Source organism: Dethiobacter alkaliphilus AHT 1, assembly GCF_000174415.1.
GTDB lineage: Bacteria > Bacillota > Dethiobacteria > Dethiobacterales > Dethiobacteraceae > Dethiobacter > Dethiobacter alkaliphilus.
On sequence record NZ_ACJM01000010.1, the window covers coordinates 57,672 to 114,394 of the forward strand.

Consider the following 56,723-nt stretch of genomic DNA (forward strand, 5'->3'; position numbering starts at 1 on the left):
AAGTGGCAAAAGGAAAACTTAAAGGCCAGCATTATGCCAAACTGCCGGTAACGGCACTGCACGAAGCATACCCCGGTCATCACCTGCAGCTGGTCACCGCAGTAAAAAACGGCACCACCGCACGCAAACTGGGACTTCACCTCTCCACCCTGTTCATAGAAGGCTGGGCGTTCTATTGCGAAGAACTGATGGAGCAAACCGGTTTTATTGCCGAACCGGTGCAGAAGCTGGGGCGTCTCCACGACCAACTCTGGCGTGCCGCCCGTATCATCCTGGATGTAAGCCTGCACTGCAAAGGCATGAGCATCGATGAAGCGGTGGACTTTTTGGTCACCCGCTGTCAGCTGGAGCCGGCCAATGCCCTGGCGGAAATCCGCCGCTACACCCTCTCCCCCACCCAGCCCCAGTCATACCTGATGGGGAAATTAGAGATTATGAAAATTGTGGACGAATATAAGCAAAAGCATCCGGGCACAACCCTAAAAACCATGCACGACCACATCCTGGCCTGCGGCTCCCTCCCTCCCCGCCTCCTCCATAAAGCCCTCTTCGCCCAATAAATAAGACTGGAGCCCTTCTGCCAGGACAGGTGAGACTCCCGGGACGGTTCTTAAAGTCTCATACAAGAAAGGCCGCAGTTTTGCGGCCTTTCTCGCGTCTTCCCCTTATGTCGGACCTGACCCCAGGTGGCAGGCTGTTTGGTGGTTGGAAGCGGTTTGACGGAGGATTGGTTCTTCCCGGGCACAGCGGTCGAAGGCGTGGGGGCAGCGGGTGCGGAAACGGCACCCGGAGGGAGGGTTAAGAGGGCTGGGCACTTCGCCGGAGAGAATAATCCGCTTCCTTCTCAACTGTGGGTCGGCCACAGGGACCGCCGACAGCAGCGCCTGGGTATACGGGTGCCGGGGATTTTGGAATAACGATTGTTTGTCGGCAAGCTCCACAATCTTTCCCAGGTACATAACGGCAATTCGGTCACTAATGTGCTTAACCACACTAAGATTATGGGCAATAAAGATGTACGAGAGCCCCAGTGTTTCCTGCAGCTCTGCCAGCAAATTCATAATCTGAGCCTGAATGGACACATCCAGGGCTGAAACCGGTTCATCACAGACCATTAACTCCGGCTGCACCGCCAATGCCCGGGCCAGCACAATGCGCTGCCGCTGCCCGCCGCTAAATTGGTGGGGATAGCGGTCCAGATGCTCACTGCCCATACCAACCAAAGAGAGCAGAGACACTACCTTTTCCTCCACCTCTTTTCTGCCCTCTGCCAGACGGTGCACACGTAAAGTCTCTCCCAATGCTCTGCCAATGGTCAGCTTGGGATTTAAGGCACCGGCGGGATCCTGAAAAACTATCTGCATTTTTTTACGGTACGGCAGCATCTGCCGGGAATTAAGCCCGGTGATGTTTTTTCCGTTGTAGAAGATTTGCCCGCCACTGGGGTCAAGCAGACGCAGAATAACCCGCCCCAAAGTGGACTTGCCACAGCCTGATTCCCCCACAATCCCCAGCGTTTCCCCCTTGCGCACCGTAAAACTCACTCCATCCACCGCACGAAGCATGGGAGGAGAAAAATACTTCTGCAACTCTTTTACTTCCAATAATACGGTCATGGCGCTACTCCCTGGGCATAAAGCCAACAGCGTACCGTGGCGTCACCACGGACGAAAACCTGCGGTTCCTGGCTTTGGCAGTGTTCCATACATTGCGGGCAGCGCGGGTGAAAACGGCAACCTGTCGGCAGGTCCCACATATCCGCTACGGCGCCGGAAATGGTATGCAGCCTTTTTTGCCCGCCCGTCAGTTCAGGCCGGGACTCCAGCAAACCTTTTGTATAAGGGTGCAAAGGCCGGGAAAACAAGGAATCTACCTTTGCTTCCTCCACCAGCTTCCCGGCATACATCACCATTACGCGATTGGCAACCTCCGCCACGATGCCCAGGTCATGGGTGATCAGCAGTACGGCCATTCCCAGTTCATTTTGCAGCTCACAAAGCAGCTGCAGAATCTGCGCCTGCACAGTAACATCCAGAGCTGTGGTGGGCTCATCGGCTATTAATAAATCAGGCTCACAGGCCAAAGCCATGGCCAGCATCACACGCTGCTGCATACCGCCGCTTAACTGGTGCGGATAATCACCCAACCGCTCAGCGGCGGACGGGATACGGACACGCTCTAAAAGTTCAATTGTCTTTTTGCCGGCAGTTTTTTTATCGGCCCGTTGATGTGTCAGGAGAGCCTCTTCCACCTGTTCTCCCACGGTAAGGACCGGGTTCAGTGAAGACATGGGCTCCTGAAAAACCATGGAAATGCGGCGGCCGCGCAGTCGTCGTTTCTCTTCGGCAGATAGGGTCTGCAGTTCGGTCCCGTCCAGCTGCAGGCAATCTGCCCACACGTCTGCGTCAGGTGAAGAAATAAGCCCCATAATGCTGAGGGCCATGGTGCTTTTGCCGCACCCCGACTCCCCCACCACAGCCACAATTTCTCCCCGGCCAATTTGCAAGTCCACTCCGTCCACCGCCCTAACTACACCGGCCGGGCTATTAATTATCGTTCTCAGGTTTTGTATCTTTAGAAGCACAGACATGGAAGTCACCGCTTTCCTGCATTTCTGGTGGAACAGGTTATTGTTTTTGGCTCCAGAGCATCTCGGAGACCATCACCACAAAAATTGAAACAAAGAACGGTAACAAAGATAGCCAACCCCGGAAAAAAAGCCAGCCAAGGCACCTGACGCAACAGCACAATATCCTGAGCCGCATTTAACATGCTGCCCCAACTGAACATGGGAGCCTGCAAACCAAGGCCCAGAAAACTAAGAGCAGATTCGGTAAGGATGGCATAGGCCACTAAAAGGGTGGCATTGACAATAATAACAGAGGAAACATTAGGCAGGATGTGCACAAAAATTATCCGGTAATCGGAATACCCCAAAGCGCGGGCCGCTTCCACAAACCCCTGCTCTTTTAAGCTTAAAAACTGGCCGCGTACCAGGCGGGCTACCCGCATCCAGCTGGCCAGTCCAATAATGGCGGCGATGCCAAACACGTTTGGTTTTACAATGCCTGCCATAATCATCACCAGCAAAATTGTGGGCAGTGACAACAGAATATCCACCAGCCGCATCATCCAGAAATCCAACCGGCCGCCGTAATACCCTGATGCGGCACCATACACTGTGCCAACGGCCACGGAAATCAGCATGGTTAAAAACCCCACCAAAAGAGAAATCCGAGCTCCGTATAACATCCTGCTCCACAGATCCCGGCCCAGATGGTCCGTTCCCAACAGGTGCTGAGCTGAAGGCGAAAGCTTGATGGCGTCGGAGGAAAGCCGGATAAGGTACGGATCATGGGTGGCCAGAAGCGGGGCCAAAGCTGCGGCAAAAGTTATCAACAACAGCAGCACTGCGGAGATAACTGCCGGCCGGTTGGCCCTAAAGGCAGGCCAAAAAGAACCGGAATATCCTGTCGGTGTATGAAGTTGAGAATTTTGCAAGGACGGCATACCGGTCATGTTTTAATCACCCTTCATATTTTACCCGCGGATCAAGTCTGGTGTAGAATAAGTCGGCCAACAGATTACCCGCCAGCACCAAGATAGCCGTTATCATGGTGATTCCCATCATAACCTGGTAATCATTGTTGGTTACCGCACTAAGAAACAGGCGCCCCATCCCGGGCCAGGCAAAAATCTGCTCAACTATTACCGCCCCGGCAAAAAAAGCAGGCAAGTCCATCCCCATCAGGGTAACAAGGGGCGTCAAGGCATTGCGCAAGGCGTGCCGGTAGAGAACTTTTCGCTCCGGCACCCCTTTGGCCCGGGCGGTACGAATATAGTTTTGATTAATGACATCCAGCATGGAAGAACGTATATAGCGGCTCCAGCCTGCCACCAGAGAAAGGCTGAGGACAAAAACCGGCATAATCATGTGCCGGATGTATTCCCACAGGAGAGCAAAGGGGCGGGTAAAGGGCGGAAATACCGATGGGTCAAACCAAGGTGTCATCTGTCCTCCCGCCGGCAGCCAGCGCAGCCAGACGGCAAATATATAAATTAAAATCAGGCCAAACCAGAAAGCGGGCACAGACAGTCCCAAATAAGAACCGGCGGTCAGCACCGAATCCACAATGGAGTGCCTGCGGGTTGCCGAATATATGCCCAGCGGCACGGCTATGATGAGGGCCACCAGAAATGAAGCGCCCATCAGCCGCAGGGTGGCAGGGAGACGGGCCATTATTTCCTGTGAAACCGGCTGCCCCGTCATATACGAAAGGCCCAAATCACCTTGAGCTGCGTTGCGCAGCCAGATAAAATAACGGATATGTGCGGGACGGTCCAACCCCATATTCTTTTCTATCCGTTCTCTGTCCGCCCTGCTGATTCTGGGATTATCGGCGTAACGGGAAACGGGAGTCCCCGGCGCCAGTTCCATCAAAAAAAAGGTTAAAGCAGAAATGACTAACAGAGAAAGAATTGACATCGCTATTCTGCGAACAATCTTATTTCTCATGGTTGCTTTAACCCTCCCCATGTAAAAAGCATTTTGTGCAAAAGAAAACGGAGGCAGAAAGCTACCCCCGCTTTCTTCAGTTATTACAGCTTAATTCCATTTCCACTCATACATGTTCCAGGTATTATTGGCCTGAGTGGGATTAGGTCTAAAGTTTTCCAAATTATCAGGAACTGCTACCACGCTGTTCATAAAGTAAACAAATAGGCTGGGCAGCTCTTCAGCCAGGATTTCCTGTACTTCATGATAAATCTCAATCCGTTCCTGCCGGTCTGAAATTTTAAGCCCTGCTTCCAACAACTCATCTACGCGGTCATTTTTATAGCCTGCATAGTTCTGGCCCGTTCCGTATTCGTCGGGAATCTGAGTGGAATGCCAGATAGGTGTACTGTCCGGATCAAATCCGCTGGACCAGGCAAAAACGATTACATCAAAATTCATACTGGTAAGGGCATCACCGAACATGGGCCCGTCGAAGCTTTCCAGTTCCACTTCTGCACCAATGGCTTCCCATTCCTGCTTGGCAATTTCCTGGTAACTGGCATAGGCAGGATTTCCCGCTATGGTGGTGATGGTAAAGGCCAGACGTTCACCGTTCTTTTCCCGCACACCGTCATCACCGCGGACCCAACCGGCCTCCTCCAGGAGCTCTTCAGCCTTATCCGGATTATAGCTATACTGTCTTATATCAGGATTATAGGCCCAACTCACTGGCGGTGTGTCGGAGTACGCCGGAGTCCCCACACCTCCCAGAACAGTTGCGATGAACTCTTCCTGGGGAAAGGCATAGTTTAGTGCCTGCCGAACCTCTTTATCCTGAAACTTGGCCAGGCGCAGGTTGAAGTCGGCGTGCATATACACAAAACCGGGGTATTGGTATACTTCGATGGCCTGTCCATTTTCCTGTAAGGAGACCAGCGCTTCATATTGGCCGGGCTGCGCTCTGTCATAAATATCAATCTCACCGGTTTCAAACTGTGCCAGCAAAGTGTTGGCATCGGGGATAATTTTAAATACTACCTGCCCGATTTCCGGTTGACCCCGGTAGTAATCCTCAAAAGCTGCCAAAAGTATATAGTCGCTTGTCTCCCATTCCACCAGCTCGTAGGGGCCGGATCCTATGGGGTTGCGGGAAAAATCACCGCCTTTGCTCAGTTCCTCGCCATTTGCCAGAAACTCTTCTTCCACCAGATGCTTTGGCACAATGGAAGCATCGGCATAAGCCCAATATTCAAGCCAGGTAACATCGGGTTCATACAGGGTAATGGTAAAGCTGTACGGATCGGTCACCGTAAATTCTTTAATTTTATCCCACATCATCCGGGAAGGAACCGCATTATTTTCGGCAATCTTCATTTGATATGTAAAGTACACATCTTCTGCGGTAAGTTTCTCGCCGTCATGAAAGAGGACATCGTCACGCAGCTCAAAGCGATATTCCAGCCCGTCTTCGCTTACCTCAGGCAGCTGAACCAGTAAATCGGGTTCAAACTCCATTTCCTCGTTTACCTTAATCAGGGTAGAAAAAATACCGTTTAACACGTCGGCTTCATTGGCGGATTCCGTCAGGATTGGATTCAGTGTTTCTATATCTACCTGCATTCCCAACACCAAAGGATTGTTTGCCTCTTCACCGGACGGTGCACAAGATACAGTGATAGCGGCCACTATTGTCAATATAAACAGGAGAATAAATGCTTTTCTAAACAGGTTGACCTCCCCCTTAATGGTTTTTCTTTAGATTTGCAAATATAATCAGTAATGTTCGCGAATATGTAAGCATTTCCCTGCCAAAAAGGTAAAAAATGTTGACCAATGTAGAATATGGTCGCACTTTTCAGTTTTAACCTTGTGTTAAGAAAACCACTTTTTAGCCGGCAGGGATTTAGGGAACAATATTGAATTTTTAGCATAGACTTAGCTAGGAAACATGACATCAACCGGAAAGGGGTTATTTCCATTAATATCGCATTTTTTCTGATTCCAAAAAAAGAAGTGGTATTCCTCCCCGTAACCTGCACAATGCGTCAGGCCATTGAACGGATGGAATACCACCGCTATACTGCCGTACCTCTGGTGGATCCGGACGGTCGCTATGTGGGCACCATTACCGAAGGTGATTTATTGTGGAAAATGAAAAATACACCGGACCTTACCTTTGAAAATACAGAGAAAATTTCTTTAAAAGACGTTCCACTGCGCATTGAGAACGAACCTGTACGAATTGAAGCAAAAATAGATAATCTGCTAAACCTTGCCATTACTCAGAACTTTATCCCTGTGGTGGATGACGAAGGGGTATTCATCGGCATCATCCGTCGACGGGAAATCATTGAATATTTTAGCAGACAGTTGCTGGCAAAAAACGGTTCCTGTTAACCACTTATTTCATCAGTTTTCCGGCCTCCATGGCCAGCGGAGAACGCTTAGTTTCGGTCAGAGTAATATGGGCATGCAAAGCACTGCCCTTCATTTTTTCCACCGCCCAGGACAATCCATTGGTGCGGGAATCTAAAAACGGATTATTGATCTGTTCCGGGTCACCGACCAGGACAATTTTTGTCCCCTCCCCGGCACGGGTTATAATCCCTTTGGCTTGTTTTGGTGTCAGGTTCTGTGCTTCATCGATGAGGATATACTGGCCCACGATGGACCGGCCCTGCAAATAAGCAATGGCTTCGGTCACAACTTTACGGCTCATAAACAAATAGGAGATTTTGCTGTCCAGTTCTTTTTCATGTTCTTCCCGTTCCGCCCGTGAATGAATCAACTGTTCCAGATTATCATAGATGGGCCTCATATAAGGAGCAATTTTATCTTTTTCATCTCCGGGCAAAAACCCAATGTCCTCGCCCATGGTCACAGACGGACGGCAAATTAGCATACGCCTGTAAACGCTCTCATCCAATGTTTTTTCCAACCCCACTCCTAAACCCAAAAGTGTTTTGCCGCTGCCGGTGGCTCCCATGATGGTAACCAGGGGGATATTATCGTCCCGCAAAGCCTCCCGGGCAAACTTCTGCAATAAATTGAGCTTAAAATTATAAAAATCGGGTTTTGTATCCCTTAGCAGGTTTAAACGCCTCTGATCATACCGGGCCAACGCCGTCTTCTGCTCATTAATATCAGACTTTAAAAGAATAAATTTATTGACAAGCATGTTTTTATCCCAGGCAATACTACCACTGGCATACAGTTCATCCAGCAACCCATCCGGCACAATTTCTTCGGCCCACCCCGTATACTGTTCATCTATATCAAACTCAACCTGTTCATTACGGTAGTCCTGAGCCTGAATACCTAACACATCAGCTTTTATCCGCAGGAAAATATCTTTGGTAACAATTATCACCGGTCGGTTGTGTTTTTGCAGACCTCTGGCCACCGCCAGAATCCTGTTGTCCGTTTTAAACTGGGCCCAGGACTGGGGCAGTTCAATTTCTTCCAGACAGTTCATTTCCACTCTCAATTCCCCGCCGTTAGGCAGCGCTACTGCCTGATACAGACTGCCCTGTTTACGCAATTCATCAAGGAAGCGGGCAATCCAGCGCACATTGGCACGGATTTCATAGTTTACATCTTTTTTCTTATTATCCAGCTCCTCCAGTACCACTTCGGGTAAAACCACTTCATTTTCCTGAAACGCCAGTAAAGAGTACGGTGATTGCAATAGTACACTTGTGTCCAGAATGTATGTTTTTTTCAGAAAAAGTCACTCCTTTAACTGAATCCGTTTCGCCCTTTTCTTATTTCATATATATGAAAAGAAAGCGTCTTTCACCTCCCGAGGGAAAAAAAAATAATGGTAAAGTTTGGCATAGATAGTGAAATGGTTTAATTCGGGCCAAAAGAAAGGAGTGGGAAAAATTGACGTACGAAGAATTACGCAGATTGGCCAAGCAGACCAACTGGGAAAAATCACGCCTGCTTTTTATTCTGTTAAAAAAAGTAATGGAACTGCTGCGTGAGGATGACTTTAAAAACAGCTATGTCAGGCATCTTTTTAACGACGAAAATAATGAATTAGAGCTCTACATCCTCAGCACCAAGAACAAACTGTTCGCAGCCAGATACCTCTATAATGCTAAAACCTCCCAAATTACCGTTTATGACCTGACAGCCGTTGAAAAAACTGAACTAACCGAGTCTGCCGAAGGTGACAAGGTTTTAACAGTAACATTTACCGATGGAGCCGTCATCCGGCTCAACAGCCGTGAAAATTATGATAATGAACATAAAAACTTTCTAATAGACTTCACCCGGGATTTAATCGACCTTGCTTAAGGGAAAAGCCCTGCTTCAAAATTTGAAGCAGGGCTTTATTCTTTGATAAACAACTGAACCAGCACAACCTTGTAGAGTTTGCCGTCCTCTCCATCAACCACAGCGGCGGCCACCCCTACCCCTATATGGGTAAAAGCCGGCTCCATCATATTTTTGCGGTGCCCCGGGGAGTTCATTAAGCCACTATGAGCTTTTTGGGCAATATCCGTCATAAAATCGGCGTGAAAACTGCCATACTGGGTCCACAGGTTTTCCGCCGTTGATGCTGGAACAGGGCTTATATGCGCTGTAATCATCTCATGCGGCGTACCCAATTCCGCTGAATCATGGGCCAATTCATTATAGGGGAGATTCTGGAGAATATCTTTAGCTTTTAACTGAGCCAGTGCATCTAATTCTGCATGGGGCTGCAGCACGCCTAAACCCTGGCCTTCCCGCTCCGTATTGAGAAGGGCAATATTTTCTTTGGCAATGCCCTCAGAGAAAACGGTGCCGGCAGGCGGCGACTCCGGCATAAAGAGCCAGACAAAAACCATTTTATATTGCTCTGTGCCCTCTTCAACCACCGTTTTACCAACACAAGCCACTCCAACCTTGCGCATCCGGGCATTTAGCAGGTTATTGCGGACATTTTCTGATTCGGTAATATCATCTGTAGTTTTTTGGGCAAACCACTCTACAAAACGCTGATTATTTGCGCCTGTGGCAGAAACCTGATTAAGAGTAAAAGTGGTAGCCGCCAATTGGGGATACGGCTCCAGTTTCTGTTGTATTTCCCCGGTAGTGACTTCTCCTTCAGCTGCAAGGTAGCGCTGAGCAACCCAATTTGCCACCTGGGATAATTCTTCGTTGAGAACAAGGGGTGATTGGCCGTTTATGTATCTCTCCTCATTCATTTTTTCTACGTTTTCCGCCGTTATATCATGGTACAAGCTAATTTGCCCACCCCCCGCCTCGGATGGCACCCTTTCCGAATCACTGCCCGCAGGCACATCCTCTATGGGATCTGCCGGTTCCGGATCTCCGGTTACAGTGTCTTCTTCCGACATAGTCTGCGGCCAGGGAATCCCCGGACAACCGCTTAGAAATATAAGCATAGCAAGCAATACAAATATACTGAAGCCACGCTGCTTTTTCATCTAGCTATCCCCTTATGCTTTTCTTCAATTATACAGCAAAACAACTTATATCACACCTTATTTAGACTGACCATATAATATTTAATATACGATAAATAAAGGAGGTTGATGCCATGGCCCCCAAAAAGATAAAAGGCATTTCCGGTTCCCGTCGTGCCACATATGCCCCCACAACCGACATTATCCCCAGTCCTCCCCAGACCTGTGACGGCTTCATGTACGTGGTCAGGCCGCGAGATACTCTTTACTCTATAGCCAGAAAGTTTAACTGTTCCGTGATGCAGCTCTTGCAGGCGAATCCTCAGATTAGCTCTCGCTCCGGCACTCTTTTTATCCGGCAAAGAATCTGTATTCCCGATGTTGTTGATGTTTTGCCCGCTCACAAACTTCTCCCGGCAGGACCAAAAGTATTATTTGTGGAACTGTTGGATTCCATGGGTAACCCGCTGCGTGTTATGAACGGTTTTGTTAGCCTGGCACCAAGAACATTCATCCGGGTGGTGTTCTCCGAACCTGTCAATCAGGTTTACTTCTTCTTTGTCCCCAGCAGAAGAAAAATTTTCCGGCCATCTTTTCTCATCGGAGAAAGAACATTGGTTCCTCCAAGCCGCTCCGTCCGTTTCGTCTGGGATGTCCCCCGGGGAATTCGCGGTTCGCTGTTTATAGTGGGTTGTACGGAAAGGATTTGCGGTCCTCCGGAAGAACTTTTGGTCAGACGCCCGTAGCATGATACACTGCTTTACCTCGCCCCAACCGGGGCAACAACAAAGCTTGCTCTGTTCGGTTCCCTCAGAGCAAGCTTTTGTGTATAGCACTTCTGCAAAGTTCCATTATTTTAGCTATTTTACAACGGTAATATTGGTTTGTGAACAATTAACTACTCTATTGCTTACACTGCCCAGAAACATGCCTTTCAGACCGCCTAAGCCCCTGCTGCCCAGTACGACTTGGTCGAAATCACCCTCCTGGGCAATCCGGCAAATCACACCAGCCGGGTCGCCTGTTTCCAGCCTGGTGGTAACAGAAAGTCCGGCTAACATTTTTTCAGCTTCTGCCAAAGCGTTCTCGGCAATTTTTTTCATTGCCTCTGCAATATTGATATCAAAACTATGCACCTCTGCATAAGCTTCATGGGCACGGAGCTGAGCCAGTTCCTGAGCCACTGACAAAACGGTTACTTCCGCTTTTAGGGGGGCGGCAATTTCCTTCACATATTGCAAAGCCTTCCTGGATGTATCAGAGCCATCGGTGGCCACCAGTATTTTCATGGGAAATCTTCCCCTCATTTTTGTATTTGTTGTTTTACCTGATAACCGTCACATTGGTTTTTACCGAGTTTACAACCTTGTTGCTTACACTACCCAGCACCATACCTCTAATGCCGCCCAGCCCGCGGCTGCCGATTATCACCTGGTCAAAGCTTTCTTTCTCCGCCACATCGGTGATAACCCTGGCCGGATCGCCAACTTCCAGTCTGGTATTAACGGCTACACCTTTTTGCTCAAACAGCTTTTCCGCTTTGTTTAGGGCTTCCTGAGCACTTTTTTTCATGTTTTCCAACATGTTATCCTTAAATCTGGCTATGTCCGCATTGGTTATCCCTTCATGACTCATTGCCATAGGAACTTCCTGCGCCACGGATATGACGGTAATATCTGCCTTCAGGGCCTCCGCCAACTGCAGCGCATATCCCAAAGCTTTGTTTGCAGTTTCCGATCCGTCTGTGGCTACTAAAATTTTTTCCATATAAACTCCTCCTTTATATTCCTGGTTCTCTATGCCATGAACTTCGGTTATATAAAGGATAATTCCTGCGATTTAGAAAAGCGTTAATCAAATTTTCATAATTTAGGGACAACTTCAGGACATGGCTTTCATTCTGTCTAGAAACCTGGAGCGGAGAGCATCGCTCATCAGTGCTCTTTTCATTCCTGGCAAGCGCAAAAATCCGCCAAGCATACCCTTCATCAATTTGGGCGTCATACCCTCGGGGTGCGCAAACAGCAAATCCGGCAGCGTATCCCGTTCCAGAGACTGCAACAGGACCCTTTCAAAGGTGTTTTCCGGATGCAGCACTTTCTGCTTACGTTTCTTGAGGACAAGGGCCTTAGTGGGACATTGTACAGTACACACCCCGCAACCCAGGCAATACTCAGTATCGATTTGGGCTTTTTTCTCCTCCTTATCTGTCACCCCAATGGCGTCAACAGGACAGGCCTGTACACACTTGCCGCAACCTGTACAACCCTCCAAAACCGCAGCGATAAAAGAAGAGGTAACCACAGCATTGGCATAGCCAAAGCGACTGATTCCGGCCAAAGCGTTACAGCAGCATTTGCAGCAATGACAGATAAAGGAAACATTTTTCTGCACATTATCGGCGTTTAAAACCAGGCCATATTGCAATGACCGGGCTAAATTTTCCAAAGCGTCTTCTTTGGAAACCTCCCTGGCCAGATTATTCCGGATTAAGTAATCTGCCGACTTACCCATGGACGAACACATTTCCAGCGGCACATCACATTGCTTCTCTCCCACATGCATTTTTTCATGCCGACAGGAGCAAAGGCCAATGGCAAACTTGTCGGCTTTTTCAATAATGGCGGTGGCTTTTTCATAATCCAGGATTTCCACATGTTCACCCAGAGCCGATTCATAGGGCAGGGCCCGAAGCGGTGAAATGCGCTGCCCGTCTTTGTAGTTGGCGGCAATAAAATCCTCATCGCTTAGGTACTGATGAAAGAGTCGGGCCCAATGCTTTGAATCGGTGTTTTCACCCGTTCTCATCATTGTAAATTCGAAAACGCCAATGACCATGGGTGAGGGCATATAACGATATTTACCTTTCACCCAGATATCAATAACCAATCCTTTAGAACACAGCGAATACAGTGTTTTTTCCAGAAACTCAGTGTCCAAACCACTGACTCTGGCAATCTTATCCAGACTTGATAAAGCATAAGGCATTTTACAGTATACTTCTGCTTCTTCCGGTGTATAAAGTTCTTTAAGGATTTCATAGAGTTTTTCATTCCACGGCACCCTTACCTGCATGGAATCCATTTTACTGCCCAGCTTCCGATAAACATCCTTTCCCACTAAATGTCCCATTATTGATACCGCCTTCCGCAGATGAATATAGTTAGCAAATTCAATATTACTATTCTGCAAACATTCTCAATATTCCTACTTTGAACCACAAAGTATTAAAATCCCTTGATTATCCATACCAGGATTGGTTAAACTGGAACAGGGTAAAATATCCGGCAGGAGGTAAATAGATGGAAAAGATCAGCTACACCGAAATAAAAAACAATGCGGAACTCCGCACTTATATCCAAAAAGGAGACGACCTGTTAAGCGCTCTGGGCTTTACCGAGCATGCCTTTGTCCACGCCAATAAAGTGGCGGAAACGGTGGGAACAATTCTTTTGGAGTTCGGCTTCAGTGAAAGAGAAGCGGAGTTGGGCAAAATCGCCGGCTATATGCACGATATCGGCAACCTCATCAACAGAGACGGACACGCCCAGTCCGGAGCCATTCTGGCCTTTAATATCCTAACCCGAATCGGTATGGATCCGGCGGAAATTGCGCTGGTTTCAGCAGCCATCGGCAATCACGATGAAGGCAACGGTAAACCCATTAACGCCCTGGCAGCCGCCTTAATTCTGGCTGACAAAAGTGATGTGCGCCGCACCCGTGTTAGAAACACCGAACTTGTCACCTTTGACATCCATGACCGTGTAAACTACGCCGTGGAAGAATCCACACTGACGGTGGACGGCAAAGAAAAAAGTGTTTCACTCTATCTGAAGGTGGACACCTCCATCTCTTCAAAGATGGAGTATTTTGAAATATTTCTGACCAGAATGATGATGTGCCGTAAAGCAGCAGCCTTTTTAGGCGGCAATTTTGAACTGATAATGAATACTACAAAACTATTGTAAAACAAAGTGGGGTGATTTTCATGAAAGCAACGGAAGGTAAAATCGGGCGTGTTTTTGTCATACGCCTGGAAGAGGGTGACGTGGTCCCCGGCTGTATTGAGAACTTCGCAGCAGAAAACAACATCAAAGTGGGGTTTGTAAACATAATCGGTGGTATTGGCTCCGGCGAGGTAGTCACCGGTCCTCGCCGCACATACGAGATGCCTCCAAGCCCAATGGTGCTGCCGGTGGACGGCGCTCATGAAATCACCGGTACCGGAGTACTGGTCCCCGGTGATGACGGCCGCCCCCAGCTACATCTCCACGCTTCTTTGGGCAGGGCCGGCAAAACCACCACCGGCTGCCTCAGGCCCGGAGTAAAAACCTGGCTGGTAGGTGAAGTGGTTCTCTGTGAAATTCTGGGCGTAGACAGCAAAAGGGTTCTTGACAATAAAAGCGGCTTTGCCCTGCTCCAACCCTGAATCAGCAAAAGCTGATTCTTTTTTTTTCTATATTAGGAAGAATTAACACATTTTTAAGCGGTACTAAGAAACACTTAACCCCTTCCTAACAAACCTGTCATACTATGGGAGTAAAGAGATTGTCGAGGGAGGGGCCAATATGTCAAACAGAGCACGTCTGATAACAGCTGCAGTAATTGTCGCCCTGCTTTTGGCCGGCGGCAGTATAGGCATGATACATTACAACAAGCAATTCTCTGCTCTAAAGGATGAAGTAAGAAAGGTCAATCGTCATAACCACACACTGCGCGAACAGAACACTTTTCTGAAAAACCGGGTTAATGAACTGGAAAAGGATTTAGCCGCATATCAATTGCCTGACAAAGAAGAAAAACCCCAGGAAGAGGAGTCATTTAAAGAAGAGCAGCAACCTAAAGCAAAACAACCTCAAGAAACAAAACAAAAGCCCCAGGAGAACCATTACGGCGGCAGTGGACCCACAGCATACCTTACCTTCGACGACGGCCCCAGTAAAAACACCCTGGCCATCTTGGAAATTCTAAAACAGGAAAACATCCCGGCCACATTTTTTGTGACCGGCAACAATGTTTCCGGAGAGGAATCGGTTTACAAGCGGATTGTAAATGAAGGTCACAGGCTGGCAAACCACACCTACACCCATAACTTTGCAGAAATCTACCAGTCTACGGAGGCCTTCCTGGCAGACTTTCTGAGGCTTGAAGAATTCCTTTACCAGGAAACCGGTATACGCACCGATATGATGCGGTTTCCCGGGGGAACCCAAAGCGCCATGGCTCAAAAGACTTCCGGCTACAATATCGTTGGGGAACTAATTGGTGAAATAAAAGCTCTTGATTATGATTATTTTGACTGGAATGTTTATTCCGGAGACGGTACCGAAACGCCTCCCAGTGCTGAAATTGTGAAAAACGTCCTCAGTGGGGCTGATGGTATAGCCGGAGATATAGTGGTCCTGTTTCATGACAGCCGCACGAAAAAGTCTACCGTGGAAGCGCTGCCGCAAATCATTGCCGAGCTTACGGAAAGAGGCTATAGTTTTTCCGCCCTCAGCCCCGGGGCTATCGAAGTAAAACATAGATAAGCAGAAAAATAATCAGCCTTGCTCCGAGTAAGGCTGATTTGTTTTTCGGTAAGCTTTATGGACAAGCCCGCCAATGATAAATGTTATACTGACCACCAGGCCGATATACAGAGGATTTAACTCCCAGGGCATGAAGATCCCCGCCGCAATCACACTTGCCGGACCGGCCACCACCGCCAGTGTCCCCGCCTGTGGTGAAACTTTCCCACCCAAATAAAGCACACCCAGCAGCGGGAAAAATATGGTAGCTCCACGCAGTCCCAGGGACAGATAACTCCACTCCAGGATGATTTCACTGCCGCCGGCCAGATAGATTACGCAAAGACCCACAAAAAGGATCAGGGCAATAAACAGCCTAAAAGCCAACAAAATCCCGCGCTCCTTTACATTCGGACAAATGGGCTGAAAAATATCGCGGCAAAGCATGGTGCTAACTCCCAAAGTGAGCCCGGCGCCGGTACCCACAGCCGCTAAAAGCAAAGTAGCCAATACCACTCCCGCCAGCCAGGGGTTCAGATAACCAAGCACAAACAAAGGCAGGGCCTGCGCTGGAATAATATCCGGGTGATTAATACGCATAAACAACCCTACCATAATCCCTGCAAGGCCTATCAAAGGCCCGATAACGGCGCTAAGCAGTGCGCCCCGCTTTGCTTTGGCCACATCCCCGGCCGCCAGTACCGCCTGAAAATAAATCTGGCTGGACAACACCCCCACAAAGAGGGAAAAGGCAGCTGCCAAATCCTGGTTTACCCCGCGTCCAAATAAACTAAACCAGGGAAACCGGGGAAATGCTGTAGCTATACCGGCCGGCCCTCCCATGTGGTACAGAGCAAAGCCGCCACATAACATCAGAGAAAGTACCGTGAGTATAATCTTTGCCGTGCCGATTAGACCCGTAGCCCATACACCACCGGACAGCACATAGATGCCCATCAGAATCACCGCTACCATGGGCGCATAACGGACAGACAGCGGCAGAACAGTGACCAGCAATGCCGAAGAGGACATAATCTGCGGAACAATATTAAAAAAAATTCCCAGGGAAACAAAAATCACGGCAAGAACGCCGGCTGCTCTGCCATACTCCGTTTGCAAAATTCCTGTTACCGTTTCCTCTGTCCGTTGCCACAAAGGCCTGGCCAGGAAAATGCCCAGAAAAAAACAGGCTATTCCTCCTCCCAGTGTAAACCACCAGGCGGAAAAACCGTACATAAAGGCCAATTGCGCTGTCCCCACCGTAGAAGCGCCTCCCACCAGCGTTCCCATGATGGTTCCCGCCACCAGAATGCTGCCCGCCTTTCTCCCGGTTACGGAAAAGTCCTGAGAATTCTGGACCTTTTTACCCGAATAGCTTCCCAGAAAAACAATTAATAATAGTGTTAATACCATCCCTACTCCATGTTGGCCGGAAAGAGTCATGATCTAATCCTTTCTCGTCTGCGAGGTGTATAATTCATAATTATTACAGAAGTAGCCATTTAATCCCTGCAAAGTAAAAAGGCTATATCACATCATAGCCTTTTGCATCTGCTTTCTTACAATTGTTTAGGCCTCGTCATCCACTTTTTTTTCATTTGTCTCCCTTTTCTGCAGCAAACTCTGTAGTAAATTATGGCGGCGCAGCCAGAGGACATAAAGGACAGCCCCTGCATAAAGCAGACCGCCCACAGCAAAAACACCGCCTCCAAGAGCCCTCATTAACAGATATGGATGAAGCAGTTGGTGGGCCACGGCATAATCCATTCCCACTATTCGCACTAAATAAGTCTGCAGCAAGCCTGCCACCGCCAGTGCTCCGCCCATGATTATCAGTCCTGCGTTTAGCAGCAGAAATCCCCAGACAGCCCAATTTTTCTGCTGTTTTGGCCAGTGGCTGTCCCGGGTCAGTATATAAGTACAGCCTGCCAGCACCAGCATACCAACGGCCCCAAATAACGCCAGATGTGCATGGGAAGATGTTAAATATGTGGCCCTGGCATAGCGGTTAAAGTGTGGTACCGCCAAAAGCATCCCCAGCATAGCTGCGCCTGCCACATGATAAACTACACTGGCAAAGGTAAATCCAAGAGACAGCCTGGCACCAAAATTTAAGCTTCCCCAAGGGACTTCCCGGATTCCAAGATAGAAGATGTACGCCAGCAAAAATAGGGCGGCCACCTGAATGACGCTAAATATCCCTCCTATCCACAGCCACATTGGAGGAGTACCGATCCAATAGTAATGATGGCCGGTAGCAAAGGTTGCTCCCACAATTAACAGGGCAAGCTGCAGAAAAAGCAATTTCTCCAGTGTTTTTCTCCTGGCTTTGCCGACAGTTAGTAAAAAAGCCACCAAAGCCCCGATTAAGAGCAATTCTTTGCTGAGTTCTTCCCACATGTGCACTACCCAGAAACGGATTATTTCATCGATGGTTGGATGCACATACTCTATCAGGTTGGGAATAAAAAGGACAATTAGGGATATGGCTCCTGAGAGCATCCCCAACATTGTGACCCTGCCACGAACAGCACTTAAAAAATAGGTGCGGGTCAGATTATAAACAAAGATGGCCAGTCCCACAGCAATCCCCAGGTCAAATACCAGCGCCGCTTCTCTGTATTCCATCCCGCGCATCAAACCAAAAGCAAGAAAGGTGATGGCTCCCAGTCCGGAAGCGATAAGCACAAAAAACTGCAGCCACGCCAGCCTAAGGCTGTAGAGCTCTTTTTCCGCCTCCTGGATGAAAAAGTAATAAACCATACCCATAGACCCCAACAGCGGCCAGAAAACAGCTATATTCAGATGTACCGCACGGCCCACTTCTGCCCGAACGGGGCTGGGCAGATTGGGAAACACAGCCTCAGTTGCCCCAAAGGTAGCCGCCACGCCCTGGAAAGCCAACAACAATAACGTCACAAGGGCATAGGGTATGGCTACCGCCTGAGATACATATTCAGGCTCTTTTACCTTTTTTGCCGCCGGCTTGTGACGGTGAAAGAAGAAATCGCCAATTTGGCGCAGAGCCTTAAACATGACATCAATCCTTTGTCTCCAAATCTTCAGGCACTGTAATTAGCGGTGCCGGGGGCCAGTCAAGATTATCTATCTCATCCACCAGGCGCAAAAACGTCAGCATATGCACAATCTCCGCCCCTGCCAAACCGGGATGGCGCCTATGGGATGGCTCCATTAAAGGTGGTTCCAGGAAAAACTCTTCCAACCATCCTTCACCCCGCCGTGTTACCACATCAGTCAAATCACTGGCCGAATAACCGCCGCTGCCCATAATGGCATGGCACTGCATGCACCCTTGTCTCTCCCAGAGTTCCTTTCCTGCAGCAGCTTCAGGAGGTACTACGGAAGGATTTACCCGCAAGATGGAATAATAAATCAGTACAGCAAAACCTATAACAGTAGTAAGGGAGATGAGCAGATACCAGATCTCTGTTTTCTTCATTGGCTCTCCTCTTTTAACGCTTTACCTATATTATTGTAAATAGTTTCCCGTTCTATGAAAAAAGTTAGTGTTCCCGTTTTGGGACACTAACTTTCTTCTGCGGTTTTCTTATTTAGTTACTGACTGATAAAAAGCTGTGTAAAAGTCAAACCATATTTATCACTGGCCTGAATGCCGATGCCTACATGAGTATAGTTTTCATTCAGGATATTTTCTTTATGGCCTGACGATTTCATAAAATTATTATGAGCGGAACCTACACTGCCGGCACCGGCAATATTCTCTCCAGCATAACCATAACTGATACCAAAGGATGTTAGCATTTCAAACGGAGTACCGTAAGTTGGAGAAGTATGGGAAAAATAACCGTTTTCCGCCATATCCCGGCTTTTTAGCCTGGCCACATCCGCCAACAACGAAAAAGTTTTAAGAGGCTCTAAGTCTCTTTGAATCCTTTCCTGATTCAGCTTGTCCAGCATTTGCGTCTCTCCCTGGGAATGGCTGGCTGCAGGAAAAGGTGGGTCCTCATCCTCCTGAGGTTTAGGCTCGGGTGCGTTTTCAGCAGTGTCCGGGCTGTTTTGTGGTGAAGCGTCATTTTGCTTTTCAGTTTCTTCTTCAGCTTTAGGTGTGGAATCGGCAGAGGGTGTCGCCTCGTCTGCCTGCCTTTCTTCTGCAGGCCCTGCCGCGGGCTCCTTGCGGTCTGTATCCTCTGAAGCAGCCTCTCCTGTATCAGCAACAGATTGCTTACCGGCAGCTTCTCTTCCCGGGCCCGACTCTACCACCCGCAATGATACCATTTCTGTCCTCTTAAGCGTAATGTCTTCTTCTGTAAATCCGGAATCAATCTGCCCTGATCCCGGCATAACATTAAATAAATATGTTGAAACAATAATTACCCCTGCAAACAGAAGTTTTCCGGCTAGCGGTTTTAGTCTAGTCATGTCTGTCCCTCCGGCAGTTACTTCTGTTCTATTTTACCATCCTCAGCGACAAACTTCACTATAAAATTACATAAATTTTCCTCTGGCGCTAATATTTCCAGCTAACAAAAAAAGTACCTGCATTAATACAGGTACTTCAATCTCCAACCAGTTCCAAAGCAGCTTTAATCTCTTCAAGTTTTAATTCTCCGTGGTTTATCTTGGCGTTTATAATATCCAGCATTTCATCCGGGGTATATTCGTCCCCATTGTCAAATCCCAGTGCATCCCATAGATTAATGGCGCGTTCTTCATTCTCTTCTGTAGGCAAATAATCTTCGTCTGACCTTCTTTCAGTCATGGGATTCTCCTTTAGCTTTGTCTGTATCTTTCCCCCTGTTTGGCAGGCTATACCGGCCCCAGGTGCTAAAAATTCTTATGAAAAAAGATGGCCAATTGCGTCCTGTCTCTCAGGTTAAGCTTAACCAATAGATTAGAAATATAATTTCGCACTGTGCCCGGTGTTAAAAAAAGCTTTTGGGCAATCTCATCATTGGACAACCCCTCACCCACCAACTTTAGCACTTCAAACTCCCGCTTGGTAAGCTGAAAACTGGCGGGATCCTTCTTTTTTTCCCCTTTTAAGATTGCATGTAGCGTGCCCGCCACTTCTTTTTGGAAAACGGTGTTCCCTTCCCCCACAACCCGTAAACTGTCCACGATACTATCCAGGGACTGGTTTTTCAACAGATATCCTTCCGCCCCGTTTCTTGCCGCCTCTGCAATGTATTCATCATCCTTAAAGGTAGTAAGTATTACCACCTTGATGTCCTGGTAATGCTCCTTAATCAGCTTGGTCCCCAGTACTCCGTCCATCACCGGCATTCGCACATCCATAAGCACAATGTCCGGCTTATTCTCCACACACCGCTCATATGCTTCCCGGCCATTTGCAGCCACGCCGCTTACCTCAAAACCCTCTTCCATTTCCAAAAGCACTTTCAAACCGTCTCTGATTAAGGCATCATCGTCTACAATTAAAACTTTCATCTAAGCACCCCCTTGGCGATACAGCATACAGACAATCATAAAACCGTCATCACAACTGATGGACAGGTTCCCTCCCAGGTTCCGGACCCGCTCCTTCATACCGCTGATACCCATGCCTTCCCGGATAACTTCACACCCAATGCCATTATCTTTAACCATTAACCGGGTGTACTTTTCATTGGTTAATAACTCTATTACAACCTGGGTGGCTTTTGAATACCTAACCGTATTGGTCAGCGCTTCTTTAATAATGGCAGCGGTAGTCTCCAGATGCTCCGCAGGCATAAGGTCAAAATCTCCCTGGTAGGAAACTTCAACGGGACAAAATGTATAGTCCCCGATTATCCTCTTGATATATTCTATGCCCAGCCTCTCCCGGGGTTTTAGATTATATACTGTCTGGCGGGCCACCGTCAGAGCGTCGGCCAACTTCTCTGTACATAACTGCAAAGTCTCTTTGGCCTTATTGTCATCTTTGCCCACCAAACGCCCGGCCACCTGCATCTGAATCAAAACGCCGGCAATACTGTGCCCGATGCTGTCATGAATTTCCCGGGCGATGCGGTTTCGCTCTTTTATTTCCGCCAGGTGAGCCGTTTCTTTGGCAGAGGCCATCAACTTGTTCCTGGCTTCCTCCAGCGAATATCTGAGATGCCGCTCATCATCCAGTCTTTTGCAGTAGTCGGTGTACTGTGCTTCCCATCTCTGCAGAATATAGCCGGCCAGTATACCTGTTGCTGCCAAAAGCAAAATCAGCGGCATTTCCCGCCAAACGCTAAAGAAAATTATCAGCGCCACGCTCAGGGCCACTCCCATGTAAACCTGGTGGTAGGCAAAATCAAAGGCCAGCAAAGCATACAACACTGACAGCGGCATTCCCGCATAAACGGCTGCCGTCACAATTACCAGCTGCAGTGCCACCAGAGATACATGCTGCCAAAACCTCTCTTTAACCACATAAACGCCCACCAGCAACAACACCACCAGCAGTTCTTCCACGCGGAATGATTCTCCGGAAGCCAGCAGATAAACCAGCTGCAGGAGAAACAGTCCCTGCATAATATATCTCATAAATACCTCAAACATCTTTTTTCTCGATTATATACCAATCGCCCCTCCGAGAAAAGAACAAGCTGCTTTTGATAAGCAGCTTATTCTTTATTTGGCCACATCGGCTCTGCGCATTGTGCCAACCAGGAAAAATACACCGGCAAAGGCCGTTAAGATCATCAACTCCTGTGTGATGGAGCCTAAGTCACCACCGTAGAGCAGTTTTTGCACACCCGACATCACCCAGGAGGTGGGCAGGAAATTGCCGATGCTAACCAGGATATCCGGCATATAATCTCTGGGCCAATAGGACCCACCCAACATTACCAAAGGCGTGGTCAGCAATAAGATTGTAACGTAGGCATGAACCGGAGTCTTGGCGTAGTTTGAAATAATCATGCCCAGAGCCACTGTGACCACCGCAAAGAAGAGAAACAGAACTATCATATTCAATACCGAGTTACCGAAGTATAAATTAACACCGAAGTGCAGCAATCCTATAATGGCTATCACCTGCAGAGCGGCAATCATCATAAAGCTCAACAGGCTTTCGGCCATGTACCTCTTCATACTCACCGGGCCGCTGAAAATCCTAAAAATAGTTTTATTCTGCCGGTCTTCTGCGATGATGCCCGTGGTCATTACCGACATATACAGCATGAACTGGACCAGAAAACCCATGGCCGTGGTGCTTTTATTTCTGCTGATGTCACTGTTTACAGTAAAAGACATGAACAGCTGTCCTTCTGAAAACACTTTCATTCCCTGGTAAAACAGTGCTTCATTATAATTGGCCGTTTCTGCCACATCATTTGCACCATCCAAATAGCTGTTGATAAAAGCTTCCACAGGCAGTGCCATGTTAGTTCCGCTGATGGAATAGCCTTCTACCTGGGGAGATTCGCCCCGTACTAACTCTTGAGTAAAGCCGTTGGGCAAAACCACCACATAATCAGCATCCCCTTCAATTAAAGCGGGGACAATCTCACCTTCGGCCACATCAACAATTCTGAAATTCTCCTCCAGGCTTTGTGCCAACTCCCGGGTAAAGGGAGTCTGATCGGCATCGATTACAGCCAGCTGCAGCGGCTTTTCGTAATCCAGCGATGTAAAGATCAGGATAAACAGCAGGGGCACTACCAGGATAATTAACATCCGTACTTTACTGGTCAAAATCCGCTGCATATTTGTTTTAAAGAAAGTCATGCCAATCTTCTCCTTCCCACTGCCAATGTTAAAGCATAGACCGCCACCGTGCTCAAGAGCAATACGATTATGTTAGAACGTATCACCTGGGGAGAACCGGCAAAGACATTGTTAAAGATTGCTGTGGCCGCATAATGGTTGGGAGAAAGCTTTGCCAGCGTATCATTTACCGTACCGCCAAAGGCCCCGCCGGTTATGGCAAATACAATCATTACCCCCCAAAGCGCCCCGATGGCGCCCACGGAGTTTTTAATCACAGCGCCCAAAAACATCCCCACACCGATGGAAAATACCACAAAAATCAGGATTACGCCCAGATTAATAAGCTGGTTTCCACCCCAGTTGGCCTGATAAACAAACTTGGAAAAAGCAATTACCACCAGAGCCTGAGCAAACAACACCCCTATATTGGCCATGGTCCTGCCCGCCAGAATCTCATAATATTTAACCGGAGCGCTTTTAATTCTAATCAGTGTGTTTTTGTCTTTGTCTTCCCGCATGGCGGCAATGCCAAATAGCGCACCAATTATCAGTACCTGTAAAAGTGTCTGCACCGAGTAATAGTCAAGTGCTGTGGGAATTTGCCCGTCTGTGGTAATGGCCTGTGCTCTAACATGACTACTCCGCTCTCCCTGGGCGGGAACCCCTCCCAGAACAGTCACCGCCAAAGCACCGTTAACACGGTTGATATAGTTTTCCACCAGACTTTTGGCCAAAGGATTTTGTACATTGGCCAAAACCTGAATCTCTGCAGCTTCCCCGGATCTCAACGCAGCACCAAAACCGGCCGGGAGATATACAAAGGAATCTGCCTGGCCGCTGTCCAGGTAAGCCAGGCCCTCCTCGAAGTCGGCCACCCTCTGGACATGGGCCACCTCACCCATATCATCGCTTTGTAAAAACTGCGCAAATTGTTGTGCAGCTTCACCGTTATCGTCGATAAAATAGGCAACTTCTTCCCGGGGCAGATCCTGTGGCGAATGAAATCCGTCCAGAGCTGTTCCCAGGATAATGATTAAGAGGATAGGCAGCACCACCACAAACAGCAGGGTTTTGGTGTCCTTTAGATTTTTAATTGCGGTATAGTAAGCAATACTGAATATTTTCATCATTGGCCTCCTAATTCCTAAGCGTACGGCCGGTCAGTGTTAAGAACACATCTTCCAGCGTGAGCTTTTCCATATTTATGGCCTCAATAACCGCACCGGTTTGTGTTATGCACTCAATTATTCTGCTGATGTTGTTGCTCTTTGCCCGGGAGAACACCGTTAATTGATTATGCTCAAGCAAACAGTTGGTGACGCCGGAAATTTTTTTGACGTTTTCCACCAGAGAATAGTTAACCGAGGAAAGCCGGATATTCACCTTTTCCTCCACGGCCACCATTTCCTCCAGCTCTTCCTTACTGCCCCGGGCAATGATGCGACCGTGATCCATTATGGCAATATCATTACACAACACTTCAACTTCTTCCATGTAATGCGAAGTGTAGATAACGGTGGACCCCATTTGATTGAGCTTTTTTACCGACTCCAAAATATGATTTCTGGACTGAGGATCGATACCTACGGTGGGTTCATCCATGATTATCAGTTTAGGATGATGAACCAGGCTGCAGGCAATATTTAGTCGCCTTTTCATTCCTCCGGAAAATTTGTTGGGAGAATCTTTACGCCTCTCCCACAAATCCACAAAATCCAGGGCCTCCTTTGCTCTTTCTTGCAACAGGTCCCCCTTGACCCCATAAAGCTTGCCGAAAAACTCTACATTCTGCAGGGCATTTAAATCCCCATAAAGAGCAATTTCCTGTGGTACAATGCCGATGTTGGCTTTAATCTCCATTTCAGACCGGCGCAAATTTTTACCGAAGAGATTAATCTCGCCGCCATCTGTTTTTGTCATCCCGATGATGGCGTTAATTAATGTGGTTTTCCCTGCACCGTTTGGCCCCAGCAGTCCGAACACCTCTCCCTCCGTCACCGCCAGATCCACATTATCTACAGCCAATAAGCCATTATAGCGCTTAACTAAATTGTTTATTTCCAGGATCAAAACCATCGCCTCCCATTCTTTTTCCAACCTCTGCCTATATCATAAAACATCCTCCATAATGACAACAGTGACCGGAAAAACGAAAATATATATGACATTTGTCATATAACGGCATTTTAATGTGCCGTACAAAAAAACAAACCTCACTCTCATTGAGAGCAAGGTCATGCTTATTTTTCGGCTATTTGGGACAGATTGCATCCAAATTGATAATAAAGGCATCAAAGCCCGCTTCTTTTAACCTTTCTACCTGCCTTTCCGCTCTTTCCCGGGTAGAGAACGCTCCCGCCTGAACCCGGAATAATTCCTGGACAGGAGCAGCAGGTTTTCGGGGAATATCCAATGCTTCAACGGTTCCCTCTACAATGGCCATCAGCAATTCCTCTGTAAAGTCCGGATTTTTTAGTAGCTCAGCATCCCTGGCATTGGTTAAAAAACCATTTTCCAATAGGATGGCCGGCATACTTGTTTCTCGTAGGACATAAAAGTTGGCTCTTTTCTTACCCCGGTTTGCCCTGCCGGCGTTAACCCACACTGCTGCCACATGACGGTGCAGTATATCACGGTACCCGATGGTGGACTGGAAGGGTGATGTATAAATATAATCCTCATAACCGTTGGCACTGCTGCTTGCTGCTCCGTTGCAGTGAAGGCTGATGAAATAATCAGCATTGTTTCTGTTAGCTATATTTACCCTCTCTGACAGACTAACTCTTCTATCGTCGGTTCTGGTTAAGATTATCTCGCATTCATACGCGGCAAACTTATCCCGCAACCTCAGGGCAAAATCCAATACCACTTCTTTTTCCACCAGGCCGTTGCCTACACTGCCCGGTGAACTGCCGCCGTGGCCCGGATCCAGGACAATAATCTTACTCATCAACAATCACCTCTTTGTCTTTCGCACAATCAGAGCAAATATACTCACCAAGGCCACCGGAAATAATTGCTTTCTGCAGCTGTGCCGAATCCTTAAACTCCTCTTCCACACCGCACGAAATACACTCGCCAACATATTTATCAGACACATTAATTCCCCTTTACTTATACTTTATTTATGTTATGAGGAGACCCTCTGTTGTGTCACATCCAAGTTTAACTGAATATTAAAGACTGGCAAACTTGGCTCCTGTATAATTAAAGCGCCTAGATTTTTTAGTAACGGAGAATAGTACAGCACCAAAGGAGTCATCTATGCCAAAAAACACACAGATTCTGATTACCGTCGCCGCCATAATAATACTGATAGCGGGAGGGATCGGCCTGGCCTATTACAACGGGCAGATAAGCTCCCTGCGCGAAGAGCTTTCCATGGCCGTAGAACAAAAAGAAGAGCTGCGCCGGGAAACCACAGCTCTTGAGGAGGAACTAAATGATAAAGAAGCAGAACTTGAGGAAACCAGAGAAAAACTGGCCCGGGCAGAAGACGAGCATGATGACTTGTTTGCCCGCCTAAGCGAAAAGGAAACAGAGTTGGACGAACTGCATAGTCTGCTAAATGACAGGGAAGACGAGCTGGCTTCTGTGGAAAGCAGACTGGAAAGCAAAGCCAATGACCTGGATAGCAAAGCTGCTGAAATTAACAGTCTACAGGACAAAATAGCTGAGCAGGAAACAGAAATCAATGAACTGCGAAGCCGTCTTGATGAAAAAGCTGCCGAAATTGAAGAACTGCTAAGCCGCAATGACAACGGCCCTCCTCCCGGAGGCGCAGGCCCCACAGCCTATCTAACCTTTGATGACGGACCCAGCAACAACACCCTGGCAATATTGGATATCCTGGCTGAAGAAAACATTTTGGCCACTTTTTTTGTCATCGGCAATAACCAATCGGATAACCCGGATGCTTATAGGCTGATAGTTGAAGCCGGCCATGTCCTGGGTAACCATACTTACAGCCACGATTATGATTATATTTATGACTCGCCGGAGAACTTCATGGATGACCTTCTGAAGCTGGAAGAGTTCCTATACGCAGAAACCGGGGTGGAAACCAATATCATGCGATTCCCCGGCGGTTCTAGCAGCCAGATGGCACAGGATGTTTCCGGCTATAACATCATAGTTGAGGATTTAATACCAGAAGTAATAGAACAGGGCTATGACTATTTTGACTGGAATGTGACTTCAGGAGACGCCGTCTCCCGGACACCTCCAGCCGAAGATATTGTGGACAATGTTTTAAGCGGAGCAGACAGCGTCTCCGGCGATATTGTGGTTCTCATGCATGACAGCCAACACAAAACAACCACCGTGGAAGCACTCCCTCAAATTATTGAAGGCCTCCGCCAAAGGGGTTATCAATTTGAGGTGTTAAGCCCCGGAGCCATCGATGTAAGGCACCGATAAAACCAAGATGCGACGGCATCTTGGTTTTTTTGCCCGATATTCTGGATTTGCCTGAAGTAAATATATATACTATAAGAAAACTTGCAGGAGGACAACATGCCCCCAAAAATCGCAGTGGTTACCGGAGCCAATTCCGGTATCGGTTTTGAAACGGCAAAAGAGTTAGCCGCCCAGGACTATTATGTGGTAATGGTGTGCAGAAACCTGAACAAAGCTGCCCGTAGTGCCCAAATCATTACACAACAAACCGGTGCTGCCGTAGATATCATGCAGGCCGATTTGGCTTCCTTTGCTTCCATACATAATTTCGCCCAAAACTATCTAAACCGCTATGACCGGTTGGATATCCTCATAAACAATGCCGGCCTGTACTCCGACAGTCCACAGCAAACAGAAGACGGGTATGAGCTGACAATGGGTGTTAATTTTCTGGGGACGTATCTGCTCACCCGCTTGCTGCTTCCCGCCTTATTAAAGACAGAGAAATCTCGCATTGTGAATATCGCGTCACGAGCCGGTTTTTATGGCAAAATCAATCTTGCCAAACCCTTCCATGGGCCTCATGGGTTCAGAGGCTATTCAGCCTCTAAGCTGGCCCAAATCTGGTTCACCATTAGCCTGGCAGAGGAACTAAAAGATAAAGGTATCCTGGTAAACGCCGTAAGTCCCGGACGCGGGGCCACAAACATCTGGAGGGGCGAAAGCCTGATGATGAAAATTGTCCGCCCCTTTATGCTGCGCTCGGCGCAATCTGCTGCAGAATGTGCTAAAACCGGCCTGTATGTAGCCTTGGCGCCGGAGGATGAAATCACAACCGGACTGACGTTTGAAAAAAGCAAACCACTGCCCTATAACCAACGCTGCCTGGATTATCAGCCCAGGCAGCAACTCATGCAGCTAGCACAGGACATAATCCAAGGATAAGACACGTCAACGTTGGCGTGTCTTATCCTTACAATTTGTTTACTGCAGTGGCAGCTTGCAAAACCCATGGTCTAGTCAGCCGCTGCAGGAAATATACATTTATCGGAGAATAATAGCCTGAAAACATTACAAGGGAGGAAAAGAAATGAACATTCCGCCAGTCACCAGGCCTTATTTCTCATCGGATCCGGCAAAAGAAAAAGCTGCCGTAATTTTATGCTGGGCAGTCACGTTGCTATCTACGCTTATTCTTATTCTCTTCTGGGAGGAAACCAGAAGCCTGCAATTCATTGCTAATCTTCAACAATACCGGACTCCTTTCGTAGAGTTTTTATTCCGCTTCTTTACCTTTTTAGGCGATGACCAGTTTTTCATGGTGTTTTTCGGAGTACTTATCTGGTGTGTCAGTAAGCCTTTGGGCTTCTGGACAGCCTTTGTTCTGCTAACCTCCGGCACATACAGCGGCCTGATCAAAGATATGACCATCCTGGAGCGTCCCGCCCTGGCAGGAATCATCCACCCGGATAACTCTGCCTTTCCCAGCGGCCATACTCTAACAGCCATAACAGTGTGGGGTTATTTAGCAGTTCGCCTGAAAAACAGAAATTTCTGGTTATGGTCTGCTTTGACTATTATCATGATTGCCGTATCTCGCCTGATACTGGGCTATCACTTCCTGGGTGATGTTTTAGGCGGTATAGCTCTTGGCATTCCATTCCTGCTGTTTTTTCTCTGGCTCAGCACTGCCTTTATTGAGCAAAAATGGATGGACAAAGTTTCTCTGCCTCTGTTACTGTCCCTGTCCCTGGCGGTCCCGCTATTAATCAGCTCTGTCCTGCCTGGCAGTGATCCCCCCAAACTCATGGGCTACCTGGCCGGAGCATCTTTTGGCTACATCCTGGAAAAGGAGAAAGTACGTTCAGCTGTAAACGCACCGTTTTTTAAACAAATAATTAAAAGCGTCATCGGACTTGCCGTCCTGTTCGGTATCATAATGGGCTTAGGCCCGGTACTCCCTTCCGCTGTAGAGATTCTTGGTTTCATCCGCTATGGTCTGGGAGGACTGTGGGTAACACTTATCGCCCCGGCCCTGTTTGTAAAGCTGAAGCTATCCGGCACAACAAAAGAACCGGATCAGGAAATTGACCAGCCAACTATTCCGCTCCCAAGTGAATCAGTCTAAACCAGAAAAACCACAGCGTTCTACCGCTGTGGTTTTCTTATACCTACTCTATTTCAATTCTCACATCGTGGTCCGTTGCCCACTTATCAAAATCCACATCTTCTGCTTCATCATAACTGTTCCACTTTAGCCGTACCCAACTGATATCAAAAGGCGCACCGCGTTCCAGCACCCAAAATACAATGCCGTCTTTGATTACACCTTCATACAAATCACCGCCGATATTGTCGCTTTCAAACATGTCCGCTTCCAGCTGCTCCCCGGTACTGGTAATCAGGGTGGCCTGGTCGGGATAAGTGGTGAAGTGCCCCGCTCCGTCGTCCCTGGTATTTTCTATGCGAAACTTTACGTACACAACATCTGAGTTATCCTCCTCCTGCCAGGCACTTTCCACTCCACTGGCAATACCAAGGCCCAGAATTTCGGTTTTCAGGCCATTCCACTCTTCCACTATATCCAAGTCATATTCCACCTGCTCAATGTCACCATCTGGAGAAGTTGTGTCTGCTGCAGGCTCTATCGGCTGCTGTTCGGTCTTTGGATCAGGCTGCTCTCTCATGCCCTCGCCTACGGCATCCTGTGCCCCGCCGCATCCGGAAACCAGCACTAACAGAACTACCAACACAACCCCAATAAACCATTTTTTCATACCTTTGTTCCTCACTTTCATATTATTGAGACAAAGATATTGTACAAAACCCCCAGGACACAAGTGTGTCCTATTTAGAAAAAACCACGGTTTTTAACCGTGGTTTGCATAGAAATCGTTGTTGGTGGTCAAGGGGTTAAATTGACACAAGCAAGTCTAGCTTATACCCCTGCTTAAATGACCGCTTGTCATTCCGGTTTTCTTTAATTTGTCTATTAATTTATGCTCCTGAGGTGTTAATTTGGAAGGAAAATATTTTCGATGTAAATCCACAACCAGTTCAATTTCATCCGGCGTTTCATCTACAAAGTTCAGCCTGAAATAACCTACTCCTTCACTTTCCAGTGTCCTCAAATACTCAAGTAGCATAAGTTTTTTTGAATTATGGATCTCTGTGCCGCACTGGTATCTTCTTATTATCTTAAAGCTCTCATTCATCTTGTCTATGATGCTATAAGAATCTTGCAAACATAGCCCGCAGTTCTTGTGTTTATTTAGCGTAGTGGAAATCACACAATGCTTCATTACCATGACTGGAAGATAACCATATCCCAAAATCTCTGTTTTATCCGGCACTATATTCATAGCTGAGATTTGCGATAAGTTTAACTCAGGAGAAAGCGATACCCTTGCAAAATTATTGTGCAGATAGAAATTATAAGCTAAATCATTTACTACGTTCAGGTTATAATCGGCTATCACTTCTAACCCGGCAAATGCGTTTATATGGCCATAGCTCTGTATTAAAACGGTGTCCAGCTCTAATTTTCTCAGTAAACTCTTGTATCTTATTAAATCATCGTCTGAGGTAAGTCTGAATATCTCCGGGATAATCTTTCCCTTAAAACCTCTTTTTTTTGCAGACTGTACTGCTGCCTCCAGAGTCTCTAAGTCTTTATAGTATATTATTGTGGCGCCTAGCTCAATTAGCTTTGCCAGTTGAGATACATTGCCTGCCGAATATGTCAGTTCTATTTTCCTGGCTTCCTTTTGACGGTTAATTCTGCCATCTGCTTTTGGCTGCTTAGACTTCCGGCTGTACTTAACAGACCTCTTGAAGTCCAGCTTTTCAATAAGTGACCTTCTTATGGCATTGATTTCCTTTAAGGGCACCGACAACCCCTCATCCAAATCAACCTCAATATTCTCCAGTCGATAGGGGGAGCCGCCCAGCTTTGCAAGCTGATTTTTTACATCTTCAAATGTTATAGCTCTCTTCATTGCTTCCTGGGGTATGATATCGGTTTCCTCAGTCACACTGTTCTTACCGTCTGATAAGCTGGCCACTATATTTGTGCCTCTTTTAATAGTGATTTCTATACTAACAGGGATTTCCAGAGTCTCCCCGCCGAATGTCTGCCTGGAGAGCTTCATAAATTCCTCATCATATGTTTTGTAGACCTCTTCCCCTGCATTGCAAACATGCTTGAAGTTTACCTCACATACCTGGCCCTTAGGACATTTTTTTACCACTTTCCCTTTATGCTCTAACTTCTCTACTCTACCGCCAATAGTCTCATCTTTTCTTCTGATCTGAATTTCATCATTATGGTTAAGATCAGCGGCCAGGGATAAGGTCGCTTTCCTTCGCTTCTGATCATACTTTACCACTTTACCCAGATAATACCCCTGATTGGCCGGGGTAAACATACTCATGAGCTTTGAACCACTTTCTTTAAGCAAGTGGCCCTTTGTAAAACCACGGTTAAATATTTTTAGCTCTTTTTCCAAAGCCGGAACATCAACGGCTTTGTTTTCCTCTAACATCAATCGATAAGCTCTGACAACCGTAGCCACATACTCCGGCCTTTTCATCCGGCCTTCTATCTTCAGGGAAAAGGCGCCCGCCTCAATTACTGTCTTTATTTCATCCAGGGTATATAAATCTTTGGGGCTTAACAGATAGTTACCTTTAACAGACTCATACTTTTCCTTTTTAGCGGTGTTATACAGCGTATATTTCTGTCTGCACGGCTGGGCACAGCTACCCCGGTTGCCGCTTCTACCTCCAATCATACTGCTCATCAGGCATTGGCCCGATACAGAAATACAAAGTGCTCCATGCACAAACACCTCTAACTGCACACTGGTTTCCTTTTGGGCCCTTCTTATATCTTCTATAGTCATTTCCCTGCCCAGGACTACTCTGCTTACTCCCAGGGACTCCAAATATTTAATGTCTTCTACCGTCTGCACAGACATCTGCGTTGAGCAGTGTATTTCCAGATCGCTATACGTCTTTCTTATATAATCCAAAACCCCCATATCCTGGACAATAACGGCATCCACGCCGATTATGTACAAAAAATCTATGTAACGGCGCAGCCTTTCAAATTCATGATTTAGCACTAGAGTATTAACGGTGACATACACCTCGACATCACGAATATGACAGTATTTTATCGCTTCTCTGAGCTCTTCATCTGTAAAATTATTTGCGAATTTGCGTGCACCAAAGTCCTTTCCGGACAGGTACACCGCATCTGCTCCATTTTGCACCGCCGCCTGCAGTGCTTCAAAACTGCCAGCCGGCGCTAAAATTTCATAATTCTTATTCATCTTATAGTGCTACTTACGTAGCCTCTCCTTCCTATTTATGCTCTTCATTTTAGTTTCTCAGTTAAATATCTTTTATCAAAACCTTCAGCTTAATTACCCCATAGTCCGAGGTAACCCAGCTTGAGTTATAATGTTACCATAAATGATTCTTCTATTATTTTCTGTTTCCTTTACCCATTGGAAATATGTACGTTTCCAACGTAATTTTTCCCCTTCCTCCAACGCGTTATCTCCCGCTACGAAGCCAAGCGCTAAATATAAAGCATGCTTAACAAACAACAGTATTTAAGCATGATATAATATTGCCAAAGGAGGATGAAACTGTAATGAATCCTGTACCTCCCAGATTTCTTGTTTTAGCAGTATTATTAATTACTTTTTTCTACCCCTCACAGGCTCTGGCAAACGGCATGCCCGTACTATGGTGGCCCGGCAGTTTTCATGGACCTGTATTACCTGCCGATGATACACCCATTGGTATTCAGTCAGAAGTGCTGGATATTACTTATGAGAAAGGCTCGAGGGATGCTGATGTGGCTGTCAGCTATGAACTGCTTAATCCCACAGATGAGGTGCAACATGTAGCTGTGCTTTTCCTCGGTGATATTCTCGGAGAAGGGGTCATAACACTTAACGAAGAAAGAGTCACTGCCCACACCGGCAGCATTAATATGGATACGGTGTACCCATCGTTTACAGATGATGCCCAATTCATCTGGTACGATCCCTTCACGTCGGAGCAATACCAAAAACCGGAGGACTACCGCGGCTATCAACAATCAATAACAGGAGTCCCCTTCGAACTGGAATTACAACCGGGCACGCATTTACTGGAGGTTCGTTATCAAAATCCACTGGGCTATGATGAAACCCGTTTTCCCCATGGTACGCATCACTTAACTTACCTGCTCCAACCAGCCTCCTATTGGCAATCCTTTAACAATTTGCAGATAAATGTCACCCTGCCCTCGGCCAGCTATCGGTTAGCAAGTTCACTGCCTCTGGAGAAAACCGGCTCCAGAACATGGTCGGCTACATTCTCCCAACTACCCGCAGAAGACTTACACATCTCCTTTATTAATACTGCAAACATGTGGCTCGGACCTTATTCAACCAGGGGAAATCTCTGGCTTTTGCTCCCAATTCTTACTTTAACTGTTTATTTGCTTTCAAAAAAGGTCCATACAATAAATACCAAACCCGGACTGATTTTTCTTGCCCTTCTATCTGTTTTTACCGGCTGGATTGTCTGGTCCATTCTAACTTTGCCAATGCTCCCCTACCCCTTTACATTTTTACAATACCCACTCCTGGCAATCTTTTTAATCTGGCTGTTTGCTATCCTGAAAAAAGCATATCTAAATTTAAATATCAGCATAACCTCTTAACCATACAGCTATCTTCCAACAAAAACGGCAACAATAAAAATAATTTCATTAAAAAAACCGATTACACGCCTCTAATCGGTTTTTCATTGCGCAACTATATGTATTTTGCTAATATTAAAGCCAGATATCATACTTGTCAGTTTATTGACCATGTTTTGCAGTTCTGTTGTGGCTGTGGCCACTTCCTGCATTGTTGCAGTCTGTTCCTCAACAGCTGCAGATACTTCCTGACTGCCCACTCCGATTTGTTCAGACGCATTACTTACTTCTTCAATCTGAGCGACTATTTCCTCAATGTTTTTAATTATCAGCTTTAGATCAGATCCCATAGAATTTATTGATTCGAGACCACTGTCAACTTCTACAACACTCTCATCTATGGTTTTTACAACATCCTTTGTTTCAAGCTGCACATCGTTGATTAAACTTTCTATTTCAAAAGCAGACTTGGAAGACTGGTCGGCTAATTTACGTATTTCTTCGGCAACAACTCCAAAACCTCTGCCGTGCTCTCCTGCCCTGGCTGCCTCTATGGCAGCATTTAAGGAGAGCAGGTTTGTTTGTTCGGCGATATTTTTAATGGTTTCGGTAATACCGCTGATGTTTTGAGCATTACCATCCAAAGAAGTTACCGAACTCTTAAGATCTTTTACCTTATCAGATATGGTCTGCATTTGTGCTTCTGCGTCGTTTAGCGTTTTATCACTTTCTTTAGAGCGTTTTGCGATATTGCCTCCGGCCTCGTTCATCGCCTTGGCGTTTTCACTGACATCAGTGGCATTATTTGCGAAATCATTGGATAAGGCCGCTACTTCTTCAAAAGAAGCATTGATTTCCTCTGCAGAAGATGCAAGGGACATGGTAGATTCATTGACTTTATCAGTTAGTGAGTTTATCTCTTTAATTAACGAACTTACAAAGCCGGCGCTTTCATTAAAAACAGCACCTAACAGCTCAAACTCATCCCCCGTCTTAATCTCGACCTTTTTACTAAAGTCGTTTTGGGCCAAATCTTGCGCAAAGGTTTTTAAAGAATCAATAGGTTTTTTAATAAACAGGCGGATTATTAAATAAGCTCCAAACGCACTGAAAATGACAGACGCTGCAATTGATACTAATTGTATAATCCGTTCCGGAAAGTCAAATGCTTCTATATTGCTTAAAACAAATCCCTGTCCTACTGAAATAAGAGAAGTTAAAACAATTATACTGATGGTTAACTTCAATTGGAGACCGGCTCTACCCTTAGTAACGTTATTAAGTGAAAAATTCAAATTAGCCATATGCTCCCCCTAGTATGCTATAGTTTGTTTCACAACACAGCTGTCAGCATCACTTCCGTAACCCATCACCCCCGCTTATTAATTAGCCCCATAAAAAAAATACACTTTCGATAACCAGGCTGTCATGACACAAAATGTGCCGTAGACCCTTAGCTTTGCGTCCCTGCTTTTCAACAGGTTTGCCATTATCCAGTGTGATATCAAAAATTTCTATCTGTAAAGTAGGGCATATATACCTTGTTAAAGTATAATTCCTCTTCCATATTTGGACAATATATCTCAAGACTTATTTTCACATATAAAAAGAGCACAAATTAAGCCTTCAGCCTTAGGGCTGAATCAGCTGGCCAATGAACCAGCAAAAAATAAAAACCACAGTGCTTAAACCACTGTGGTTACTAGTTTTCTGTGTTACTTTATCAGCTTACCGTTTATCTGCTGTATCAATGTTTATGAGTCTAGTTTTTACAAACGTCTGAATGTAAAAGATGTCGTGAGAAGAGTATTTCGTAGCTTCGAATTAAATGTTTAGTCTCTGCTTTGTCATGACTTATCTCTATTAAATACAAATAACATTTACGTGCCAGATCAACTTTATTATTTTCGTACTGCAACAGAGCAAAATTTCTTAGTTCATTGCAGAATTCATAATAGTCTGTAACAGCTTGCCGATACCCGTCTATCTTGCCTGTGTAATCAGGTGTTTTCCTATTTGCACAAGAGCAGTGGTTAATCAGGGTTTTATTATGATATGAACGAAGACCCTTAGTAATAATCTCATTTGGGATAAAAGATAAGTCTGCCTTAAAATACTCAATATTTAACTGTTGTGATTCTGATTCCGATCTCTCAAAGAACACCTTTTTGAATGTCCCAATAAACATCGAAACCCACCCCCATATACAGAAGTTTAATCTCCTTTAGGGGATTAGCCATTTATTATATCGTATTTTTCATATGGACATTGTTTTTTATAACCCCACTATCAAGATTAAATCACCCCTAAAATAATTAACGAAGACAATTATACAAACACCTCCCTCTGTGATTGTTATTTTTTTAACAAGCATGTTCTACTTATTTTATATCATGATGTGTGGCTAGATGTCTATAGCAAATAAAAACTTAATAACTTCTTTTTCCTGCAAATTACAAGTGTTTTTGACATTGTTTTTTCCTGGTTGCCAAACTGTTTGGCACCGGTTAAAAACTTATTAGATTAACTACCATTCGCGCGATACTCAAACAGCAGGTAAGCCCTGGGGAGTCTATGCCAACCAGGTTAATAACCCCTCTGAGGCCGCGCTTGTTTTCGTGGCGAATAATAAAATCGCGGAAAGGATCTCCAGGACCCTGCAACTTCGGCCTTATCCCCGCCATATCAGGCTCCAGATCCTCTATGTTTAAAAAGGGCAAATAGTCTTTAACTGCATCATAAAAATCGCCAACGTTATTTTCGTCAACCGAATAATCAATTTCATCCACATAAAAAGCACTGGGACCCAACCTTACACCTCCATCAAGATTTCTGGTAAGGTGAATTCCCAAACTCTTAAGTTTTTTATCAGGTGGTGGGTAGATCAAATGATTTGTAACCAATCCCTTACCGGAGCGGATGGTAAAGTATTCTCCTTTACAAGGATGTATTTTATAGCCTTCTTTTTCTACGTCAATACCCAGTAAAGTAGCGATGTAGTCCGAGTTAAGGCCGGCACAATTAATAAGCCAGGAACACTTGACAGCACCACTGCTTCCATCAGGATTAGTAAACTCTACAACATAACAGTCCCCCTGCGGCGACACGCCTTTCACATTGTGACCGTAGACTGCCATTGTGCCACCCTGAAGAGCCTGCCACTCAAGCTTCTTCATTAAGCTGTGAGTATCAATGATACCGGTAGACGGGGAAAGAAGTGCTCCTTTGCAGGCAATATGGGGCTCGATATTTTTAACTTCACTCTCACTTAGGAAACATAGATCTTCTACCCCGTTGGCCCGGGCATTCTCCTGCAAAGTGTGCAAATAGGGTAGATCCTCATCCTTGATGGCAATTACCAACTTACCCAAACGGTTATGAGGAACTCCATGCTTCCGGCAAAAATCATATAAAAGCTCTTTGCCCTCAACACAGAGACGAGCCTTTAAGCTGTTTTGGGGATAATAAATGCCCGCATGTATAACTTCACTGTTGCGGCTGGAAGTTTCCTGCCCAAATTGACCGTGGCGCTCCACTAAAACCACCTGCCGGTCAGGCAATCTGGAAGTAACTTCCGCAGCAACGGCCAACCCCACTACCCCTGCTCCAATTACAATCACATCTACATGCTCCAAGGCGTCTTCCTCCTTCCAGACTTATATATATAGATATGTCTTTTTCACTGGTAATATAAAGGCGCTCAGCAATTCGGCCAGGCTACCTGGTCTTGCTTATATCAGGCTCGAGGTGAATGGTAATAATACTGTCCTCAGTAAAGTATGATTTTAGTTTATTTTCAATTGCTGTTGCTACTTCATGTGCAGATGTTAACTCTTTTTCGGCGTCCAGGACCAAATGAAATTCTATAGCTGCTTTAGTGCCGATTCTTCTGGTTCTCAGTTGGTGAAAGTCTATAACTCCGGGGTGATTGGAAATAGTTTTTTCGATCCTGTCTATTTCATCTTCATTAAGGGAAGTTTCTACCAACTCTTCCAGAGCAGGACGAATGGTATCAATGGCTACCTTAAAAATCAGCAGGCTGACCATCACTGAGGCAATGGGGTCAAGGATTATCCACCTTTGGCCTAAAAAAAATGCTCCACCAACGCCCAGTAGAACGCCAAATGAAGAATAAGTATCGGATCTGTGATGCCAGGCATTTGCTATTACTACAGAACTTTTTATTTTTTTGCCCACATTGAGCGTGTATCTGAAAAGAAATTCCTTGATAATTATTGAAATGACCGCAGCCGCCAGCGCAATTCCTCCCGGCCTTGGCAATACCTCACCCTGGGCTGCGCTAACAATATTAGCAAGGCCATTTCTTAACAATTGAAAACCAACCACTACAAGAAACAGGCTTATTGCCACTGCAGCTAAAGACTCGTATTTGCCATGACCATAGTTGTGGCAGTCATCTTCCGGCCTTTCGGTTATTTTAAAACCCACTATCACAACGATATCTGTAAAAAAGTCTGAGATTGAATGAACACCATCAGCAAGCACTGCCCCGCTGCTTCCGATAATTCCGGCTAATATTTTAAAAGCCGCCAACACCGAATTAAGCAAAAAACCAACTAACGCAACTTTTCTGGCTTTGCGACCCCTGTATATTTCCTTGTGCACATTCCCACCCCCTGCTGCACTATTTACCAGATTAAAACAAAACCCTGTGGAACCATAATTTAGTTTCACAGGGAATGCACATGCATAGTATGCTTTTGACCAAATCAAAGGTATTTCACCATTCTTACTCAATAAGCTATCGTTTATTAACTCTTGTTTAATAATAACAAAAAATTGCAGGTAATATCTTGCAAGGTTATTAAACACATTACGCAGGGACGGTTTGCTTTTCTAATTCGTGTTTTTAAAGCAAGCCAAAAGCCAGCATCAGTCCGAAAATCAGGCCGGCATTTGCCATGTGGCTGTTTAGGTCGTTTGCCTGTGGGATAAGTTCGTCGTTAACAATATACACCATGGCACCTGCTGCAAAAGCCAACGCTCCGCCTACCATTACCGGCGAGATATGAATTACAAGAAGCCCTATGGCAGTCCCCAATGGAGCCATCAGCCCGGCCAGCAGAGCCAGGAGAAGCACCTTGCCAACCGGCAGCCCTCCCGCTTTCAGTGGGCCGGCTATGGCCAGTCCCTCCGGCACGTTGTGCAGGCCAATGGCTATTGCTATCATCATTCCCAGTTCCGGACTGGCTTCCAGCCCGGCCCCGATAGCCAGACCTTCCGGAAGATTGTGCAGAGCAATTCCAAACAAAATCAAATAACCGAGCCGCAGCATGGGAGCTCTTTCTAAACCAATTTTTTCCGGATTCTCCACTACTAAAACATCACCGCTTGACATATGGGAGTGAGGCAAAAGCCGATCTATTGCATACATCATTCCACAGCCCAAAAGAAACCCTATAATTGCCGTAGCCATATTACCAAAATCCACTGCTTCCGGCAAGAGTTCAAACACAGATATCCCCAGCATAATTCCGCCGGCAAATCCCAACAAAACAGAGAGTGAGTTCTTTCCCGGTCGTCCAACAATAAAGAGCAGTAAAGCTCCTACGGCCGTGCCTGTTCCGGCCAGAAAACTGTAAAGTAGTCCCTCCATCAATTCGTCCCCTTCGTGTTGTGAATAGTGGTGCATTGTGGTTAAAGAATTCTTGATACCACTGCGATTTCCTTTTTTCTTTTCCTAATTTTATTGATCACCGCGGCGTATTTTAAGCTATCTGTTAATTGCCCTAATTATGTCCCGTGCCGTTTTTCTGGGGATGCTGTCAACTGCAATTACTGCACCGCCGTTGGTGGCAGCCTTGATAATCTCAGCTTTATATATCTGCTTATTGTAATGGACTCCGGTAATACTGTCTGCCACCTCAATTAAAAAATCGGTATCCCGAAATAAGACTTCAATCACTGCATTGTCGTTTACTGTATCTCGAAGCTGAGCAGACCCGGGAATTATATCTCCCTGAGTAGCCACAATATTGGGTTCTGCGTCAACAAACACCACCACAACTGGCTGCCCCACATCAATCCTGGGACCTGACAGAAACTGAAACCAAATTACCACAAAAATAAAGATCATCACTGACGCAAGTATTATTGCTAGTTTTTTATTCACGAAATAACTCTCCTTCTTAAATTAGAGAGAACCGTTTAAAATGATTTACTACGTTATCCAAGTAAAATAGTAGCCGGTGACATAGGATAGATTAAGATTAAGCGAAGGTTCTTCATACCAATACCACAGATACTTTAACTTACACTTGATCAATAATTGGAAATTGAATTGTAAATTGGGTCCCCTTGCCAACTTCACTTTGAACTCCTATTTTTCCTCTAAATGATTTAATGATACTGTATGCAACCATTGTTCCAAGCCCAGTACCCTTCGATTTTGTTGAATAATATAATGTACCTAATTTACTTATTTGCTCTTCATCCATACCCTCTCCAGTATCAGATATAATCACTAAGGCATTTTCACCACTTTTATTTATCGTGACTTCAAGTGTCCCGCCTTGTGACATAGATTCTATTCCATTTTTCAACAGATTTATAAGACATTGATGGAGCTTTTGTGATTCGCCGAGTACATGCATGCTATCTAACTGGCTTAATTTTACTTCCACACCATTAAGGGTTGCATATGGCTCAATTACAGATATAACATACTCAATTTCCTTATTTAATTCCAACACTTTCATATTATCTAACGATGGCTTGGCAAGCGACAGGTAATTTGTAATTATATTTGTTGCTCTATCTAATTCTTCTAAACAAAGTTCAATATATGTTTGCCTTTTTTCCTCTGGTAGCTTAGAATCCTTTAACAGTTGTAGAAATCCTCCTATGGTGGTTAGCGGATTTCTTACCTCGTGTGAAATACTAGCTGCAATTTCACTCACTGTTTCTAATCTCTCAAGTTTTTTTAACTCTTTGTTAATAGACGTGTCTAGCTTGTTTTTTTCAAAAAAATAAACTGATATTGCAGTGGCCAGGCACTGGATAATTAAAAATATAAGTAAAAAAATAATAAATGGCTCAACCATTCTTTCTCCGTATAAAATAGCTATAACTATAGTCATCCAGATTATTCCTAAACTACCTGCTATGATAGATAGTTTAACCCTCTGTTCTATAGACTTCAATTTATTGAAATAATGCCGTATATACAATAATGAGGCAAATAATAAAACATTGGTTAATACAGCGCCGTAAAAACCCTCTCCTCCAATATAGAATCTATAAGAAGTAAAAACTCCCAATAACAATAACGCTACTTTCGGTCCTCCATACAACATACCTGTAACTATAGGAACTTGTCGCAAATCAAAAATATGACCATCAAAGAAAGGTATTGGAAATGTCATACACAATATTATTAAGACCGTAGAGATAGCACAGATTAGTAGTTCCTTGGGTATATTAGAAACTCTTTTTTCTATATATCTATTGTGAATATAAATAAAAGCCATAATAAAAAAGATATTTAGCAATAAATACTGAAAAGAGCTCATAATTAAATCCAAAGCTTCTCCCCCTTTAAGTTGGATAAAGCAACTCGTTTCAGCATTATTCTACAGATTTACAACAATTCCTTTATTTACTAAATAGCCAGTGCAATTAAAGGACAAACACTACTAGATTTGGAGAAAAATTGGAGAAAAAATAACTGCAATACCCAAAACCACAGTTGCAAGAAGACGATAGTTCTGCATCTCTTAAAATAGTTGCCATAACAAAGTACATTAATGTAGCTATCAGACCTATACGTTTCAGATCTTCAAAAGCAACCAGACCATTCGCCTCCTGGATCATTTATCCATAGCAATGTAAAAACTTCTTGACATTACACCCCTGATCCATCCATAATAAATGTAAAGATGTCTTTACAATTTTAATAAACGGGGTGATTTATATTAAACTCACTAAGCCCGATGAAATGGAGATGCACATTAACTTTAAATCAATGAGGCTTGCTTATATTTTTGTGGTTATCGCATTAATTGTATGGCTTGCACTTGATTTCACAAAGAGTGGGGCGTTTCCAATTGTGCCGTCTATAATTATTTCTGTTCAGAACCTTATTTTCTTTGGCAGTAAAATATATATGGCGCGAAAGATGTCTTGACTATAAAGGAGGTGCCAATTTGATGAGAAAAATGGATGAAATGGAGCACCACATTGCCCTTCGGAGTATGCGTATTGCCTATTCTTTTACAGTAGTCTTTTTGTTTGTTTGGATGACAATTGATTTTATTAATACATCAGAACTTGGCCTGCCATTCATATTGCTGATTTCACAAAACATTATCCTTCTTTCAAGCCAGCTTATCATGCAAAACAGGATGGGAAGAAATGAAGAATAAGATAAAGGATCTGCGGAAGCAAAAGAATCTTCGACAAGAAGATTTAGCACTTAAACTTGGTGTAACCCGTCAAACAATCAATGCAGTGGAAAACAATAAATATAACCCTACTCTTGAATTGGCTATGAAACTTGCAAAATTGCTGGAAACACCCGTTGAAGACATCTTCCAATTGGAAGACTGAACTCCCTGGCTTCTATTTTTTGTTATGTTTATAAGGTTCTCCAACCCACTCTCCAACTTTAAGCACAATGCCACGATATGATGCTGGTTTTTTAAGTTTAATGTACTGTGGAACCCACAGCAGCAAGGCGAGCGGGGATATAACAAAGTATGATGCCACAACTGCAAAGTGAAATAATATACTCGCTTCTTCAAAACCTAGCCAAGCAATTAATCTTATAGCAATAACCGTATTGAGCCACAAAAGAAACCAGTAGCGAAAGTTGACCTTTCTTCTAAATAATCGCCAGCCCTGTTTATTAAACTCCCAACTTTCCTTCCACTGCCGTTTGTATTCCTTCATTAAGTTCACCTCCTCAACGAAGCGGTGGGATTGAAAGGGACAATGTTAAATTACATATTAGGCAGCTCCCCTGATTATTAATACCACAGAAACAAACAAAACGATTCCCAGCCCACAAAGCATCATCGAATAGTTTTTTACATATGAAGTTAAATCCGGATTATTATAAATCTTCTTTGTATCCTCAACTAATCGCCTGTTATCAGCAATTAGCCCTGCGGAAAGCAGAAATACTAAATAATAGGGCATAGAGCTTACGACATAGAGAAGATCAGTTAAATAGATGACCAATATTATGATGGGAATAACAGCCCATTGCCAAAGGGGTCTTTGGGCATCTATTTCTCTATTGCCATCATCGAAATGCTTTTTTTCATAATCCTGCAGTTCTCGCAAAGCGGGCCAAGGATAAGTTTCATGATAAAAAACTTCTGAAATAAATATTGGCAGAGAAAATAATACCATCGTTATAGCAATTGCATTTTTATTGTTAAGTAAAATGCTGACGAGAAGCAAGCTGCTAAACGAAATAAGATAGACATTCGATAACAACATAAGCTTCCTGTTCAGTATTTTTATTCTTTCCACCCAACCACCGCCGTCCGTTTTATCGTAATATTTAGGCACATTTCCCTGCTATTAAAATACTTGCTTAATCATCATACCAAGGTACATCCCATATCTTACCACCCACTAGCTCTCCTTGCTTATCGAAAGCAATAATGCCAGGAGTTCGTTGCCACTTATCTTCTATACGGAGCACTTCATAATCATCATTTGACTCTATAATAATATACTCATTGCCTCCATCCTTAGCTTCCTGCAATGAGTACTTTTTTTGTTCAAAATCCCCAATGATAATATACTTAATTTCTCTTTTTTTAGGTTCAATGTATATAAACCATTCATCGCCAATTCTCTTGCTATAAGCAACAAAAGGTTTATTATAGTCTTGTAGAAGAGGTGCTTCACGAAACCAGCCTGTGTACCACGAGCTTCTATAAAGTATACCTAGCGGCCTCGAAATTTCGTCGATTATATAGCCCTCATCATACCCGCCATACTCAAAATTAACACGATATACTTTGACATGCCGTGTCACAAGGGATTTAAAGGTTTCCGAATGAATTAACTCCACATCATCAACGAACACCCCATCTTCTATAATCAACCTATCAAAAGATAACGACACGCCTGGAAGCCATAGAGTTATTACTATAAATAATACGACCATAATTGCAATTGTACTTTCTCTTGTTAAATTTCTTTTTCGTAGAAGAAAAACCCAAATGCTTAAGTATATAAAGAATAGGATTATAGCTACATAAAAATCTATAAACACATAACCCCCTCCTCTAAAACAATAACCCACCAATCAGAGCCCTGGTATCATAATGATCTATGAATTATTTTTAATATAGATATTTAAAGCTCTAATTACCAAAGTCAAAGTATAGACGCCCAGGCCCAATAAACCTAATAAAAGTATCCAAGTGAAAAGTGGAAGAAAATAAGTGACGGGATTTATCCTAAACACCTCCCTCATTTTAATTCAATGGTATTAACGCCTTGCTTCTTCTTTAATAATCTCAACAAGGCTGTTGATGACATCTGTTTGCTTCTCCCTGGAAATATAAAAAGCTATATCTTCAATTTTTTGTGGTTCTTCAGATATTATTTTTGGCTCTAAATAAATTAGTCTCTCTTCACTCAGAACATAGATTAGCCCTTTAACCGAATCAACCCATTCTTCGCTGCTTACATATAATTTAATTTCGTAATTTGCTTGTTGAGCCAAAACCTTACCATCATAGAATATTTTCTTTGCTTGGTCTGAGGGCAAAACTTCCAGCTCTATGTCTTTGAGAAGGTCTACAACCGCCTCTACCTGCTCTTTGTTATAAACACTGAAATTGTGCATAACAATCTCACCATAGATTTCCCCCATCTCCTCCAACGAGTCCCGTTCTTCGGCACCAAAGATTTCTTCCCATTTACGAGCTACTACACCAATGTCCATTCTGTCAATCGTTTCTGAATCTATAAGAAGCTCATTGGAGTAGATGCTTGAATCTAAGAGAGGTTCATTGTAATTAGTGTCCGAAGAACAACCAGAAGCAGACAGAATTAACAACAACACTAATAAAATAATTATTTTTTTCATCACTTCACCTTTCAGTAGTTTAATAAATGCTGCTATTAAAGTATTTCGGATTCATTTTTCTGCTGCAATAGCAATTTCTCAATCCTTTCAAAACCTGTTTTGACATTCCAGGCAATGATAATCAGCAGCACGATTATAATAAGTTGCAATGCTTTATCCCCCTTAAAGATTTATTTATTATTCATTCCCGACAATAGAGATCCGAAAAAAACATTCTCCTTAAAACTGATACTCCACATCACTTGAGAAAGCCATATACAATAGAATGAGTATATATACTGGAGGAAACAAGCTCGGGATGACAAGAAAACCACTCAATCCAAAGGCATTAAATAATCTCACTGACCAATAGAAGATAAAAACTATATTAACTATTGGTATTAAAATCAACAATAATAGTAGAGGGCTCTCTTTAATTATCCAAAAATACAATATCAGATTAACAAGAGGAACAAATGCAATCCAAGCCATTTCTATGTCTGCTTTTTTCGCTAACATATAAAAAGATAAAGATATTAGAACATAGCCAAGAATTCCAAGTTCATTATGTATGATCAAGTAGACAAACCCCTTTTAGTTATTTGTTGACTCAATTTCTGAAGTAACTTGATTGTCAGTTTATTTATACCTTTTAGTGATTCGTTTATTGCTTGGAGTTGCTCTGTAATTTCTTTTATCTGTTGACAGTGGTTACCTGTTCTAGCCTCTCACGATAATTATCACGCACATCAAAGGGTTCCCATCTGACTTTCCAATTACCATAAGAGTTTTTTTGCATCCAGAATAAAAATTCACTACCATCCTTTTGTTCAAAAGCAATTTTCATATTATTTTCATCACCGAGGGTTGTATCTTCTTGGACTGAGATGACTTCATTAAAATGCCTTAAGAACATATCAACAGGCCTATTTTTCCGAAGCTGTAAAAATTCTTGTTCACCTAATGGTTCAATCATCCAAGCACTCTGCATTTTATCTGTATTGAACAAATAGTATTGGGTGTTGTAGTCCTGATTTCTATCTGCATGGAGCCATAACTTGAATACCTGTAATGGGGCAAGCCCTGCAAGGAGACGCTCTTCTCTTGTTTCGGAAAACTCCTGATAGATGCCAATTTCATCTTGTGTCAATTCAAGAGATAAATACTGAGTTGAGTTGCCAATACAACCCTGTACCCAAAATAGTGTCAGTGCTGCCAAAATACAAGCTATAATCATATTTCTGTTCTGCATGTAGAATTCTCCTTTAAGAAGGTTACGTAGATGTCCTCGGAGTTCTGCGATACTGGCACACGGGCCAGGTGCACCCCTCAACGTCATCGAGAGATTGGCGCGCAAGTCATCTTTTTGCCTTTAAGTCACTATCATAATCCCATAAATAATAAATGTTTGTACCAGCTACCTCTCTCGACCAAATAACTTCATTACCGCTAGAATCTTCTTTTATGATTTTTTGTATTTCATCATCCTGAACAAGCCCTACGCCTAATATTTTTCCTGCAATAGTTATTCCTTTGTGACTAAAACCTAGATGCCCAGAACCTAAACCCATATGAGGAACCTCTCTAACCCATCTGTATCCTTCACTTACTTGTCTAATTGTTGATATTCCTACAGCTTTACCTGGTTTTTCAAATATAACTATTTTTAATCCTCTGAAATCTACTACATGGCCAATATTGTCATAGCTTATATTCTCTACTTCTATACCATACTCCAAAGCATCCTCTATCGTAGGAAACATGTTTTCAAAATTATAAACTGGAGGCTTATTAAAAAGTGATAAGTATACGGCAGTTGCAAACGTTAGTATAAAAATTGAAAAACCTACTCTTTTTATTAACAATTACATCTACCTCCTTCACGATAAAGATCTTTCTATGTAGCACTTAATAGGGTTTTGTTGATGATATTTCTTGGCTTTGTCAACATTCTGTCCTTTTCATCAATTTCTTGAATTGTTATTTTGAAGCCTTCTTTGTTTAAAATACGTAGTGAACCAAACAAGGCTATACGATATCCCTGTAATGAAAAGAAGTTTTGTTTTGAATTCATGATTTTATGCTAATTTATGCATTCGGGCATCTTTCTTTAAGTAGCTGTAAGAATTGTTGTTTATTTCTTGGTGATACGAGAACGGAACCTTTTTTGTGGTGGATTTCCAGTCTGTCTACTGAGGATGCGGGGGCGCTTAGAGGGTTGCGTGTCGGTCTGACGGATGTTATTTCAGAAAGGATTACAGTCCATTGCAATGGACCGCACTTGATCATAATCCTGTCTTCCAGGAGCCAGTATCCTGTTCCGAAAAATATCCAACCCATAAGAATGCTGATACCAATCAATACATATGAAAGTACTGACGGGAAATTTTCTACAGCTGATAAGATCAACGCTATAATCGCAGCAACAATTATAATGATAAGCCACCAATCATATTTTGAACGGAAATACATCGGGAACCCTCCACTAGAGTAATTTTGTTTACAATATGAAGGCGGCTGTTGGATTTTATCGGTTTAGTTACTGACAAAAAGGTTAGTCAAAAAATATTCTTAACATCTGCTTCAAATATCTTTGATTCTCTTTGTTTCTGTTCTAACATATCGACCCAATCTTTATTTTTTATGAAGTTTTTTCTATATGTATCCCAGTACTCATCGGTTGTAATTTCTGGACCGTCACCTACAACACCGCCATCCTTTACATTTGCAGCAGAAGGGATATGGATACCGTTTATATGTGTTGTAATAGCATCTACCCAAACATCATTTATTTCTTTCATTAACTCAAATTTCTTAAGCATATCTTCATCTAACTGGTATGTTTCTTCTTCTTCAAATACGCCGTCCCATTCCGGCCTGTTCAGATGATATGAAAAATCAGTTGCCATATAATAGGGGTAAGGACTATTGCTGTAATCAGAAGAGCCCAATAATTTCAGATAGTAGTTTGCTAATAAGGCTACTTTATATCCTCGACTTGATATATCACGAACCTTAGACTGTATGTTTAAAACTTGTTCATGTGTGATTTGCTGTTCATTGACAACTTCATCAAGTAAAAAGCCATGTAAGATGGTAGCCCATGCCAGTTTAGACAAATCATTTTGCAATTCGTGAGACAGATATCTTCTGTATCTTTGATTTTCTCGAAATTGCATAAATCCAAAAGAAACTAATCCTAAAATGATAAGTATGAGAGATATTTTTTTAACTGATGCGTTATTCAATAACAGCAACTCCTTTACAGGTTCGTAAAGAAAATAGTATTTTAATAAAAATAACGAGGCACTACACATGATACTTAGTTAGTAGTTTTCTGCTCACCTTACCACCCGTATCTATTAATTGTTCGGATGATATCCCGTACAGTATTCTTTGGAATATCTTCAATGACAACAACCGCAGCTCCGTCTTCGCCAGTTTCTCTACGCAACTTAGCAGATTCAGAAACCAAAAATTCGTGAGTAGCCAATAACTCGGGTCCTTTGCCTACAAACCAAACAGAAGGTAGTTGTTGCGGCGGCCGAATCCTTGGCCCCGAAAAAAAGCGAGACCAGACGATTGCTGAAATAACCATTATTGTTATTGATACAAGAACTATTGCCGACCTTTTATTCACTACAAGTACTCCTCCTGGATGGTGGCCTTTTTCATTAAATAACTTCACCATATAAAGCGAAAAGAGCTTTTATAATTGTGCTGCTGGGGGGAGAGCATCATCTAATTCTAAATTGCTTATCTAATGCAGCACCTACTCCGCGTAAATGACCTAGAGCAAGCCAGGGGCTAAAGACTTCTTCCCAGGGGTTTTGCTCATTAAGATTACTGAAAGCTTCAATGTACTCATTTTTTAAATAGTCCCTTAACGACAATGTATTGTGGATAAGCACAGCATTTAAAATCAAACTTACCACAAAACAACCTATTAATAATGTTGAAGCTTTCTTAGATATCAAGAACATCGCCTCATTTCTTGTAAAGCTAATTGGCAGCCAGTATCTTTTATGTGAAGCATCTTATGGCAATGGTTCAATCATTCCATAATATTTAAAGTAATCGAATTTACCGGTTTAACTTGTAAGCCTTGGCTATCTGCTTTCTTCAAGAGAAAGTTCTGCAGGTTCATACTTCCCCTGTTGGGTTAAAAATCTTTAAATTCAGTTGCACATCCTGTGGGCCATCAGCCCCACCAACCGTACTTACAGAGCTGCTTTCCGTTTGCACTTTCTGTTGCTCTGTCACGATAACGACTAGTGAGGAAGCTTCCATTTCCACACCATCAATGCTCACATATTCAACGGGCTTGATGGTGGCTTGGAATATATGAAAATAATCTTCATTAATTTCCTCAGGGACTTCATTGGCTTTCAGAGGGGTTGTTTCTATTCTTAACGTATCACCATCACTTACATCAATGGACATCCCACTGATCTTTGTTCTGTTCATATAAACATAATATATTTCTTCTGATGAAGACAAAGGCTTTCTGGCCAATGACACTACAACATCCTCACCCAGTGATTGTGCCCACTCTAAAACAGGGTCGCTTAGACTTTCAGTCTCAAGCAACCTGAAATGCGTATCAGATGCAACAGGCCGCTGGCAGCCTGATAAAAGCAAAGCAATACAAAAGATTGCAATTATAATAACCTTTTGCTTCATAATAACCCTCCTCGGAATCAGCGACTAGTTTAATAACCCCTGAGACAAAACAATATCCAACAACTCTTCTGCATCCTTATTGCCTGAAAGCTCATGTAGATAATACCCGTCATGCCACTCTATCAAAGTCCATCCCTGATTATGACTAAAAGTCAACACCTCGATATCATGAACCATCACTGTTTCCATTTCAACTGATGTACCAAAAGTTCGGGCATGCGTAGTAGTGGGTAGCACCATATACAGCAATTCTTCTTGAGAATACACAAATTCCACTTCAAAACTAGATAATCTATTAGAGGAATATACCACTTCTGCAAAAACAAAATTGTCTTCATCCAGATCACTTGGTAAAAACATACTGACGTCCTGTTCCTTTTTTAGCTCTGAAAGAGTATCAATTTCCTTAATCTTAAAATCATCAATAACCTCTACAACCCCATTTTCAGAACTGGGAGAACGCTGAAAAAGTTGTGAAGTTTCTGTAAGCATTGTAGATGTTGTTTCCATGACCAACCCTCTGAATGCCTGTGTCGGACCAGAGGCAGTGCCAACAATAAAAAACATAAGTATAGCCGCAGCCACGGCTACACCGTAGTGCCAAGTCTTCTTTTCCCGTCTGCGTTTATGTCTATCAAAAGCTTTCACAACATCAGGAACAGGGACTTCACTGGCAAGGGCATCCAAGCCTTCTTTTATCTTTTTATCGTAATTATAGCAATTGGGGTCCACCGTTCAGCCCCTCCTTTTAAACCATTAATAAATCAGAATATGTTACTTCGCTTCTTATACCTGGCTTTTAAAAGCATCACTTATCTCCTTAACCCTATAAAAAGAAGTTAACACTAAATATCCAAATACCAACCCACCTAAAGAGAATAATATCTGTGAATTTAACAATCCAAACCTTATGGGGTAAATATAGTGGGAAAACGGAACAACGTAATAGAAAGGATAAAAAAGAGTTAAATACAACGATGGTATTCCAATAGCGATAAACTTTATCCAATCAAATTTCCATTTACCTTTCTTTCTCATTTCATGAATAAAATACGGCACAGCAATTAATAGCCCCATAAAAATCGGGAAAAGAGAAATATAAACCATTACAGGAAGCATATTAAATTCTGCAATTGCCCTTTGCCTTAAAGCTGAACCATAGCTTTCTCCCTGAATAAATATGAAAATAATGAAAATCGTGTAAGCCAATAAAGCGAAAAACCGCTTTGATTTATTCATATCTGCACCTCCGAAAAATAATTCCCTTACTGTATAGAGTATTTTTTATTAAGAAAGGTTCAATGAAAATGAATTTAAATAAAATGCCAGAAGCATAAACGCTCCTGGCATTTTATTTACAAACCACTAATAAAGCAGGTACAGGGATTTCTATGGCCATTGCTTCCAAACCATCTTTAATTCTTGTATCATTTTAATCAAAGTAACTGGGTTTCATTGTTTAGCTCCTCCCCCAGCCGTAGCAAACTTGCGCAGCTTTTCTCGGGCACGAAAAAGCCTGGACTTCACTGTCCCTGTGCTTAAGTCTTTCATGTCAGATATCTCGCTAAGAGAAAGCCCAAACATATAGCGAAGAATTAAAACCTCTCTGTGACTGTCATCCAGGGAATTTAACATTTGCCGCACTTCATCTTTTAGCTCAACGGTCTCGTAATCATTGCTGCTGCATGCTATTTCATGAGTTACCTTCTCAAAGTCCGCATAGCTTACTTTTTTCTGATTGTTAAATTCCTTTTTGATCACATTTATTGCAATGGAGGTTACCCAGGCTGGAAACGATGATTTATTACGAAGCTGATGCAGGTTTTTACAGGCCAGATAAAACGCTTCCTGCGTAGCCTCTTCTGCCAAGCTATATGAATTACAGTATAAATATACTGAGCGAAATACGCGGGGATAATTCGCTTCAAATAGAACCTGTTCACTGTGGTGAATTTTTGTAGCCATAAGGACCTCCCAGTCTTGGTGCCTAACAATAATGTTAACACGAAGCCATTGCACAATTTGTCGTTATGGCACGATTCTTCAAGTTCGGTTGTCCTGCATCGAAATAACGCTCATTCCTTTGAAGAGCTTCTGACTATACTCTCTAACAATGCAACATACTCTTCTAATTTGCTCAGGCCAAATTGTGTAATTGAATATACTGTCTGTTTCTTGCCATCAATAAGCCTTTTTCTTGATTCTACATAACCCCATTTCTGCAATTTTGATAACTGTACACTTATATTACCGTCAGTGGCTTTTGTAATGTTTTTTATTTCAGTGAAAGTCTTTTCTCTGTTAACTAAACAGCTTATTAAAGACAACCTTAAAGGAAGCGTAAATGCTTCCGGGATATTAATTGGGTTCATTTACATTCACTGCTTTACATTTGTTCTTTAAAACAGTTGCTATAAATATATACCCAACGGATATTATCAAACTGTAATATGTGGTAAACAACGCAATGGATCCGCCTTGGGAAAAGCTATACAAGATTACTTCACTATAGTGAGTTAAAATGATCAGGAATATAAAGAAGATAGCTACGGAAACAAAAAACAGAATTTGCTTCCTCAAGATAAAACCAGCTAAAACAACAATGAAACAGAAAAGAACAATACTGGTAGTATGATTAATCACTGAAAGTTGCCTTAAAGACTCTCCGCTTATGTTTGGATTAATAAAGATAGACATAATTCTTGTTAGAAACATTAACAACGGCACAAAGAGAATGGTGCCGGCAACTATACTTAGAAAACTGAGGTAATATTTATTTGGATTCTTAATTTCATCTTTATAAATCCTTATAAAATATATTAGTAACAAAAGATACATAATTGCCTCTAAGGGGGTTAGAATCATAATTACATACCTCGAAAACAGTGCAATATCCAATGTGATTACCCCCATAGTAAATGCAACATAATGTATTAAATTAATGATTCCTACAAGCAACAAAAATTTAGATAGCTTAATACAGGGGTTCTTGTTCTCCCCAATAGAACTTTTAATAATCCTTATATCTTCCAATGCACCATCAAAGGACTTCATAAAACAATCACTCCATTCACTTTATATTATAAAGCTGATACTTTATAATATAAAGTGAATGTGAAGTTTTGTCAATGTTGCTTTCTTGCACTTCATGATTACTCACTTTATTTCTCCCTCTATGTTTTAGTAAAAAGTCCGCCATACAGTAACAATATTTGTAATTGATAAAAGCAAATACAGAACACCTAATACTCTGGAAAAAGGTTTCTCCGATTGAGCATTAAAATAATTTGGCTTAAAAATAAGTATTATTCCAGCAAGAAAGATTGCACTGAAAGCCACAGTTGCCCACACAGCTCTTTCTATGGCAAACATATCATATTGCCTAGATACAAGGAAAGATGTAGCTACCATTACCACAACAACAATATGGACTAAATTTGATTTGATTTTAATTGCAGCCACCCCTTTTAGGTAATGAAACAGATATGCTTTATATTTAATGCTTTTTAAGTGCGCTTGTACCAAGGTATAGAAGGTATCCCCCTACCGCCAGCACCAACAACTGAGAAATAATCCTGGAAATATCACCAATCGGCAACCTATTCACTCCTATCTCTTTCTTCGAGGACCCGAAATTTATCTCTTGGCATCTTCATTTTTCCTGTATTCTGAAAACATCGGAAAAATCAGCAAAATGCAATTTATTATAACTATAGCCTTGCTGTGTTTTCGTACGGTATTATACCCGTTAGTGAAGGCGGAAGAGTTCATTATTAGTCGGGCCTTTTGTTTTGCATTTGCTGTGCCCTGCACCTAGGGTAGCAGCATCGGTCTGATAATATAATGGTACAATTGAAATATGATTACTGCAGAAAATACAAAGGAAAGTATAACTGCATATACCTTAAGCATCTTATCCCAGAATGTTTTTGACTCCTTGGCCATATTTATGCCCCAAGACCCAAGATTAAGCAAGTAACGGGCATTTATTATCACAAGAATGTGAAGAATTATAAGGATAAAAGGGTTTGTAGCTTGCAAAAACTCGATATACCATTTCATTATTTCTCCACCCCAATATTATATTTTTAGTGTTACGTTAACTATCAAATTAACATACCACTCATTGCTGTGCTCTATTTAAAGGATGCACATTTTATGACATTCTTTTATGATTAAGAGAGAGAAAAAAACAGAGTTACAATAAATGCTCCTGCGAAAAATATGCTCAGAACTGCCCATACTGTTCCTGCTCTGGTGTTTCCCATTGCCCTCATGTTTATTGTTTCTCCAATGCTGAGCAAGAAAATATGCAGTGGCATTAAAATCATAGCGAGTTCTTGGTATTGAAACATCAAAAGCAAAAAGATAATAAAGGCAAAGATGGCCACAAAAACTTTAAACGTAAAGTAGACCCAACTACTCAATTAATACACCCCCGCTTACTTTCATTGTTTTACAAGCGCTCTAATGGCAAAAGAAACAACAAGAACTACAGCCACTAAACTCCAAACACCTAATTCTATAAAGCTTTCAAAACCACGCACATTTGCGTACAAATCAAGAATTAAAATAGCTGAGAGAAATATTAAAAATTGCAAAATTATATTCTTCATTTTAAATTCCAAAGATGCAAGCGAGGTTATCGCTGTAAAACTACCGACAGCTAACAATGTAGGGACTATGCCCCAATCTATTGCCCGTGCATACATGCTTATGACTACAACTACAAAGGTTACACTTAGCGCATGCAAAAACCGCTTTGTATTCGTCATCTGCATCTCCTCCTTATGTTCAGTGGAAGAAACCAATTTATAATAAATACTCCCAAAATGCTCGGAAGAGTTTTAGTGTCGGGTTCATCACACACTACTAACCCTTATAAATCTTATTCGGTACAAAACTAGGCTACAACAATTAGGAATTCTTTTTTATATAAAGTCTTAAAGATTTTATCGCAAGGTAATAAAGGTATACTCCTGCTCCAAAAAGTAAGAATCTAAAAATAATGCTGCCCAATATTAAGTACTCGATAGATGTTTGCAGGTGAATAGGTTGAATGTCCATATTTATCCCTCAATTTCTTTCCCTAAATTTATCCCTAACGCTCTATTACAAAGCCGCACCAAGTATCTGCATACTGCAATAGCAGCGTTAATGGCCTCTCGCGTGTTGCACATGATCGGTTGTTGTCATCAACATACTGCATTACTATCCTTCGCCAGACCTTTTTAAATTTCCTTTTGTTTCCTTTACTTTTTGTTTCTGTAGAGGAATATACTGGAAAGGAACATATTTACTATACAACATGTTCTCTGATAGTAGTAGTAATACAATCTCTAACTTCTCCCTCAATAACAATTGACAATCTCTGCCTTAACTACTAGAATAGGCTTATTACTCAAATACAGGGGAGAAGGAGGACTTCAAATGCAGGCACCTCGCGGTACAAATGATATCTTGCCAGATGAAATCAAAACTTGGAGGCAACTTGAACACAAGGCGGTAGAGATCTGCCATCGCTTTGGCTATGAAGAAATCCGGACCCCTATCTTCGAACATACCGAACTGTTCTTAAGAGGCGTCGGAGATGTTACCGACATTGTTTCCAAAGAGATGTATACATTTAAAGACCGGAGCGAGCGTTCTTTAACGCTGCGACCTGAAGGAACAGCGCCCGTTGCCCGTGCTTATATGGAAAGCAATCTAAAAGGTATTCCACAGCCTGTGAAACTCTTTTATATTGGACCGATGTTTCGATATGACAGGCCTGGAGCCGGCCGCTACAGACAGTTCTATCAGTTTGGCGTAGAGGTCTTCGGCACTAATGCTCCTGCTATTGATGCAGAAGTGATAGTTCTTGCTTTAGATTTCTTTCGCTCTCTGGGGTTGTCTGACTTTGCTTTACACTTAAATAGTGTGGGCTGTCCCGATTGCCGCCAGGAGTATCGCTCTGCTCTCCAAAACGAATTAAAAGACATAGTGTCTACTCTTTGCTCGGACTGTTCAGAGCGCTTTGATAAGAATCCCATGCGCATTTTGGACTGCAAGATTGATAAATGCAAAGAAGCCACAAAAAACCTGCCCTCGATTCTGGATTATCTGTGCTCTGATTGCTCAGCACACTTTGAGCAGGTTAAGTTACTTTTAAACAAACTGGGTGAAGAGTATGTAATAAATCCTCGCCTGGTACGCGGCCTTGATTATTATACAAAAACGGCCTTCGAAATTATCTCCACAGTAGGCGATACAGAGCAAGCAATAGGCGGCGGAGGCAGGTATGATAACCTGGTTTCAACAATAGGAGGGCCGGATACTCCAGGCATTGGTTTTGCTGTTGGCATTGAAAGAGTGCTTTTGGCTATTAAAGAAAGTGATGCTTATCCTATAAAGGGTCCGACACTCGATGTATTTGTGGCTAAAGCAGGCAATGTGCCTGATTATGAAGTAATGCCCATTATTATGGACCTGAGGAATGCCGGTTTCTCTGTAGATATGGATTATATGGGCAAGAGTTTAAAGGCACAATTTAAAACTGCCAATAAAAAAGATGCTCGTTATGTTGTTGTTCTGGGTGAAGAGGAAATGCAATCAAAAGAGGTTACTCTCCGGAATATGACGACCGGCAGCCAGGAGACTGTGGGGCTTAAACAGCTAGCAGAAAGGCTGGAAACAACATAACCCCTCCCGATTACAAATTAGTACCAAGTTAATGTGCAAAAAGGCCTGGAACTCTTAGAGTCCCAGGCCTTTTGTGGTCAGGTCCATATAGATATACCCAGGTTCCACC

64 protein-coding genes and 1 riboswitch (1 of these 65 only partly in view) are annotated in these 56,723 nt (G+C 43.6%); of the genes, 14 read left to right on the plus strand and 50 right to left on the minus strand.

Features of this window, described 5'->3' with window-relative positions:
* A protein-coding gene (locus DEALDRAFT_RS10225) for a DUF885 domain-containing protein (RefSeq protein WP_008517213.1) crosses the window boundary here: on the plus strand, positions 1-560 show its end. 1,075 nt of this gene lie to the left of the window's left edge; the window shows 560 of its 1,635 coding nt (coding positions 1,076-1,635); its start codon lies beyond the left edge, outside the window; its stop codon occupies positions 558-560.
* 105 nt (positions 561-665) lie between these two features.
* Here DEALDRAFT_RS10225 and DEALDRAFT_RS10230 read toward each other — a convergent pair whose 3' ends face one another.
* The 5 genes from DEALDRAFT_RS10230 to DEALDRAFT_RS10250 form a co-directional block, all read right to left on the minus strand.
* Positions 666-1,616 (minus strand): ABC transporter ATP-binding protein, encoded by a 951-nt coding sequence (locus tag DEALDRAFT_RS10230; RefSeq protein WP_008517214.1) that lies wholly within the window; start codon positions 1,614-1,616, stop codon positions 666-668.
* Positions 1,613-2,590: an ABC transporter ATP-binding protein gene (locus tag DEALDRAFT_RS10235; RefSeq protein ID WP_040378910.1), complete on the minus strand. Its 978-nt coding sequence runs from the start codon at positions 2,588-2,590 to the stop codon at positions 1,613-1,615. Before DEALDRAFT_RS10235 ends, DEALDRAFT_RS10230 begins: the two co-directional genes overlap by 4 nt.
* Positions 2,591-2,595: 5 nt before the next feature.
* A complete protein-coding gene (locus DEALDRAFT_RS10240) occupies positions 2,596-3,519 on the minus strand; it encodes an ABC transporter permease (protein ID WP_008517216.1) in 924 nt (307 codons plus the stop codon).
* A gap of 7 nt (positions 3,520-3,526) precedes the next feature.
* Positions 3,527-4,516: an ABC transporter permease gene (locus tag DEALDRAFT_RS10245; RefSeq protein ID WP_008517217.1), complete on the minus strand. Its 990-nt coding sequence runs from the start codon at positions 4,514-4,516 to the stop codon at positions 3,527-3,529.
* Between the two features lie 90 nt (positions 4,517-4,606).
* Positions 4,607-6,118, minus strand: a complete 1,512-nt coding sequence (locus DEALDRAFT_RS10250) for a peptide-binding protein (protein ID WP_143753440.1) — start codon at positions 6,116-6,118, stop codon at positions 4,607-4,609.
* Positions 6,119-6,475: 357 nt separating this feature from the next.
* Between DEALDRAFT_RS10250 and DEALDRAFT_RS10255 the strand changes: the two genes are divergently transcribed.
* On the plus strand, positions 6,476-6,895 hold the full coding sequence (locus tag DEALDRAFT_RS10255; protein WP_040378887.1) for a CBS domain-containing protein: 420 nt from the start codon (positions 6,476-6,478) through the stop codon (positions 6,893-6,895).
* 4 nt (positions 6,896-6,899) lie between these two features.
* Here the strand turns inward: DEALDRAFT_RS10255 and DEALDRAFT_RS10260 are convergent, their stop codons facing one another.
* On the minus strand, positions 6,900-8,222 hold the full coding sequence (locus tag DEALDRAFT_RS10260) for a PhoH family protein (protein ID WP_040378888.1): 1,323 nt from the start codon (positions 8,220-8,222) through the stop codon (positions 6,900-6,902).
* A 161-nt stretch (positions 8,223-8,383) separates the two neighbouring features.
* Between DEALDRAFT_RS10260 and DEALDRAFT_RS10265 the strand changes: the two genes are divergently transcribed.
* Positions 8,384-8,800, plus strand: a complete 417-nt coding sequence (locus tag DEALDRAFT_RS10265; RefSeq protein WP_008517221.1) for a hypothetical protein — start codon at positions 8,384-8,386, stop codon at positions 8,798-8,800.
* Positions 8,801-8,835: 35 nt separating this feature from the next.
* Here DEALDRAFT_RS10265 and DEALDRAFT_RS10270 read toward each other — a convergent pair whose 3' ends face one another.
* Positions 8,836-9,939: a CAP domain-containing protein gene (locus tag DEALDRAFT_RS10270; protein WP_008517222.1), complete on the minus strand. Its 1,104-nt coding sequence runs from the start codon at positions 9,937-9,939 to the stop codon at positions 8,836-8,838.
* A 113-nt stretch (positions 9,940-10,052) separates the two neighbouring features.
* Here DEALDRAFT_RS10270 and DEALDRAFT_RS10275 point away from each other — a divergent pair, with 113 nt between their 5' ends.
* Positions 10,053-10,664, plus strand: a complete 612-nt coding sequence (locus tag DEALDRAFT_RS10275; protein WP_008517224.1) for a LysM peptidoglycan-binding domain-containing protein — start codon at positions 10,053-10,055, stop codon at positions 10,662-10,664.
* A gap of 114 nt (positions 10,665-10,778) precedes the next feature.
* Here the strand turns inward: DEALDRAFT_RS10275 and DEALDRAFT_RS10280 are convergent, their stop codons facing one another.
* The 3 genes from DEALDRAFT_RS10280 to DEALDRAFT_RS10290 all read right to left on the minus strand — a co-directional run bounded on the left by DEALDRAFT_RS10280 (position 10,779) and on the right by DEALDRAFT_RS10290 (position 13,050).
* Entirely contained in the window at positions 10,779-11,207 is a 429-nt protein-coding gene (locus DEALDRAFT_RS10280; protein ID WP_008517225.1) for a universal stress protein, read from the minus strand.
* Between the two features lie 34 nt (positions 11,208-11,241).
* On the minus strand, positions 11,242-11,685 hold the full coding sequence (locus DEALDRAFT_RS10285; protein WP_008517226.1) for a universal stress protein: 444 nt from the start codon (positions 11,683-11,685) through the stop codon (positions 11,242-11,244).
* A 114-nt stretch (positions 11,686-11,799) separates the two neighbouring features.
* Complete coding sequence (locus DEALDRAFT_RS10290) at positions 11,800-13,050, minus strand: ATP-binding protein (RefSeq protein ID WP_008517227.1); 1,251 nt, start codon at positions 13,048-13,050, stop codon at positions 11,800-11,802.
* A gap of 170 nt (positions 13,051-13,220) precedes the next feature.
* Between DEALDRAFT_RS10290 and DEALDRAFT_RS10295 the strand changes: the two genes are divergently transcribed.
* The 3 genes from DEALDRAFT_RS10295 (at position 13,221) to DEALDRAFT_RS16105 (ending at position 15,449) form a co-directional block, all read left to right on the plus strand.
* Positions 13,221-13,886 carry an HD domain-containing protein gene (locus DEALDRAFT_RS10295; protein ID WP_008517228.1) on the plus strand — a complete coding sequence of 222 codons (666 nt, stop codon included), beginning with the start codon at positions 13,221-13,223 and terminating at the stop codon, positions 13,884-13,886.
* A 20-nt stretch (positions 13,887-13,906) separates the two neighbouring features.
* The gene (locus DEALDRAFT_RS10300; RefSeq protein ID WP_008517229.1) at positions 13,907-14,347 is read left to right on the plus strand and encodes a PPC domain-containing DNA-binding protein; all 441 of its coding nucleotides are present in this window, start codon (positions 13,907-13,909) and stop codon (positions 14,345-14,347) included.
* Positions 14,348-14,486: 139 nt separating this feature from the next.
* A complete protein-coding gene (locus tag DEALDRAFT_RS16105) occupies positions 14,487-15,449 on the plus strand; it encodes a polysaccharide deacetylase family protein (protein WP_008517230.1) in 963 nt (320 codons plus the stop codon).
* Positions 15,450-15,461: 12 nt separating this feature from the next.
* Here DEALDRAFT_RS16105 and DEALDRAFT_RS10310 read toward each other — a convergent pair whose 3' ends face one another.
* From DEALDRAFT_RS10310 to DEALDRAFT_RS16925, 12 genes are all read right to left on the minus strand, one after another.
* Positions 15,462-16,871, minus strand: a complete 1,410-nt coding sequence (locus DEALDRAFT_RS10310) for a sodium:solute symporter family protein (protein ID WP_083798742.1) — start codon at positions 16,869-16,871, stop codon at positions 15,462-15,464.
* Between the two features lie 126 nt (positions 16,872-16,997).
* Positions 16,998-18,464, minus strand: coding sequence for a cbb3-type cytochrome c oxidase subunit I (locus DEALDRAFT_RS10315; RefSeq protein ID WP_008517232.1), 1,467 nt, complete (start codon positions 18,462-18,464; stop codon positions 16,998-17,000).
* Between the two features lie 4 nt (positions 18,465-18,468).
* A complete protein-coding gene (locus DEALDRAFT_RS16110; protein WP_008517233.1) occupies positions 18,469-18,888 on the minus strand; it encodes a c-type cytochrome in 420 nt (139 codons plus the stop codon).
* Between the two features lie 116 nt (positions 18,889-19,004).
* Positions 19,005-19,829, minus strand: a complete 825-nt coding sequence (locus DEALDRAFT_RS16115) for a CAP domain-containing protein (protein WP_008517234.1) — start codon at positions 19,827-19,829, stop codon at positions 19,005-19,007.
* Positions 19,830-19,965: 136 nt separating this feature from the next.
* On the minus strand, positions 19,966-20,169 hold the full coding sequence (locus tag DEALDRAFT_RS10330; RefSeq protein WP_008517235.1) for a hypothetical protein: 204 nt from the start codon (positions 20,167-20,169) through the stop codon (positions 19,966-19,968).
* 65 nt (positions 20,170-20,234) lie between these two features.
* Complete coding sequence (locus tag DEALDRAFT_RS10335) at positions 20,235-20,858, minus strand: response regulator transcription factor (protein WP_008517237.1); 624 nt, start codon at positions 20,856-20,858, stop codon at positions 20,235-20,237.
* The gene (locus DEALDRAFT_RS10340) at positions 20,859-21,929 is read right to left on the minus strand and encodes a sensor histidine kinase (RefSeq protein ID WP_008517238.1); all 1,071 of its coding nucleotides are present in this window, start codon (positions 21,927-21,929) and stop codon (positions 20,859-20,861) included.
* An 87-nt stretch (positions 21,930-22,016) separates the two neighbouring features.
* The gene (locus tag DEALDRAFT_RS10345) at positions 22,017-23,114 is read right to left on the minus strand and encodes an ABC transporter permease (protein WP_008517239.1); all 1,098 of its coding nucleotides are present in this window, start codon (positions 23,112-23,114) and stop codon (positions 22,017-22,019) included.
* Positions 23,111-24,223 carry an ABC transporter permease gene (locus DEALDRAFT_RS10350; RefSeq protein ID WP_008517240.1) on the minus strand — a complete coding sequence of 371 codons (1,113 nt, stop codon included), beginning with the start codon at positions 24,221-24,223 and terminating at the stop codon, positions 23,111-23,113. The genes DEALDRAFT_RS10345 and DEALDRAFT_RS10350 overlap by 4 nt, the downstream gene beginning before the upstream one ends.
* A 10-nt stretch (positions 24,224-24,233) precedes the next feature.
* Entirely contained in the window at positions 24,234-25,166 is a 933-nt protein-coding gene (locus DEALDRAFT_RS10355) for an ABC transporter ATP-binding protein (protein WP_008517241.1), read from the minus strand.
* 181 nt (positions 25,167-25,347) lie between these two features.
* Positions 25,348-26,046: an N-acetylmuramoyl-L-alanine amidase gene (locus DEALDRAFT_RS10360; protein ID WP_008517242.1), complete on the minus strand. Its 699-nt coding sequence runs from the start codon at positions 26,044-26,046 to the stop codon at positions 25,348-25,350.
* Positions 26,039-26,194, minus strand: a complete 156-nt coding sequence (locus DEALDRAFT_RS16925; RefSeq protein WP_153246593.1) for a hypothetical protein — start codon at positions 26,192-26,194, stop codon at positions 26,039-26,041. The genes DEALDRAFT_RS10360 and DEALDRAFT_RS16925 overlap by 8 nt, the downstream gene beginning before the upstream one ends.
* Positions 26,195-26,360: 166 nt before the next feature.
* Here DEALDRAFT_RS16925 and DEALDRAFT_RS16120 point away from each other — a divergent pair, with 166 nt between their 5' ends.
* The 3 genes from DEALDRAFT_RS16120 to DEALDRAFT_RS10375 all read left to right on the plus strand — a co-directional run bounded on the left by DEALDRAFT_RS16120 (position 26,361) and on the right by DEALDRAFT_RS10375 (position 29,622).
* A complete protein-coding gene (locus DEALDRAFT_RS16120) occupies positions 26,361-27,515 on the plus strand; it encodes a polysaccharide deacetylase family protein (RefSeq protein WP_008517243.1) in 1,155 nt (384 codons plus the stop codon).
* Between the two features lie 96 nt (positions 27,516-27,611).
* Complete coding sequence (locus DEALDRAFT_RS10370) at positions 27,612-28,439, plus strand: SDR family NAD(P)-dependent oxidoreductase (protein WP_008517244.1); 828 nt, start codon at positions 27,612-27,614, stop codon at positions 28,437-28,439.
* A gap of 145 nt (positions 28,440-28,584) precedes the next feature.
* Complete coding sequence (locus DEALDRAFT_RS10375) at positions 28,585-29,622, plus strand: phosphatase PAP2 family protein (RefSeq protein ID WP_008517245.1); 1,038 nt, start codon at positions 28,585-28,587, stop codon at positions 29,620-29,622.
* 43 nt (positions 29,623-29,665) lie between these two features.
* Here the strand turns inward: DEALDRAFT_RS10375 and DEALDRAFT_RS10380 are convergent, their stop codons facing one another.
* Together DEALDRAFT_RS10380 and DEALDRAFT_RS10385 are read right to left on the minus strand one after the other, a co-directional pair.
* Positions 29,666-30,271, minus strand: coding sequence for a hypothetical protein (locus DEALDRAFT_RS10380; protein ID WP_008517246.1), 606 nt, complete (start codon positions 30,269-30,271; stop codon positions 29,666-29,668).
* A 156-nt stretch (positions 30,272-30,427) separates the two neighbouring features.
* Positions 30,428-32,830, minus strand: coding sequence for a DUF3656 domain-containing U32 family peptidase (locus DEALDRAFT_RS10385; protein WP_008517247.1), 2,403 nt, complete (start codon positions 32,828-32,830; stop codon positions 30,428-30,430).
* Positions 32,831-33,156: 326 nt separating this feature from the next.
* Here DEALDRAFT_RS10385 and DEALDRAFT_RS10390 point away from each other — a divergent pair, with 326 nt between their 5' ends.
* Positions 33,157-34,218, plus strand: a complete 1,062-nt coding sequence (locus DEALDRAFT_RS10390) for a hypothetical protein (RefSeq protein ID WP_008517248.1) — start codon at positions 33,157-33,159, stop codon at positions 34,216-34,218.
* A gap of 83 nt (positions 34,219-34,301) precedes the next feature.
* Here DEALDRAFT_RS10390 and DEALDRAFT_RS10395 read toward each other — a convergent pair whose 3' ends face one another.
* From DEALDRAFT_RS10395 to DEALDRAFT_RS10425, 6 genes are all read right to left on the minus strand, one after another.
* Complete coding sequence (locus DEALDRAFT_RS10395; RefSeq protein ID WP_008517249.1) at positions 34,302-35,501, minus strand: methyl-accepting chemotaxis protein; 1,200 nt, start codon at positions 35,499-35,501, stop codon at positions 34,302-34,304.
* A gap of 106 nt (positions 35,502-35,607) precedes the next feature.
* Positions 35,608-35,695: riboswitch (cyclic di-GMP riboswitch) on the minus strand.
* A 1,009-nt stretch (positions 35,696-36,704) separates the two neighbouring features.
* Positions 36,705-37,832: an NAD(P)/FAD-dependent oxidoreductase gene (locus DEALDRAFT_RS10405; RefSeq protein ID WP_008517251.1), complete on the minus strand. Its 1,128-nt coding sequence runs from the start codon at positions 37,830-37,832 to the stop codon at positions 36,705-36,707.
* Between the two features lie 82 nt (positions 37,833-37,914).
* Positions 37,915-38,931 carry a cation diffusion facilitator family transporter gene (locus tag DEALDRAFT_RS10410; RefSeq protein ID WP_196776619.1) on the minus strand — a complete coding sequence of 339 codons (1,017 nt, stop codon included), beginning with the start codon at positions 38,929-38,931 and terminating at the stop codon, positions 37,915-37,917.
* Positions 38,932-39,067: 136 nt separating this feature from the next.
* Positions 39,068-39,814, minus strand: coding sequence for a ZIP family metal transporter (locus DEALDRAFT_RS10415; protein ID WP_008517253.1), 747 nt, complete (start codon positions 39,812-39,814; stop codon positions 39,068-39,070).
* A gap of 117 nt (positions 39,815-39,931) precedes the next feature.
* Positions 39,932-40,330, minus strand: coding sequence for a hypothetical protein (locus DEALDRAFT_RS10420; RefSeq protein ID WP_008517254.1), 399 nt, complete (start codon positions 40,328-40,330; stop codon positions 39,932-39,934).
* Positions 40,331-40,469: 139 nt separating this feature from the next.
* Positions 40,470-41,741: an ATP-binding protein gene (locus tag DEALDRAFT_RS10425; protein ID WP_008517255.1), complete on the minus strand. Its 1,272-nt coding sequence runs from the start codon at positions 41,739-41,741 to the stop codon at positions 40,470-40,472.
* Positions 41,742-42,365: 624 nt separating this feature from the next.
* Between DEALDRAFT_RS10425 and DEALDRAFT_RS10435 the strand changes: the two genes are divergently transcribed.
* Together DEALDRAFT_RS10435 and DEALDRAFT_RS10440 are read left to right on the plus strand one after the other, a co-directional pair.
* The gene (locus tag DEALDRAFT_RS10435; RefSeq protein ID WP_008517256.1) at positions 42,366-42,581 is read left to right on the plus strand and encodes a hypothetical protein; all 216 of its coding nucleotides are present in this window, start codon (positions 42,366-42,368) and stop codon (positions 42,579-42,581) included.
* A complete protein-coding gene (locus DEALDRAFT_RS10440; RefSeq protein ID WP_008517257.1) occupies positions 42,571-42,765 on the plus strand; it encodes a helix-turn-helix transcriptional regulator in 195 nt (64 codons plus the stop codon). Before DEALDRAFT_RS10435 ends, DEALDRAFT_RS10440 begins: the two co-directional genes overlap by 11 nt.
* Positions 42,766-42,777: 12 nt before the next feature.
* Here DEALDRAFT_RS10440 and DEALDRAFT_RS10445 read toward each other — a convergent pair whose 3' ends face one another.
* The 20 genes from DEALDRAFT_RS10445 to DEALDRAFT_RS10545 form a co-directional block, all read right to left on the minus strand.
* Positions 42,778-43,107 (minus strand): hypothetical protein, encoded by a 330-nt coding sequence (locus DEALDRAFT_RS10445; RefSeq protein ID WP_008517258.1) that lies wholly within the window; start codon positions 43,105-43,107, stop codon positions 42,778-42,780.
* Between the two features lie 57 nt (positions 43,108-43,164).
* Positions 43,165-43,734: a hypothetical protein gene (locus tag DEALDRAFT_RS10450; protein ID WP_008517259.1), complete on the minus strand. Its 570-nt coding sequence runs from the start codon at positions 43,732-43,734 to the stop codon at positions 43,165-43,167.
* Between the two features lie 25 nt (positions 43,735-43,759).
* Complete coding sequence (locus tag DEALDRAFT_RS10455) at positions 43,760-44,449, minus strand: hypothetical protein (protein WP_008517260.1); 690 nt, start codon at positions 44,447-44,449, stop codon at positions 43,760-43,762.
* A gap of 219 nt (positions 44,450-44,668) precedes the next feature.
* Positions 44,669-45,271, minus strand: a complete 603-nt coding sequence (locus DEALDRAFT_RS10460; protein ID WP_008517261.1) for a hypothetical protein — start codon at positions 45,269-45,271, stop codon at positions 44,669-44,671.
* Positions 45,272-45,490: 219 nt separating this feature from the next.
* Positions 45,491-45,769, minus strand: a complete 279-nt coding sequence (locus tag DEALDRAFT_RS17570) for a DUF5684 domain-containing protein (RefSeq protein WP_395858044.1) — start codon at positions 45,767-45,769, stop codon at positions 45,491-45,493.
* A gap of 175 nt (positions 45,770-45,944) precedes the next feature.
* A complete protein-coding gene (locus DEALDRAFT_RS10470) occupies positions 45,945-46,502 on the minus strand; it encodes a hypothetical protein (protein ID WP_008517263.1) in 558 nt (185 codons plus the stop codon).
* A 106-nt stretch (positions 46,503-46,608) separates the two neighbouring features.
* The gene (locus DEALDRAFT_RS10475) at positions 46,609-47,115 is read right to left on the minus strand and encodes a hypothetical protein (RefSeq protein ID WP_008517264.1); all 507 of its coding nucleotides are present in this window, start codon (positions 47,113-47,115) and stop codon (positions 46,609-46,611) included.
* 223 nt (positions 47,116-47,338) lie between these two features.
* Complete coding sequence (locus tag DEALDRAFT_RS10480; protein ID WP_008517265.1) at positions 47,339-47,722, minus strand: PH domain-containing protein; 384 nt, start codon at positions 47,720-47,722, stop codon at positions 47,339-47,341.
* A gap of 86 nt (positions 47,723-47,808) precedes the next feature.
* The gene (locus DEALDRAFT_RS10485) at positions 47,809-48,498 is read right to left on the minus strand and encodes a hypothetical protein (RefSeq protein WP_008517266.1); all 690 of its coding nucleotides are present in this window, start codon (positions 48,496-48,498) and stop codon (positions 47,809-47,811) included.
* 98 nt (positions 48,499-48,596) lie between these two features.
* Positions 48,597-48,890 carry a hypothetical protein gene (locus tag DEALDRAFT_RS10490; RefSeq protein ID WP_008517267.1) on the minus strand — a complete coding sequence of 98 codons (294 nt, stop codon included), beginning with the start codon at positions 48,888-48,890 and terminating at the stop codon, positions 48,597-48,599.
* A gap of 97 nt (positions 48,891-48,987) precedes the next feature.
* Positions 48,988-49,227 (minus strand): hypothetical protein, encoded by a 240-nt coding sequence (locus DEALDRAFT_RS10495; RefSeq protein ID WP_008517268.1) that lies wholly within the window; start codon positions 49,225-49,227, stop codon positions 48,988-48,990.
* Between the two features lie 166 nt (positions 49,228-49,393).
* A complete protein-coding gene (locus tag DEALDRAFT_RS10500; RefSeq protein WP_008517269.1) occupies positions 49,394-49,933 on the minus strand; it encodes a hypothetical protein in 540 nt (179 codons plus the stop codon).
* A gap of 24 nt (positions 49,934-49,957) precedes the next feature.
* Complete coding sequence (locus DEALDRAFT_RS10505; protein ID WP_008517270.1) at positions 49,958-50,665, minus strand: hypothetical protein; 708 nt, start codon at positions 50,663-50,665, stop codon at positions 49,958-49,960.
* Positions 50,666-50,719: 54 nt separating this feature from the next.
* Entirely contained in the window at positions 50,720-51,172 is a 453-nt protein-coding gene (locus DEALDRAFT_RS10510) for a hypothetical protein (protein WP_008517271.1), read from the minus strand.
* 213 nt (positions 51,173-51,385) lie between these two features.
* The gene (locus tag DEALDRAFT_RS16125; RefSeq protein WP_008517273.1) at positions 51,386-51,898 is read right to left on the minus strand and encodes an RNA polymerase sigma factor; all 513 of its coding nucleotides are present in this window, start codon (positions 51,896-51,898) and stop codon (positions 51,386-51,388) included.
* Between the two features lie 110 nt (positions 51,899-52,008).
* On the minus strand, positions 52,009-52,305 hold the full coding sequence (locus DEALDRAFT_RS10520) for a transcriptional regulator (RefSeq protein ID WP_040378891.1): 297 nt from the start codon (positions 52,303-52,305) through the stop codon (positions 52,009-52,011).
* Positions 52,292-52,987 (minus strand): hypothetical protein, encoded by a 696-nt coding sequence (locus DEALDRAFT_RS10525; RefSeq protein WP_008517274.1) that lies wholly within the window; start codon positions 52,985-52,987, stop codon positions 52,292-52,294. Before DEALDRAFT_RS10525 ends, DEALDRAFT_RS10520 begins: the two co-directional genes overlap by 14 nt.
* A gap of 126 nt (positions 52,988-53,113) precedes the next feature.
* The gene (locus tag DEALDRAFT_RS10530) at positions 53,114-53,458 is read right to left on the minus strand and encodes a hypothetical protein (RefSeq protein ID WP_040378892.1); all 345 of its coding nucleotides are present in this window, start codon (positions 53,456-53,458) and stop codon (positions 53,114-53,116) included.
* A gap of 650 nt (positions 53,459-54,108) precedes the next feature.
* Positions 54,109-54,360: a hypothetical protein gene (locus DEALDRAFT_RS10540; RefSeq protein ID WP_040378893.1), complete on the minus strand. Its 252-nt coding sequence runs from the start codon at positions 54,358-54,360 to the stop codon at positions 54,109-54,111.
* Between the two features lie 21 nt (positions 54,361-54,381).
* The gene (locus tag DEALDRAFT_RS10545; RefSeq protein WP_008517276.1) at positions 54,382-54,708 is read right to left on the minus strand and encodes a hypothetical protein; all 327 of its coding nucleotides are present in this window, start codon (positions 54,706-54,708) and stop codon (positions 54,382-54,384) included.
* Positions 54,709-55,363: 655 nt separating this feature from the next.
* On the opposite strand from DEALDRAFT_RS10545, the gene hisS reads away from it, so the two are divergent.
* On the plus strand, positions 55,364-56,614 hold the full coding sequence (gene hisS / locus DEALDRAFT_RS10550; RefSeq protein WP_008517277.1) for a histidine--tRNA ligase: 1,251 nt from the start codon (positions 55,364-55,366) through the stop codon (positions 56,612-56,614).
* The last annotated feature ends 109 nt before the right edge of the window (positions 56,615-56,723 follow it).

Coding starts and splice junctions, on each gene's coding strand:
- DEALDRAFT_RS10230 (WP_008517214.1), bottom strand. CDS start 1,616: ATGACCGTATTATTGGAAGTAAAAGAGTTGCAGAAGTATTTTTCTCCT.
- DEALDRAFT_RS10235 (WP_040378910.1), bottom strand. CDS start 2,590: ATGTCTGTGCTTCTAAAGATACAAAACCTGAGAACGATAATTAATAGC.
- DEALDRAFT_RS10240 (WP_008517216.1), bottom strand. CDS start 3,519: ATGACCGGTATGCCGTCCTTGCAAAATTCTCAACTTCATACACCGACA.
- DEALDRAFT_RS10245 (WP_008517217.1), bottom strand. CDS start 4,516: ATGAGAAATAAGATTGTTCGCAGAATAGCGATGTCAATTCTTTCTCTG.
- DEALDRAFT_RS10250 (WP_143753440.1), bottom strand. CDS start 6,118: ATGCAGGTAGATATAGAAACACTGAATCCAATCCTGACGGAATCCGCC.
- DEALDRAFT_RS10270 (WP_008517222.1), bottom strand. CDS start 9,939: ATGAAAAAGCAGCGTGGCTTCAGTATATTTGTATTGCTTGCTATGCTT.
- DEALDRAFT_RS10275 (WP_008517224.1), top strand. CDS start 10,053: ATGGCCCCCAAAAAGATAAAAGGCATTTCCGGTTCCCGTCGTGCCACA.
- DEALDRAFT_RS10280 (WP_008517225.1), bottom strand. CDS start 11,207: ATGAAAATACTGGTGGCCACCGATGGCTCTGATACATCCAGGAAGGCT.
- DEALDRAFT_RS10285 (WP_008517226.1), bottom strand. CDS start 11,685: ATGGAAAAAATTTTAGTAGCCACAGACGGATCGGAAACTGCAAACAAA.
- DEALDRAFT_RS10290 (WP_008517227.1), bottom strand. CDS start 13,050: ATGGGACATTTAGTGGGAAAGGATGTTTATCGGAAGCTGGGCAGTAAA.
- DEALDRAFT_RS10295 (WP_008517228.1), top strand. CDS start 13,221: ATGGAAAAGATCAGCTACACCGAAATAAAAAACAATGCGGAACTCCGC.
- DEALDRAFT_RS10300 (WP_008517229.1), top strand. CDS start 13,907: ATGAAAGCAACGGAAGGTAAAATCGGGCGTGTTTTTGTCATACGCCTG.
- DEALDRAFT_RS16105 (WP_008517230.1), top strand. CDS start 14,487: ATGTCAAACAGAGCACGTCTGATAACAGCTGCAGTAATTGTCGCCCTG.
- DEALDRAFT_RS10310 (WP_083798742.1), bottom strand. CDS start 16,871: ATGACTCTTTCCGGCCAACATGGAGTAGGGATGGTATTAACACTATTA.
- DEALDRAFT_RS10315 (WP_008517232.1), bottom strand. CDS start 18,464: ATGTTTAAGGCTCTGCGCCAAATTGGCGATTTCTTCTTTCACCGTCAC.
- DEALDRAFT_RS16110 (WP_008517233.1), bottom strand. CDS start 18,888: ATGAAGAAAACAGAGATCTGGTATCTGCTCATCTCCCTTACTACTGTT.
- DEALDRAFT_RS16115 (WP_008517234.1), bottom strand. CDS start 19,829: ATGACTAGACTAAAACCGCTAGCCGGAAAACTTCTGTTTGCAGGGGTA.
- DEALDRAFT_RS10330 (WP_008517235.1), bottom strand. CDS start 20,169: ATGACTGAAAGAAGGTCAGACGAAGATTATTTGCCTACAGAAGAGAAT.
- DEALDRAFT_RS10335 (WP_008517237.1), bottom strand. CDS start 20,858: ATGAAAGTTTTAATTGTAGACGATGATGCCTTAATCAGAGACGGTTTG.
- DEALDRAFT_RS10340 (WP_008517238.1), bottom strand. CDS start 21,929: ATGAGATATATTATGCAGGGACTGTTTCTCCTGCAGCTGGTTTATCTG.
- DEALDRAFT_RS10345 (WP_008517239.1), bottom strand. CDS start 23,114: ATGACTTTCTTTAAAACAAATATGCAGCGGATTTTGACCAGTAAAGTA.
- DEALDRAFT_RS10350 (WP_008517240.1), bottom strand. CDS start 24,223: ATGAAAATATTCAGTATTGCTTACTATACCGCAATTAAAAATCTAAAG.
- DEALDRAFT_RS10360 (WP_008517242.1), bottom strand. CDS start 26,046: ATGAGTAAGATTATTGTCCTGGATCCGGGCCACGGCGGCAGTTCACCG.
- DEALDRAFT_RS16120 (WP_008517243.1), top strand. CDS start 26,361: ATGCCAAAAAACACACAGATTCTGATTACCGTCGCCGCCATAATAATA.
- DEALDRAFT_RS10370 (WP_008517244.1), top strand. CDS start 27,612: ATGCCCCCAAAAATCGCAGTGGTTACCGGAGCCAATTCCGGTATCGGT.
- DEALDRAFT_RS10375 (WP_008517245.1), top strand. CDS start 28,585: ATGAACATTCCGCCAGTCACCAGGCCTTATTTCTCATCGGATCCGGCA.
- DEALDRAFT_RS10380 (WP_008517246.1), bottom strand. CDS start 30,271: ATGAAAAAATGGTTTATTGGGGTTGTGTTGGTAGTTCTGTTAGTGCTG.
- DEALDRAFT_RS10385 (WP_008517247.1), bottom strand. CDS start 32,830: ATGAATAAGAATTATGAAATTTTAGCGCCGGCTGGCAGTTTTGAAGCA.
- DEALDRAFT_RS10390 (WP_008517248.1), top strand. CDS start 33,157: ATGAATCCTGTACCTCCCAGATTTCTTGTTTTAGCAGTATTATTAATT.
- DEALDRAFT_RS10395 (WP_008517249.1), bottom strand. CDS start 35,501: ATGGCTAATTTGAATTTTTCACTTAATAACGTTACTAAGGGTAGAGCC.
- DEALDRAFT_RS10415 (WP_008517253.1), bottom strand. CDS start 39,814: ATGGAGGGACTACTTTACAGTTTTCTGGCCGGAACAGGCACGGCCGTA.
- DEALDRAFT_RS10435 (WP_008517256.1), top strand. CDS start 42,366: ATGAGAAAAATGGATGAAATGGAGCACCACATTGCCCTTCGGAGTATG.
- DEALDRAFT_RS10440 (WP_008517257.1), top strand. CDS start 42,571: ATGAAGAATAAGATAAAGGATCTGCGGAAGCAAAAGAATCTTCGACAA.
- DEALDRAFT_RS10445 (WP_008517258.1), bottom strand. CDS start 43,107: ATGAAGGAATACAAACGGCAGTGGAAGGAAAGTTGGGAGTTTAATAAA.
- DEALDRAFT_RS10460 (WP_008517261.1), bottom strand. CDS start 45,271: ATGAAAAAAATAATTATTTTATTAGTGTTGTTGTTAATTCTGTCTGCT.
- DEALDRAFT_RS17570 (WP_395858044.1), bottom strand. CDS start 45,769: ATGTTAGCGAAAAAAGCAGACATAGAAATGGCTTGGATTGCATTTGTT.
- DEALDRAFT_RS10470 (WP_008517263.1), bottom strand. CDS start 46,502: ATGCAGAACAGAAATATGATTATAGCTTGTATTTTGGCAGCACTGACA.
- DEALDRAFT_RS10480 (WP_008517265.1), bottom strand. CDS start 47,722: ATGTATTTCCGTTCAAAATATGATTGGTGGCTTATCATTATAATTGTT.
- DEALDRAFT_RS10500 (WP_008517269.1), bottom strand. CDS start 49,933: ATGAAGCAAAAGGTTATTATAATTGCAATCTTTTGTATTGCTTTGCTT.
- DEALDRAFT_RS10510 (WP_008517271.1), bottom strand. CDS start 51,172: ATGAATAAATCAAAGCGGTTTTTCGCTTTATTGGCTTACACGATTTTC.
- DEALDRAFT_RS16125 (WP_008517273.1), bottom strand. CDS start 51,898: ATGGCTACAAAAATTCACCACAGTGAACAGGTTCTATTTGAAGCGAAT.
- DEALDRAFT_RS10520 (WP_040378891.1), bottom strand. CDS start 52,305: ATGAACCCAATTAATATCCCGGAAGCATTTACGCTTCCTTTAAGGTTG.
- DEALDRAFT_RS10525 (WP_008517274.1), bottom strand. CDS start 52,987: ATGAAGTCCTTTGATGGTGCATTGGAAGATATAAGGATTATTAAAAGT.
- DEALDRAFT_RS10545 (WP_008517276.1), bottom strand. CDS start 54,708: ATGACGAATACAAAGCGGTTTTTGCATGCGCTAAGTGTAACCTTTGTA.
- hisS (WP_008517277.1), top strand. CDS start 55,364: ATGCAGGCACCTCGCGGTACAAATGATATCTTGCCAGATGAAATCAAA.